Genomic DNA, 43,391 nt, shown 5'->3' with positions numbered 1-43,391 from the left:
ACCAACGAAGAATTTTGGGGTGAGGTCGCTTAAAAAGTTATATTATTTGAGCCAAGAAAATGTCAACTTGACAAGGACGAGTGCATTCCAGCCAATCACAGGACTTGTGCGGAAGACGGCAATTTACACTAACCAAGTTTCAGAATTCCCATTACAGAACTAGAAAATGGTATCAAAATTACTTAACTAAATTCATTTTTTGGTGTCTGTTTGTCAGCCAAGACTTTTGAAGTTTTATCATACTTAAAATGAATTTTATTTAATTGGGGATTAAATTTTTCGACTTGGAAATTGCTCTTTAAAATTCTGACGTTAGGAGATTGACGATAGAATCGTAAATCTTGTCCTTGAAAACTGGAATTACTTTTGACTGCTAAATCATTCTTAGCATTAACTAATGTGGTATCGATCTGTAAGTCGCGAAAGAATAAATTTGTTTTTCGACGTAATTCCAATTTGTTAAAGATGACTGAATTTTTTAAATACACGGTTGAATTTTTAGCGAATAAGTATGCAAAAGTGGTGTTTTGAGCAAATAATTTACTGTGATCTAATGAAAGTCCGATGGCTTTGGTTTTGTTACCAGTCCCAATTTGACTCTCTTTAAAAGAGAAGTAGGAATTTTGACCATAAATGGTATCCCAACTGTCGCTGGTATTACGATCGATAGTTACGTTGTCACCATAAATTTTCGAACCATCGTATGCACTGAGCGTGTTTTCATCGTTAGCGGTGTAACTTAGTAGAAGATTTTTAAAAATTACAATTGTACCTTGTACGACTGTAAAACTGGCGTACAATTTAACGGCTTCGTTGTCATAAGTTTTGCCAACAATTGAAATATTGTTGGTAATGGTACAAATCAAGGGATTATCTTTTGTAAAGTAGGAACCTGGTAATAATTCGATCACGTCGCCATCTTTAGCGTTGACAATGGCATTCGACAATTGATCATCATTATTTTTTTGATTTCCTATGAGTATTTTCATCTAAATCCCTCCTTTAGTGAATAGAATATATTATAAAGTGTAAAATAAAAGAGACCAACAAGTAAATGTTAGTCTCTTTTAAATTCTAAAGTGATAATTATACACGAGTAACTTTTCCTGATTTCAATGCTCTAGCTGAAACCCATACACGTTTTGGCTTACCATCTACCATGATACGAACTTTTTGCAAGTTTGGCTTCCAAGCACGCTTTGTTTGGTTAAGAGCGTGTGAACGTTTGTTACCGAACACTGTCTTACGGCCTGTAATAATATCTTTTGCCATGGGACCGACCTCCTTTGGCTACATGTTTTTTCTTTAAAATATCACCTGACTAATTTACCATAACCTAGAAATGAAATCAATAGAGTAATTGTGTAATAATAGAGTTTAATATAGTTTAAATCTTTAATTCGAAATGTTGCTATGATAAAATTTTAATGTTTATGATAGCTTAGGTCCAAAGAATAGGAGGATCCTGATATGGCAGTTACAATAAAAACAAAGCATGGTGAAATTGAAATTTCAACTAATACTGTTGCAACGATCGTTGGTGGAGCTGCTTCTGATATCTACGGTATTGTAGGTATGGCAAGCAAAAATCAATTGCGTGACGGTATGAATACAATTTTAAACCGTGAAGATTTTTCTAGAGGTATAGTGATTCATCAAGAGGACGGAAAGCTAGCCGTTGATGTTTATATTATTGTCGGATATGGAATTAAAATATCTGAAGTAGCTAAGAATTTAAAAGAAAAAGTGAAATACAACCTAGAAACAATGCTTGGAACACCAGCTGGCACTGTTAATGTATATGTTCAAGGAATTAAAGTTCTAGATGACATTGAATAGGTAAGCTAGTTGGAGGGAAAACTTTTGAGCAAAGAACTAATTACAAAAAAAGAATTTTCAGATATGATTCGTGTGGCATCACATCGACTCGAAAAGAATGCTAAATTTGTTAACTCATTAAATGTCTTTCCGGTTCCTGATGGTGATACCGGTACTAATATGAGTTTGACGATTCAAAGCGGTTTTAAGGCCGTTAATGAGTCAGAGAGTGACAATGTCGGTGTTTTAGGAAAAGCCTTGGCTAAGGGACTGTTAATGGGTGCTCGTGGAAATTCAGGGGTTATTACGTCACAGATTTTCCGTGGTTTTTCAAAGAGTATTGAAAATAAAGATACTTTGAATGCAATGGATTTAGCTAAAGCTTTTGACGATGGAGTTAAAACGGCTTATAAAGCTGTTATGAAACCAGTTGAAGGAACAATTTTGACCGTTGCACGCTTTGGTGCTGAAGCCGCCATGAAAAAGGTTGAAAGCACTAACGATACAGTTGAAATTTTAAAAGCAGTCGTTAAAGGTTCTAAAGTAGGACTTGAAAAGACACCATCACTTTTGCCAGTTTTGAAAGAAGTCGGCGTAGTCGATTCTGGTGGACAAGGATTAGTTTTCATTTATGAAGGCTTTTTAGAAGGTCTCAGCGGTCAAACTAGCGGTGACGAAGAATATGTCCCAGATGAACGTGATATGACTGAAATGGTCAATGCGTCCCATCATCAATCAGTTCAAGGACAATTCAATACTGACGAGATCAAAAATGGTTATTGTACCGAAATGATGGTCGAATTGGGGAAAGATCCTACTAGCGACGAAGAGTTCAACAACGATACTTTGCGTGATTACCTAGATACTATTGGGGACTCACTAATTTGTGTCGCCGATGACGAAGTAGTTAAAGTCCACGTCCACACTAACTATCCATATAAAGTTTGGGCAGCTGGACGCAAGTACGGTGCTTTAAGCAAGATCAAGATTGATAACATGCGTTTGCAACATGAAGATATTGTTGAAGAAGATCAACCAGTCGCTGAACCTGTTCAAAAGCAAATCGACTATGCAGTGATCGCCGTATCCTCTGGGAAAGGTTTAGCCCAGTTGTTTGAAAGTTTAGGTGTCACGCATATTATCAGTGGTGGTCAGACTATGAATCCATCAACTAATGACATCGTGGATGCTATTAACAAATCTAATGCTAAACGAGCTTTAGTATTACCAAACAATGGAAATATCGTTATGGCTGCTAAACAAGCTGTTGACCTAGTTGATATTCCCGTTGCTATCGTTGGTACTAAGACGATTTCTCAAGGAATGACTGCTATGCTTTCATTTAATCCCGAAGCCGATTTGGAAGAAAATGAAGAGAACATGGAAGATTCCCTAGATACAGTTAAGAGTGGACAAATCACTCAAGCAATTCGTGATACCGAAATCGATGGCTTGAAGATTACTAAAGGTCATTACATGGGAATTGTTGATGGTAAGATTTTAGTAGATGATCCTGATATTGTTGCTGGAACTGAAAAAATGCTTGATAAGATGATTGACGAAGATAGCGAAGTAATTACTATCATGGTCGGTCAAGATGGAAATACTGAAGATGCTCAAAAGGTTGCAGATTACTTAGATGACAAGTATTCCGACCTAGAGACTGAGATTCACCAAGGTGATCAACCAGTTTATCCATATTTGATTTCAGTTGAATAATTAATTGATTGAGGCAATGATGAAACTAAGTTTTGTCAGGCCTCTTTTAATTCTATCCAAAGAAAGGGGAAATTATGGATCTTAGAAAAGTGTCATTAGCAACCTTGCCTTCGGTAGGACCAAAACGTTTAGAATCGTTGCAGTCGTTAGGAATAGAGAATGTCTATGATTTGTTGTTTTATTTCCCATTTCGTTATGAGGATATGGAAGCTAAATCTTTAGACGAGGCAGTTGATCAGGAAAAAATTTTACTCAAGGGTGTCGTTGCTAGTGATCCAGTTGTTTTTCGCTATGGATACAAGAAAAATCGTTTGAATGTCCGTCTTTTGGTGGAAAATGAATCGATCATGGTGACATTTTTTAATCAACCTTGGTTAAAAGATAAGTTTGAAACAGGTCTCGATGTAGCTGTTTATGGCAAATGGAATGAAAATCGTCGGGCATTGACGGGGATCAAAGTGATTGACGTTAATAATGACGATTCAATCGATTCGGTTTATTCAGTTAATAAAAATATTCATCAAAAAACTTTGATAAATTTAATTAAAGTCGCTTTTGAAAAGTACCATCAAGAAATTGAGACTGTTGTCCCAGAATATTTGCGAAAAAAATATAAATTGTTGAATGATGAAGAAATTGTTTCAGGGGTTCATTTTCCCAAGACGCCACAGCAAAGTGATGAAGCTCGTCGTAGTGCAAAATTTAGAGAGTTTTTCTTGTTCCAATGTGGTTTGCAGAGTATCAAACGCGAAGACAATCAAAAAAATTTGGGTATCATCGAAAGCTATGATAAGAAATTTATTCAGCAGTTTATTGCTGATTTGCCATTCACTTTAACGGATGCCCAACAAAAGGTCGTCAAAGAAATATTGGGTGATATGGATTCAGATCATCACATGAATCGGCTTTTGCAAGGGGATGTTGGTTCTGGTAAAACCATCGTCTCAGTAATTGCTATGCTTGCTTCTGTGACAGCGGGCTTTCAAGCTAGCATCATGGCGCCAACTGAGATTTTAGCCCAACAGCATTTTGATAAAATTAGTAAATTGTTGGCACCGTTAAAGATTCGCGTGGCCTTGTTGACGGGATCACAGACTAAAAAAGAACATGACTTCATTACTGAAGATATTGCTAGTGGAAAAACTAACATCGTGGTCGGAACGCATGCTTTGATTCAAGAAGGGGTTGATTTTAAAAATCTCGGTTTGATCGTCATTGATGAACAACATCGATTCGGAGTTAATCAACGAAAGGCTATGCGACAAAAAGGTGACAATCCAGATGTGTTAGCGATGACTGCCACGCCGATTCCCAGAACTTTAGCGATTACGACGTATGGTGATATGGATGTTTCAAGAATTGATCAGTTACCGGCTGGTCGTAAAAAAATTGAGACTTATTGGATTCGGAGTCAAAAAATTGAACAGATGTATCAATTTGTGGCTAAAGAGTTGTCCGGAGGGGCACAAGTTTATGTGGTAACACCTTTAATTTCAGAATCTGAAAAAATTGATTTAAAAAATGCTGAATTGATTTATGATAAGTTTAATGAATTATTTGGTCAAAAATATCAAATCGGTTTGTTGCATGGGCAAATGCCTAATGATCAAAAAGAAGCGGTCATGAATGATTTTGCTGACAAAAAAATCGATGTCCTAGTTTCAACGACCGTTATCGAAGTCGGAGTCGATGTTCCCAATGCTTCAGTAATGGTCATTTATGATGCTAATCGCTTTGGTTTGTCGCAGTTACATCAATTGCGTGGCCGTGTTGGTCGTGGAGAAAAGCAGTCATATTGTATTTTGATTGCTGATCCCAAAAATGAGGCAGCTTTAGAAAGAATGAAGATTTTAACATCGACGAATGATGGCTTCGTTTTAGCTGAAGCTGACTTGAAGATGCGTGGAGCCGGTGATTTGTTGGGGAATCGTCAGTCTGGTTTGCCGGAATTCAAAGTTGGTAATCCAATCAACGACATCAATATTTTGGAAATTGCCCAAGAGGAAGCAACAACTTTGTTTGAAAATGAATCCTTAATGAATAGTCCAGAGACGGAAAATCTACGAGTGTTCATTAAAGATGAGTTTGATCAATTAAACAATTTTGATTAGTGAGGAAATAAAATGAAAATAGCTGTCGATGCAATGGGTGGAGACAATGCTCCACAAGTGATAGTTGAAGGAATCGAACAAGCTCGTGATGAGTGGTCAGATTTGGAGTTTGTACTGTATGGGGATCAAGCTCAAATTAAAGAATATCTGAAGGATGACACACGAATTAAAATTGTGCATACCGATGAAGAGATTCTCGGCACAGATGAACCAGTTAAGGCAATTCGCTCAAAGAAAAATGCCTCAATGGTTTTAGCCGCTAAGTCAGTCAAAGATGGGGAAAACGATGCGTTGTTCTCACTTGGAAATACTGGAGCCCTTTTGGCAGCGGGAATTTTTATCGTGGGAAGAATTAAACAGGTGTCACGCCCTGCCTTAATGCCAACTTTGCCAGTGACTAACTCGCCATTGGGAGTTAATATCTTAGACGTTGGTGCTAACGCGGAAGCTAAACCAGCTTATTTGCAACAATGGGCAATCATGGGTTCAATCTACGCCCGTGATGTTAAGAAAATTGATAAGCCAAGAATTGCGCTTTTGAACAATGGGACTGAATATGACAAGGGTGATACGCTTCACAAAGAAACTTATCAATTATTAAAAAACACTGATGACATCAACTTTATCGGTAACGTTGAATCTAATAATATTTTAGCTGGAGTCGCTGATGTTATCGTGACTGATGGTTTCACTGGTAATGCTGCTTTGAAGGCTACTGAAGGTACAGCTACGATTCTTTTGAGTGAGTTGAAAGATGCCTTGCTAAATAATGGTATTTTTACTAAAATGGGTGCAGCTATCGTTTCACCTTCTCTCAAGGGATTAAAGAAGATGTTTGATACTTCTCAAGCTGGTGGAGCAGTCCTTTTGGGTCTGAAGTCACCAGTTATTAAAGCTCATGGGGCAGCTGATGCCAAGACAGTCTTTTATACTGTTAAGCAAATTAATGATATGCTAAAAAACGATACAATTAACAAAGCTAATAAGTATTTTGAACAAATGAATTCAGAAAAATAAGGAGATTTCCATGACAGAACAAGAAGTTTTTGACAAAATTGTTTCACTGATTGCTGACAAATTTGAGGTTGACGCTTCAACAATCACCAAAGAAACATCCTTTACAAAGGATCTCGATGCCGACTCAATCGACCTAGTTGAATTTGTGCTCGAATTAGAAGATGCTTTCGGTTCAGAAATTCCTGACGACGATGCAGAAAAGATTACTACCGTCGGTGAGGCAGTTAGCTACATTTCATCACATCAAAAATAAGGCCGAATGGTCTTATTTTTTTATCCAGATAATTATTTAAGTAGAAAGTTTAGTATAATTAGTAATATTGGAAAGGGGACACGTTATGTTAGATCCGAAATTCTTAGAGTTTTTAGACGAAAAATACGGAATTAAGTTTAACGATAAAAGCATAGTGGAGAGAGCGATGACTCACTCTTCGTTTGACAATGAACACAAGGAATTAGGTATTGGTGATTACGAACGGCTTGAGTTTTTAGGAGATGCCGTTTTGGAAATCAATATCTCACGTTATTTATTCAAGAAGTATCCTGATCTACCTGAAGGAAAATTGACTCGTTTGAGATCAGATATTGTGCGTACAGATAGTTTTGCCCGTTTTGCTAAAGAAATCCAAATTGATAAGTATTTGTTGATTGGTAAAGGTGAGGAAAAACAAGGTGCACGTCAAAGACATACCTTACTTGAAGATATCTTTGAAGCTTTCAACGGAGCTTTGTATCTTGATCAAGGTAACGAAGTGGTCAATGATTTCTTGAAGAAAGTTGTTTATCCACACATTGATTCAGGAGAATTTTCAGAAGATACCGACTTTAAGACACATTTACAAGAAAAATTACAACAATCAGGTGAAGTCGAAATTGATTACAAAGTAATTGATGAAGAAGGTCCTGACCATGACAAGAAGTTCAAAGTTGAATTGATTGCCAATGGTAAAATTTTATCCAAAGGTCTTGGCTACAGTAAGAAACATGCTGAACAAATGGCAGCCAAGCGCGCACTAGAGGAATTATAGGAGTTTATTTATGCCGTTAAAATCATTAACGATCAATGGGTTTAAGTCATTTGCTGACAAGACAAAGATTGATTTTACTAGTGGTATCACTGGTATCGTCGGACCCAACGGGAGTGGAAAATCAAATATTACTGAAGCCATTCGTTGGGTAATGGGTGAACAATCAGCAAAAAGCTTACGTGGAGACAAGATGGTCGATGTGATTTTTGCTGGTAGTGCAACTCGCCCCCAGATGAATCGGGCTGAGGTGATTTTAGAGTTTGACAATCACAATCATGAATTGAAATCTGCCCAAGATAATATTACGATTTGTCGTCGTCTGTTTAGAAATGGCGATACTGAATTTTTGATCAACAAGAAAGCTTGTCGGTTGCGTGATATTACTGAATTATTTATGGATTCTGGGATGGGAAAACAGTCATTTTCGATTATTTCTCAAGGTCGAGTTGAAGCTATTTTTAACAGCAAACCGACTGAAAGACGAAGTATCATTGAAGAATCTGCTGGAGTATCACTGTTCAAACAAAAGAAGCAACAAGCTGAAAATAAATTGTCAGAAACAACCGATAACTTGCATCGAGTGTCGGATATTGTATCTGAATTGTCTAAGCAAGTTGAACCATTAAAAGAGCAAGCTAGTATCGCTCGAGATTATCAGGAACAGAAAAGTAAGTACGACAGTATTTATCAAAAGATCTTGACGATTGAAATTAAAGATCTATCTTCACAGAAGCATCAAGTTGATAAAGAGTTACGTGAAGTAAAATTGAGTGCCCAAAACATTGCCCAACAAGTTAAAATTGCTAATAAACAAGTAGAAGACAATAATCAAAAGATTCAACAGTTGACCCAAGAAATCGATGATCAACAAAATAAGTTAACTGATAATACGAGAACTTTAGAAGTCTATAACGGAAAAGTTGCCGTAGCTGATGAGAGAAGTGGCTTTAATATCACTAGTCAAGCTTCTCTAAAGAAGCAATTGGCTGATTTGTTAGAGCAAAAGCAAACTAATCAAGCAAAGTTAAACGCTTCTAATCAAAAATTGACCGATTGTAAGGCGAAGATTGAACAATTTGAGAAACAATTAAAAGACGTTCAACAATTGAAGCAAAAGACACCAGCCGATATTTCAAAAAATATTGATCAGTTGCGTGACGACTATGTCAACTTCTTACAGGATCAAGTTTCTAATAATAATGACCAAAAGTATTCGCAAAAACAATTGGACCGGATTCTTGCGGCTGTGGCTGAACAAAATAAGCAAGTGACTGAGATCAATGAAAGTTTAAAAGAGTCGCAAACTAAAGCAGATATTTTGCAGAAGAGAATTGCTGATTTGGTAAGCGATAATAAATCTTTGATTGAGCAAGATCAAAATTTGTCTAAAAAAATTGAGCAAATTACTGAGACTGGTAAGAAGGAAAATAGTAATTACTTAGCTATTTTGGAAGGCTTGCAAGAGATCAAAGCGCGCAAAAAAGTGCTGGAAAATATGGAACAAGAGCACGCTGGATTCTTTGAGGGTGCTAAAAATGTCTTGAACAATCAGGATAAGTTGTCAGGTATTGTCGGTGCTATCGCTGAATTGATTTCGGTACCCAAAGACTATCAATTAGCAATCGAGACGGTAGTAAGCAATCAATTACAATCGATTGTCACAGAGGATGAAGTTGCGGCGAAAAAAGCCATTTCATTCTTACGTCAAAGTCGCGGTGGACGAGCAACATTTTTACCAATCAACATTATTCGCCCTCGAGAAATTTATGCTAACGATTTGAACAAAGCCAAAGCAATCGCCGGTTTTGTTGGGGTCGCTAGTGACTTAGTTAAGTACGATTCAAAGGTTGGCAATATCGTCAAAAATATTTTAGGCAATTTGTTAGTCGCCCAAAATATTGATGTTGCTACAAAAATCTCTGCAGCGGTGGCTCGTAAATATCGAGTTGTTACCTTAGATGGGAACGTCGTTAATGCAGGTGGTTCCTTGACTGGTGGACAACAGCGTCGTGTTAATTCAAATATTTTAACTAGAAAAGACGACTTGACCCAATTAACTAAACAACTGTCACAAAAGGAACTATCACTTGATCAAAAACAACGTGAGGTTCAAGATCTACGTGAGCAATTGATCAAATTGAATGCTGAGAAGAAGACTGCTGACGAAAAATTAGCTAGTTTTAATCAAGAAAAGAATCAATTAGAAAATTCCTTGTCGACTTATCAAAATGAGGAAAAACATTTTAATGAACGTTTGACAGTTATTCAATACGGATTGTCGAAAAATCAAACTGAAGCGGACCAATTGAAACAAGATTTGGCTAAGCAAACGCAATTAGCAGAAGATATCAATCAAAAAATTGCCCAAAATCAAGCTGAAATTGAACAAAAACAAAAATTGTTGACTGATTTCGATGCAGAATTAAAATCAATCAATGAAAATGAACGTCAATTGCAAACACAACTGGCTGTCGTTAAGAGTACTTTTGAGAGTGCCTCGGTTCAAAATAATGAGTTAAAAGAAACTGGTCAAAAACTGGCTTTGCAATTGGCTGATGTTAACAAACGTTTGGAAACTTTGGATTCAGAAAAAGACCAGTTGAATTTGAGCAATTCAGAAGTTAAAAAACGAATTGCGACACTTAAAAAAGAGATCGAAAAACTTGAGAAGAGTGTGGGTTCCTTAAAGGATCAACGTTTGCATCAACAAGCTTTGTCGAGTGATTTGAATAATAAAGCTCAGCGAAATTTTGATTTGCAAAAAAATGCTTTTGACCAACAAGAAGGTTTGGCGATTAAAAATACTAAGCTTTCCAATGAGATCAACAGTCGACTGGATACGTTGTCGCAAGATTATCAATTGACCTATGAGGCTTCACTTTTAGAGTTAAACAAAGGTGATTTTGACCCACAACAGTTGCAAAAAGAAGCTCGTTTACTCAAAATGGGAATTGAAGAGTTAGGTGAGGTCAACTTGGCGGCTATCGCTGAATATGATAAGGTCAAGGATCGATACGAATTCTTAACTCAGCAACAAAACGATTTATTGAAGGCTCGAGCTCAATTATTGGATACGATGTCGGAAATGGATAAGGAAGTAACGACTCGTTTTAAGAAGACTTTTGATGAAGTAGCAGCTGCCTTTGAAGTGATTTTCCCAGAAATGTTTGCCGGTGGTCGAGCTAAATTAGTTCTGACTGAGCCAGACAATTTATTGGAAACGGGAATTGAAATCATCGCCCAACCACCAGGGAAGAAATTCCAGCGTTTGAGCTTGTTATCTGGTGGTGAAAAGGCTTTGACAGCTATCACATTGTTGTTTGCTATCATCAAGGTCAAGCCAGTTCCATTCTGTATTTTGGATGAGGTCGAAGCATCACTTGACGATGCCAATGTTTATCGTTTTGCTAACTATTTAAATCAGTACGACGACAACACTGAATTTATCGTAATCACGCACCGTAAGGGAACGATGATGAATGTCAATCGCTTGTATGGTGTCACGATGGAAGAATCTGGTGTGTCACGTATGTTGAGTGTCGAAGTTAAAGGATAAGGAGTAAATTATGGGATTATTTGATCGAATTAAAAAAGCTTTTACGGGAAAAGATGATTCTAAAAAAGATGAAGAATTAGAAAAGCAGTCCCAAGAAGCTCAAGCAACTGACCAAAAAGAAGAATCTGATAAAACTTCATCTGAGTCAACTGAAACTAAAGTTACCGAAACAAATGAAGCCGTCGAAGAAAAATCGGTGGAATCACCGGTGCAAAATCATGAATCAGTAAGTCAAAAGGACTCTGATGAAGCAGAAAAACCTGAAGAAAATGAAGTTGAAACCACTGAAAAAACTGAAGCAGTAGAATCAGAAACAAAGATTGAGCCAGAATCAGAACCTGAGGCAAAACCTGTCGAATCTGCTGATGAACCTGATACTAAAGAAATAAATGAATCAGAATTAAAACCTGAGCCCGTTGAAGAATCTAAGACTCAAGCAGAATCAGTAACAACTGACGAACCTGAAGCAAAATCAGAAGAGGCTAAGGAGGTTTCTGATGAGAGTGCAGAGGAAACTTCTGAAGAATCGGCAGAATCAGCAGAATCAGCAGAATCAGAATCTAAAGACGATGTTAAAGAATACGATGAAGGTTTGAAGAAGAGTCGTAATTCCTTTAGTGCTAGATTTAATCGCTTCTTAGCTAATTTCCGTAGTGTTGATGAGGACTTCTTTGATGACTTGGAAGAATTACTGATCGAATCAGATGTCGGTTATGAAACAGCAATGCGAATCTCAGATGAGTTACGTGAAGAAGTTAAATTGGAAAATGCCAAAAAGCGTTCTGATGTTTCAAACGTCATTGTTAAGAAATTAGTTGATATGTACGGTGAAGAGGGCAAGGATGAAGACAATACCTTGAGTTTTAGCACTGACAAGACACCAACTGTTTTCTTATTTGTCGGCGTTAATGGAGCTGGTAAAACAACAACGATTGGTAAATTAGCTCATCGGTATCAACAAGAAGGTAAAAAAGTTTTACTAGCAGCTGGTGATACTTTTAGAGCTGGTGCCATTGAGCAACTTCAAGAATGGGGTAAACGAGTTGACGTTCCGGTTCAAGCAAGTAAAGCTCATACTGACCCGGCTTCAGTCGTTTACGATGCTGTTCAAAGAGCAATTAATGAAGATTTTGATATTCTGTTGGTCGATACAGCTGGGCGTTTGCAAAATAAAGAAGGCTTGATGCGTGAACTAGAAAAAATCAAGCGTGTGATTACTCGTGAATTGCCTAACGCACCTCAAGAAGTGTTACTTGTTTTGGATGGTTCAACTGGTCAAAACGCTTTGAGTCAAGCTAAACAATTTAATGAAACGACTGACGTTTCTGGAATCGTCTTAACAAAGCTCGATGGTAGTTCTCAAGGTGGGATCGTTTTGGCAATTAGAAACGAACTACACATTCCGGTCAAATTAGTTGGTCTTGGTGAACAGATGGATGATTTACGCGACTTTGATCCAGAGAAGTTCATTTATGGATTATTCAAAGAATTAATTGTTGGGTCTTCAGATAAATAATGAACGTTGACGAAACAACTCGTGTGAATTTGTTGTATAATTTTTATCATTCACTTTTGACCAAAAAACAGAGTCGTTATATTGATTTGTATTACGTAGAAGATTTTTCATTGAGCGAAATTTCTGAGCAATTGGATGTCTCTAGACAGGCTGTTTTAGATAATTTACACCGATCGGTCAATCTCTTAGAATCGTTTGAAAAAGAGTTAGGTTTGATTGAAAAGACGGTTGAAATCGATGATATTGCCGACAAATTGCGAATAATTGTTGAGAATAAGTACGCTGATGATAAAGAATTATTAGCTTTAGTACAGAGAATTACAAAAATTAATGAGAAATAGGAGTTAAATATGGCTTTTGAAGGATTAAGCGAACGTTTGCAAAAAGTTTTCTCTTCCTTAAAGGGAAAAGGAAAACTTTCTGACGAAGATATTCGTAAAGTTATGCGTGAAGTACGTATGGCCTTGCTGGAAGCGGATGTTAACTTTGACGTTGTAAAGAGTTTCGTTAAGACAGTAAGAGAACGTGCTTTAGGTGCAGAGGTAATGGAAAGTTTGACTCCATCACAACAAGTTATCAAAATTGTTGATGAAGAGTTAACTAAATTAATGGGACAAGAAGCAGTTCCATTGAATAAAGCTCCACATATTCCAACGATTATTATGATGGTTGGTCTTCAAGGTGCTGGTAAGACTACCACTGCAGGTAAGTTGGCTAACCGCCTGAAGAAAAATGATAAGGCACGTCCATTGTTTATTGCCGGAGACGTTTACCGTCCAGCTGCGATTGAACAGTTGAAGACAATTGGGCAACAACTTGATATTCCAGTTTACGATGAAGGTACTGATCATGATCCGGTTGACATCGTTAAAAATGGTCTGGCTGTTGCAGCAGAAAATAAGAATGATTATGTGATCATCGATACTGCCGGTCGACTGGAAATCGATGAACAATTGATGGAAGAACTTCAAAAAATCAAAGATTTAGCACATCCAAACGAAATTTTGTTTGTAGCTGATTCAATGACAGGACAAGTTGCTGCCAAAGTTGCTCATGGATTTGATGAACAATTGGATATCACTGGTGTCGTTTTAACTAAGTTAGATGGTGACACTCGTGGTGGTGCAGCCCTATCAATTCGTTCCGTAACTGGTAAACCAATCAAGTTCATCGGACAAGGTGAGAAGTTAGATCAATTAGATGTCTTCCATCCTGATCGTATGGCTAACAGAATCCTCGGTATGGGTGACATGTTGACCTTGATCGAAAAGGCTCAAACTGATTACGATGAAAAACAAGCTAAACAAGTAGCTGAAAAGATTCGTGAGAACAGTTTTGACTTTAATGACTTCATTGACCAAATGGACCAGATTCAAAAAATGGGACCTCTTGATGAGTTGATGAAGATGATTCCTGGAATGGCTAACAATCCACAACTTGCTAATATCAATATCGGTGAAAAGGATATTGCTCATTTGAAGGCCATCGTTTATTCAATGACACCTCAGGAACGTGAGGATCCAGATTTGTTGAATCCATCTAGAAGACGTCGAATCGCTAAAGGTTCAGGACAAAGTGTGCAAAACGTTAATCGGATGATCAAACAATTTAAGCAATCACGCGATATGATGAACAAGATGAGTAAAGGTAACATGGCTGGTATGGATCAGTTAATGGGTAACGGGATGCAAGGTCGTCTTGGTAAGATGGCTATGCACTCAATGGTTCGTAAGAGTAAAAAACGTAAGAAGAAGCGTTTAAAGAAGATCAAACGTTTTAAATCATAAAAAAATTAGCAGTGTAAAGAAAAAAACTTTACACTGCTAATTTTTTTGTGTATACTAACAAAGTTAAGTATTTAGGAGGAAACAAACATATGTCAGTTAAAATCAGAATGAAACGTATGGGTAGTAAGTTAAGACCATTTTATAGATTAGTTGTTGCAGATTCACGTGCACCACGTGATGGCCGCTTCATCGAACAAGTTGGTTACTACAACCCAATTTCACAACCAGAAGAAATCAAACTAGAAGACGACAAGATCGTTGAATGGTTGAACAAAGGTGCTCAACCTTCAGATACAGTTCGTCACTTGTTGAAACAACATGGTATTATGCAAAAGTTCCATGAAAGCAAATATTCAAAATAGTAATTTTGGTGGGGCCAGATAAAACATTGTTTTGTCAGGGTCCTATTTTATTTATCACGGAGGGAAAATGGCCGAAAAATTATATCGAGTTGGTACTATCGTCAATACGCATGGTATTAAAGGTGAATTAAAAGTCGTTCCAATTACAGATTTTCCAGCAGATCGTTTTAAAGCGGGTGCTAAGCTTTATATTAAGCAAGCTAGTTCAAAAACTGAGTTCGTCGTTGAGTCAGCACGACCACATAAAAACTTCTTCTTGTTGAAGTTGAAAGGTTATGACAATATCAACGATGTCGAGAAGTACGTCAAGTCAGAAATATTTGCCGATGAAGAAATTTCGACACCACTCAATGATGGAGAATTTCTTTATAAACAAATTATTGGTTTGACAGTAGTTGACCAAAAGTTAGGTGAGATCGGTAAAGTTACCGAGATCATGGAACTAGGACCTAACGACGTTTGGGTCGTAAAAGGAACCAAGTATAAGGAAGTATTGCTTCCTTACATTGATGATGTAGTTAAGAATGTTGACCTCGAAAAAGAAATTGTCGAGGTTGAAATACCGGATGGATTGATAGATTAATGGATATTACAATTTTAAGCATTTTTCCAAGAATGTTTCAGGCGTTAAATGAATCTTTAATTGGCAAGGCCCAAGAAAAAGGGTTAGTAAATATCGATGTGGTTGATTTTCGAGATTTTACGACTAATAAGCAGCATCATGTTGACGACACTACTTATGGTGGCGGAGCCGGTATGTTGTTAATGGCTCAACCAATTTACGATGCTATGGATTACGTCGAAACCAAAAAGCCAGGTAAGAAGCGAGTAGTTTTACTAGATCCAGCTGGCAAAACTTTCGATACTAAAATGGCCCGAGATTTTGCCAAAGAAGATCAGTTAGTTTTTATTTGTGGTCATTACGAAGGTTTTGATGAGCGAGTAAAAGATTTAGTCACTGATGAAGTTTCAATTGGTGATTACATTTTGACTGGTGGGGAACTACCAACGATGAGCATGATTGATGCAACGTTGCGGTTTGTTCCAGGAGTCTTAGGAAATTCTTTTTCAGCTGAAGAAGAATCCTTTTCCAATGGGTTACTGGAATATCCTCAATATACTAAACCAGCTGATTTTCGTGGTAAAAAGGTCCCTGAAGTATTAACGAATGGGGATCATGAAAAAATACGTCTTTGGCGTTTAACGCAAGCTCTCAAAAAGACTTTAAAACGTCGACCAGATCTGTTAGAACAGGCTGAGTTAACGGATGAAGAAAAGAAGCTAATACGTGAAATTCGTCAAAATATATAGTTTACAATTAAGTTCAAATAAAGTATCATATTAAGAGTGTTTGAGCACATATTAACGATATTCCGCTGTATGTCAGAGATATATAAGAGTGTCGAACAGGGAGAAATTATTTATGAATAAACTTATTCAAGATATTACAAAAGAACAACTACGTTCTGATATTCCTGATTTCCGTAGTGGTGACACAATTCGTGTACATGCTAAGGTTGTCGAAGGTAGTCGTGAACGTATCCAATTATTCGAAGGTGTCGTAATTAAGAGACATGGTGCAGGTATTAGTGCTACATATACTGTACGTAAGATGAGTAATGGTGTTGGTGTTGAAAGAACATTCCCATTGAATACACCACGTGTTGAAAAAATCGAAGTTATCAGATATGGTCGTGTACGTCGTAGCAAGCTTTATTACCTACGTGATCGTAAAGGTAAGGCTGCTCGTATTAAAGAACGTCGTCGTGACATCTAATATACGTCTAGCAAGAGAGCGGGACATAACATGGTCAGCTTTCGAGCATTAAGGCAAATAAGCCAAGGTAATCGTTTTTTGATTACCTTGGCTTATTTGTTTTAAGCGGAAAAAGCTATGTTATGTTCTGCGTTTATGCGGTTGTACGATAAATAGAGTTGATAGGCATTTTGCCATCAACTCTATTTTTGTATACCATTTATTAGTAATACTTTTTAAGAACATCAAAAAAGACACCACTCATGTCCTTTAGATGTTCGACCCTCTACAGCTTCACAATGAAAGGAATTTGAATGATGCCCCTAACAGATAATTCTATACGAAATGCTTTAGAAATTAAAGACAAGAATATTGTATTCACTGATGACTCCACTTTTATGAATGTACATGGAACTATGTCTTTAGTTTATTTTGCGAAACTTACTAAAGACGTTGATCGTTGTGTTAATTGTGGCCTTACAGGCCACGTAATTAAAGATGGATTTAATAAAAATATGATAATAGCACCATCACTATCTTTACGCCCAACTTTTATTCGATTATATCGTCAAAAATACATATGTAAGTCTTGTGGATCAATCTTTGTAGCTAAAACTAACTATGTTTGGGATTGTTGTCAAATTGCGCAGCCGGTCAGACAGATGATTCTGTCTGAGGCTGCTCACAATGCATCTCTTAAAGACATTGGTAGACGTTTTAATGTCTCGGATAAGACCGTTCAACGAATCATTGATGAGGAAGCCAAACTACATAAAAAAAGACATACAGAGTCTCTACCAAAGCACATGGCTTTTGACGAGTTCATGGCGACAGATAAATTGAGCTTTATTTGGTTAGATAGTAATGATCATCGAACTGGAGATATTTTGCCTAGAAGAACTTCTTATCAAATTAAACAATATTTTGAAAGCTTCTCTTTAAAGGCTAGAAAACAAGTACGAACTATCTCTTTAGACTTAAATGCCGGTTATATTAATCTCGTTCCAAAATTATTTCCTAAGGCAAGAATAGTTGTTGATAGGTTTCACATCGTTCAAATGGCTAATCGTTCTCTTAATTCTTCAAGGATTAAGGTAATGAAGACCATGCCTAAACGAAGTAAAGAATATCTATTCATGAAACGAGATTGGAAGAAATTCTTGGAATCATTCGATTCCATCGAAAAGATAACACCCAAGTACCAATACAGCGTAAATTACTATGAAACGGATTTAAATTTGATTACAAAATGTTTGGATTTGGACGAAGGCTTTGCCAAGTCCTATGAAGTTTATCAAGATATCTTAAAGGCTATTGAAACAAGTGACGTTGAATTAATGAATGACGCAATACTTGATTATCATTCACTAAACACGCCAATGGATACAACCATGAAATCACTAAGAAAATATCGAAAACAGGTACTAAACGCTCTACACTTCGATTACTCCAATGGATTTTTAGAGGGAACCATTGGAAGGATAAAGAAAATAAAAAATGGCGCATACGGTTATCGAAACTGGACTAACTTTATTAAACGGATTGATCTTCAAATCTTTTGGCTTAGAGCAAGCTCTTCAGCCCAATAAGAAAAGCAGCTAGACCAATTAAGGCCTAACTGCTTATGCGAACTGCCATCAACTTAATTTGACGAACAGCCGTTTATGCTGCAAGTTTAGGAGTTAAAAACAGTTATGTCCCAAGCTTTTATTATATCTTTAAAATTAATTTAGTAGTTGATTGTAGAATTCTAAGTACCATTCTTCTTTTGACAGGCCAATCACTTTAGTGATACTAGTGTTTCTTGGTTCAGGGATACTCATCATACTTTTTGGTTGAACGACGGCCAAAGCTGCCGCTTTAACGGTAAATCCGTGGGTTACACAAATTAATTTTTCATCAGGGTACTTCTTAATGGATTCTTCTAAAAAGTCGCTGACGCGGTCAATGACGTCTTCAAATGACTCACCATGGGGAGCGTATTGTTTATAAGTTGGTAAAGCATCGTTCCAATATTCGTTATAGGCATTGGGATGCAGTTTTCTTAAATCAGCATTTTTTTGACCGTCCCATTCGCCATATGAAATTTCTCGGAGTCGGTTATCGAGAGTGATAGGTAACTGATATTTTTGATTGAGAATTTCAGCTGTCTGTTGAGCTCTTTTTAAAGGACTACAAATAATTCGATCAGCAAAGCTAATATCAAAGCGTTCAGCTAAGTTTTGAGCTTGTTGTTGACCCTTCTTCGTTAAATAAGTGATTTCTGTATTGATATTGCCTTGTTTCATTTTTAAAACGTTAGCTTTAGTTTGTCCGTGACGGATCAGAAAAAATTCGGTCATGTTTCCTCCAAAAGAAAAAGCCACTCAAATAAGTGGCTAAGGTTTTTAAAAAATTTGTGAACGATAGAGTCCAACAACTTTTCCAACAATTTCTACATTATCAAGGATAATTGGATCCATCGTATCGTTTTCAGGTTGTAGGCGGTAATGTCCATTTTCTTGATAGAATCTCTTGCAAGTTGCTTCAATATCTTCAGTCATGGCAATTACTATCTCACCATTGTTAGCAAAATTTTGTTCATGAACGATTACGTGATCACCGTCGTAAATACCACAGTTGATCATACTTTCACCGTGAATTTCCAACATGAACAATTCGCCTGATTCTCGGTTTAAGTCAGGTGGTAGCGGAAAATAACCGTCAGGGTTTCTTTCCGCTGTAATGGGTTGACCAGCAGCAACCGCACCTAAAATAGGAATCTCTTCCGGTTTGATACCGATTGATGCTAAACCTTCTTGGGTCAACTCGATAGCCCTTGGTTTAGTAGGGTCACGTTTGATATAACCTTTTTTCTCCATACGAGATAAATGGCCGTGGACAGTTGAAGTGGAAGATAAGTCAACTAAATCGCAAATCTCCCTAACTGTGGGCGGATAACCATGATCGTCTAAATAATCATGGATACATCTTAGAATTTGTGACTGTTTAGAACTTTCAGCTTTTGACATTAGAACACCTCATTGTTAATATCTTATTTAGATTGTATCAAAATATGAATGCAAGTTCAAACAAGTGTTCGATATAATGAGAGGGAAATGCAATTATGGACGAACAAAAAGAATTGCTCAAGAAAATCAACGAATTGGCACACAAGGCTAAAGCTGGTACTATTACTAAAGAAGAAGAGGATCAACAGGCCGAATTGCGAAAAGAATATTTGAAGAATTTCCGAGCAAGTTTTAGATCACAAATTGAGATGTTGAGAGTCTTTGACAAAGAAGGAAATGAAGTTACACCAGAAAAAGTTCGTGAGATTCAAAGAAAAAAAGGATTACGTGACGATTAGTACTTTCAATTAGTAACTTTTTTTTGTAATATTAGTAGATGTATGGAAAGGGTGAAACATAAATGGGAACAACAATTATCGTTGGTATTCTAGCCTTATTAATTGGCCTCGTCGGCGGATTCTTTATTGCCAGATGGTATATGAAGAAATATTTCCAAGACAATCCACCAATCAGTGCGGATATGATTAAGCAAATGATGGCTCAAATGGGACAAAAGCCTTCACAAAAGAAACTTAACCAATTAATGAGTACTATGAAAGCATCACAAAAAAAGAAATAGATTAAAAATTTTAGGCAGTATACATATTTTTATATGTATACTGCTTATTTTTTTGTCTTAAAAATTAATAGTTCGTTAATAAAACAATTATATAATAATGAATACTAAAATAATCTAAATGTAAGCGATAAATACGAATAATAATCCAATTATTTTAAATTAAATACGTGTTTTTGTTGAAAGAATTTTCATTCCTTGATAGAATTTGGGTACCAAGGATAGAAAGGTGGAAAACCAATGAGTGATGTAGCAGTCGTTATGGGCTCAATCTCTGACTTGAAAGTTATGCAAAGTACTATTGATCTTTTAAAAGAACTTCAAGTCACTTACACGGCCAAGGTGATTTCAGCACACCGTACGCCGCAAGAAATGTTGGATTTTGCAAAAAATGCTAAATCTGATGGTTTCAAAGTAATTATCGCTGGTGCAGGAGGAGCGGCACATTTGCCGGGAATGATTGCTTCTTCGACTAGTTTGCCAGTGATTGGTGTTCCAGTACCGTCTAAGTATTTAAAAGGGATGGATTCTTTACTATCAATTGTTCAAATGCCAGCCGGTGTTCCAGTTGCAACAGTTTCAATCGGTGAAGCGGGGGCGAAGAATGCAGCAATCTTAGCTACAAAGATTTGTGGATTGAACAATGAAGAATACACTGCTTCGTTGAATAAATATATCCAGTCAATGCATGATAGTTCATTAGAAAGTGGGAAAGATCTTGAGTAAAACAATTTTACCAGGAGCAACGATTGGAATTATCGGTGGTGGTCAACTTGGGCAAATGATGGCTTTTTCAGCTAAAGAAATGGGCTATAAAGTTATTATTTTGGATCCAACACCAAATTGTCCGGCGGCCCAGGTTTCAGATGACCAAATCGTTAGCGACTATGATGATTTAGATAAATTGATTGAATTGGCTAAACGTTGTGATGTTTTAACTTATGAATTTGAAAACGTTGATGCGGAAACAATCGATGAAGTTAAGAAATATACCCAAGTCCCTCAAGGTACTAAGGCCTTAAGTATTACGCAGAATCGAATTTCCGAAAAAAACTTCATTGAGGAATCAGGCTTTGCGGTGGTACCACATATTGAAATTGACAATATTTTTGAATATCATCGCGCCGTTGAAAAGTTAGGTGCACCAGTGATTGTTAAAACGATTCGTGGTGGCTATGACGGTAAAGGACAAATTTTAGTCGATGATCCAGAAAAAGCTTGTTTTGCCGATATCGAACGTTTGTTGATGAGTGGAACTTGTATCGTCGAAAAGAAAATTAATTTACGAAAAGAAGTTTCTGTTGTGGTGTCAGCTAATAGTGACGGTCAAACTTCAATTTTTCCTGTGATCGAAAATGTTCATCGTGACAATATTTTGCATCTCAGCAGTTGTCCAGCCTTGATCAGTCAAAAATCACAAGCACATATTTATCAAGTTGGTGAACAATTAGCACGTAATTTAGAGTTAGTCGGAACGATGTGTATTGAATTCTTTATTTCAACTGATGATCAAGTCTATGTGAATGAAATTGCTCCGCGTCCTCACAATTCAGGTCACTTAACAATTGAAACTTGCAATATCTCACAATTTGATGCACACATTCGTGGCGTTTGTAATTTAGCTATGCCAAAGATTGAATTATTAAAACCAAGTGTGATGGTTAATTTATTAGGACAGCATTTAGAAAATGCTAAAAAGGAATTGAACCAGCATCCAGAATGGCATTTCCATGACTATGGCAAGGATGAAGTTAAACATAATCGCAAGATGGGTCATATTACGATTTTGACTGACGACCTAGAAAAGACAAAACAATCAATTGATCAAAATAAAATTTGGGATGTGTAAAGATGGCTAAATTATTGTATGAAGGAAAAGCTAAAAACGTTTATGAAACTGACAAAGCAGATGAATTATTGATGGTTTATAAAGACCAAGCGACTGCTTTCAATGGTAAGAAAAAAGAAATTCTACCTGGTAAGGGAGTTTTGAACTGCCAGATCTCCGTTTTAGTCTTTGATTACTTAATTAAAAATGGTATCAAAACTCATTTGATCAAAACTTTGTCAGATCACGAACAACTAGTTAAAAAAAGTGATGTTTTCCCATTAGAAGTAGTTGTCAGAAATATTGCTTCAGGTAGTTTGGTTAAGAAGTTCCATGTTGAAAACGGCATGAAGCTTCGAGAACCAATCGTCGAATTTTATTACAAGAGCGATGCTTTAGATGATCCTTTTATCAATGATTCACAAGTTCATGCTCTAAAGATTGCTGATAAAGAAGAAATTAACTATATCAAGGAACAAGCTTTGAAAATCAATCAACTTTTGATTCCTTTCTTTGCTGAAAGTGATTTTGATTTAGTTGATTTCAAGCTAGAGTTTGGAAAAGTTGCTGGTGAAATTGTTTTAGTCGATGAATTCTCACCAGATAACTGCCGCTTATGGGACAAGAGAAGCCATCATTCAATGGATAAAGACGTCTTCCGTAAGCATGAAGGTGATTTAGTTAAAACATATCAAGAAGTCTTAGAACGACTAACAAACCACTAGGAGAGAATAATGAAATTAGTAAAAGTTTACGTGACCCTCAAACCCTCAGTTTTAGATTCCCAAGGAGAAGCAATTAAATCAGCCGTTCATTCGATGGGCTATGACCAAGTTGAAAAGGTCTCGATGGGTAAGTATTTTGAATTGCATTTTCAAGACTATGAAAATCTGGAAAAAGACGTCGACGCAATCTGTGATGAATTATTGACAAATCCTAATATTGAAACTTATCGTTATGAAATTTTGGAGGAAAAATAAATGAAGTTTGCCGTAGTTAATTTTCCTGGTTCGAATTGTGATATGGATCTGTTTTATGCCATTAGAGATGGTATTAAACAAGAAGTTGAATTAGTTGATTATCGTCAAACTAGTTTAGCTGGCTTTGATGGAGTATTGATTCCAGGTGGTTTTTCTTATGGTGATTATTTAAGAAGTGGTGCAATCGCCGTTCACGCACCAATTATTTCAGAAATTATTCGTTTTGCTGATGAAGGCAAAATTGTCTTAGGAATTTGTAACGGATTCCAAATTTTAACTGAATTACACCTCTTGCCAGGAGCTTTGATCCGCAACGAAAAAGGTCGTTTCATTTGTGAAACAGTCACTCTCCAAGTGGAAAATACTGATACACCGTTTACTAATCAATATCAGTTAGGCGAGCAGATGAGAATTCCGGTTGCTCACGGTGAAGGTCGTTATTTCTGTGATGATAAGACTTTACAAGAGTTGAAAGAAAATAAGCAGATTGCTTTCAAATATACTGAAAATATCAATGGTAGTGTTGACAGAATCGCTGGTGTAACTAACAAACAGAAAAATGTTTTAGGGATGATGCCACATCCAGAACGAGCAATTGAAGATATTCTCGGTTCTGATGATGGTTTGAAGTTATTTCAATCAATAATCAATTATCAAGTAAGGGTGAATAATTAATGACTGAACCTACTGCAAAACAAATTAAAGATTCAAAGTTGTATCAACAATGGGGATTGAGCGAATCAGAATACGATCTGATCAGTGAAAAAATTCTGAAAAGATTGCCTAACTACACGGAAACTGGTCTCTACTCAGTAATGTGGAGTGAACATTGTTCATATAAAAACTCCAAAAAAGTTTTAAGAAAAATGCCTAACAAGAGTTCTCGAGTTTTAGCTGGTCCAGGTGAGGATGCAGGAATTCTTGATATCGGTGATGGGCAAGCAGTTGTTTTCAAAGCCGAAAGTCACAATCACCCTTCAGCCGTAGAACCTTATCAAGGTGCAGCTACTGGTGTTGGTGGAATTATTAGAGATATTTTTTCGATGGGTGCTCAACCAATCGCCCTAATGAACAGTTTAAAATTTGGCCCTTTGGATAACGGTAAGACTAAGCATTTAGTTGATGAAGTTGTTGCTGGTATTGGAGGATATGGAAACTGTATTGGATTGCCAACTGTCGGTGGTGAAGTATCGTTTGAAGATTGTTATGAAAACAATCCGTTAGTAAATGCAATGTGTGTCGGTTTATTGAATAAAACTGATTTTAAACATGGAACGGCTAGTGGTAATGGTAATTTAATCGTCTATGTTGGTGCTAAGACTGGTCGTGATGGCATTCACGGTGCAACATTTGCTTCAGATGAATTTACTGATACTAAGAATAAACAACGTTCAGCAGTTCAAGTCGGAAATCCTTTCATTGAAAAGTTGTTGATGGACGCCTGTGTTGAAATAATCGATCAACATCCAGATTGGGTTTTAGGAATTCAAGATATGGGCGCCGCAGGTTTGGTTTCCTCAACTGCTGAAATGGCTTCAAAAGCTGGTAGTGGTTTGGTTTTGAATCTTGACAACGTGCCACAACGAGAAACTGAAATGTCAGCTTATGAAATGATGCTTTCTGAATCACAAGAACGAATGGTTCTTTGCATCAAGCCAGAATTTGAAACAGAAGTCTTAGATTTCTTCAAGCATTTTGAACTAGATGCAGTCGTTATTGGACATGTGACGGAAGATAAGCAATATAAGATTTATCACCAAAATAAGTTGGTAACAGATATTCCAGTTGATAGTTTGACAGAGATGGTTCCTGAGTATGACCGATCAGAAGTTGCCCCAGCAAGAATTAAAGCTGATAAAGACTATCATTTTATGCCCGTGATCAATTCATTAAGCGACACTTGGCTTGATATGTTGCAACAACCTAACATCGCCAGCAAAAAACATTTTTACCAAACTTACGATTCTCAAGTACGTGCTAATACTTTAGTTCGTCCTGGTAGTGATGCTGGAGTGGTTCGTATCCGTGGAACTAAAAAAGCCATCGCAATGACTAACGATAGCAATTCGAAATACGTTTATTTAAATCCTTTTGTTGGTGGTCAAATTGCTGTCATGGAAGCAGCTCGAAATATTGTTGCCAGTGGTGGTTTGCCAATCGGTTTGACCGACTGCTTGAATTATGGAAATCCTGAGAATCCTGAAGTGTTCTTTGAGCTTGATAAGTCAGTTGAAGGAATTGCCTCTGCTTGTGAGAAATTAGATACGCCGGTGATTTCTGGTAATGTGTCACTCTACAATGAATACAACGATGAGGCAATCTATCCAAGTCCAATGGTCGGCATGGTTGGTTTAATTGAAAATTATGACAATGTAACAACAATTGCATTTAAAGAAGCAGGCGATTTGATTTATTTGATTGGTGAAACGGCTGACGATTTTAATGGTTCAGAAATTCAAATGCTCCAAGAAAAACAAATTAAGGGTGATTTACGTACTTTAGATTTAGATCAAGAAAAACGTCATCAAGAACTCGTTTTAAAGGCAATTCAACAAGGCCTGATCACTAGTGCTCACGATATCAGTGAAGGTGGTTTGGCAGTAGCTTTATCAGAGGCTAGTTTTGAAAAGGAATTAGGTTTTGAAATCAAGACTGATTTAACCTCAACTCAGCTATTTTCGGAAACGCAATCTCGTTTTATCGTAACTGTTAAAACTAGTGATAAAGATAAATTTGAATCCTTAGGCTCAGAAATGCACTTGTTAGGTCAAGTAATTGCGGAGCCAGAGTTTAAAGTAACGACTAAAGATGACTCAGTTGTAATTGATGCGAAAAAAGCAGCTAAAAATTGGAAAGAGGCGATAACGTGTTTGATGAAGTAAAGAGTTTAAATGAAGAATGCGGTATTTTTGGTGTTTGGGGTGCTGAGAACGCTAATTATTTAACTTATTTAGGACTTCACAGTTTGCAACATCGTGGTCAAGAAGGTGCCGGAATTGTTGCTAATGATGGTAAAAAATTACGTGCTTATCGTAATTTAGGATTGTTGACACAAGTATTTTCCAAGCCAGAATATTTGAATGATTTAGTTGGTGATTCTGCCATTGGACACGTTCGGTATTCAACCGCAGGTGAAAACAAAATTGAAAATGTTCAACCATTATTGTTTGATTTTACCGATAATCAAATTGCCTTAGCTCACAATGGTAACTTAACTAATGCGATTACTTTGAAAAAAGAATTGGAGAAAAGTGGTCACATTTTCAAATCTAGTTCTGATTCTGAAGTACTTTTGCATTTGATCATGCAATCTCAAAAAGAAACTTTTCATGATCGGATGGTAGAAGCACTCAACAAGATTCAAGGTGGTTTTGCTTACCTGTTGTTAACTAAAGAAGCGATGTATGTAGCTTTGGATTCACATGGTTTCCGTCCTATTTCGATTGGTAAATTAGAAAATGGTGCTTACGTAGTTGCAAGTGAAACTTGTGCGTTAGATGCTGTTGGGGCGACTTTTGTTCGTGACGTTCAACCAGGAGAATTGATTACGATCTCTGATTCAGGGATGAAAATCGATCACTGGACTACCAAGACACAATTGGCAATTTGTTCAATGGAATTCATTTACTTTGCTCGTCCTGATTCAAATATTTTAGGAATCAATGTTCATTCTGCTAGAAAACGCATGGGGGCTAACTTAGCTAATGAATTTCCAGCACCGGGAGATATTGTTGTCGGTGTACCAAATTCATCACTTTCTGCTGCTAGTGGATACGCTGAAGCCAGCGGTTTGCCATATGAAATGGGCTTGATCAAGAATCAATATATGGGTCGTGAATTCATTCAACCAACTAAAGAATTGCGTGAAAAGAGTGTTCGTCAAAAATTGGCCGCAGTTAAAGGTGTAGTGGCCGGAAAACGAGTTATCTTGGTTGATGATTCAATTGTTCGTGGAACAACTTGTGCCTATATTGTTCAATTGCTTAAAGATGCTGGCGCAACTGAAGTGCATCTACGAATTGCTTCACCAAGATTCATGCATCCTTGTTTTTATGGAATCGATATTCAAGAAAAGAGCGAATTGATTGCTGCTCACAAGAGCATTGACGAAATGAATCAAATTTTTGGTTCTGATTCTTTACGTTTCTTGAGTGAAGAAGGTTTGATCGACGCAATTGGCTTGAACGCTGATGCACCATATTCAGGTTTAGATATGTCGTACTTTAATGGCGATTATCCAACTTACTTGTACGATTATGAGTCTAAAAAATAAGGAGGCTGATTATATGTCTAATCCCTATCAAGATGCTGGTGTAAATGTCGAATCTGGTTACAAAATTTCCAAATTTGTTAAGCAAAATACTAACAACCAAAGCATTGGTAATTTTGGCGGTGTTTATGAGATTCCTGAAGGTTTCCGACATCCAGTTTTAGTTTCTAGTGACGATGGTGTCGGCACTAAATTATTATTAACCAATGAAGCCAAAAAGTGGGACACGATTGGCATTGATTGTGTGGCCATGTGTGTTAACGATATTTTGGCACAAGGTGCCATTCCACAATATTTTCTTGATTACATTTCAACTGGTAAAGTTGATGAAAAAATTGAGGAAATTTTGAAGGGTGTTATCAATGGCTGCCAGCAAGCAAATGCTGCTTTAATTGGTGGTGAAACAGCTGAGATGCCTGGTGTTTATAGTCCAAGTGATTATGATATTGCCGGCTTTGCAGTTGGTATTTGTGAAAAAGAAGATTTATTAACGCCAGCCAAAGTTCACGAAAATGACGTTTTGATTGGTATTAAATCTAGTGGAATCCATTCGAATGGTTACTCGCTAGTTAGAAAAATTTTCTTCCAAGAGCATCAATTTACTACTGAAACAGTTTTACCAGAACTACCACAACAGACTCTAGGAGACGTTTTACTAACGCCAACTAAGATTTATGCGTCTGAATTAGTGCCACTTTTGCGAGAAAAGTTAGTTCACGGAATCGCTCATATTACTGGTGGTGGATTCTTTGAAAATGTACCAAGAATTTTATCTGAGAATTTAGCTGCCGAGATCAATGTTGACGTTTGGCCAACCTTACCGATTTTTGATGTCTTACAAAAATATGGAAAGATTCAAACAATTGACATGTATCATATCTTTAATATGGGTCTAGGAATTGTTTTAGCAGTTGATCCAAAGGATGAACTAAAAGTGTTACAGCAATTGAATCAAAGTAATACTATTGCTTACACAATTGGTTCAGTCGTAACTAAAGAGTCAGAAAGTCTGATTTTGAAAGGAGACAAACTGTGAGAGTAGCGGTCTTTGCTTCAGGTAATGGAACAAATTTTGAAACCATTGCCGGATCAGACGAGTTAAAAAGATTGGGTCTTGAGATTGAATTGTTAGTTTGCGACCAACCTCAAGCCAAAGTAATTAAAAGAGCGGAAAAATACCACATTCCGGTCTTTGTCAATCAGCTAGCTGATTATGAAAATCGAGGAGCTTATGAACAGGTGATAGTCGAAAAATTAAAGCCTTTGAAAATCGATTATATTTTTCTAGCTGGTTATATGCGCGTTGTTACACCGGTTTTACTGAGTCAGTATCCAAATAGAATTATCAATATTCATCCGTCACTTCTACCGAAGTTCTCTGGTTTGGAAGCAATTCATCGAGCTTTTGTCGCTAACGAACCTGTGACCGGCGTGACGATTCACTATATTGACGAAGGCGTCGATACTGGTCCGATTATTAAGCAATCAAAAGTCGTTAGATTAAAAAATGATACTGAGGAAAGTTTGGAAAATAGAATTCACCAAACTGAACATCAAATGTATAAAGAAGTCATCGCTAATTTATTAAAAGGGGTAAGTAAAAAATGAGAAGAGCTTTAATTAGTGTATCTGATAAAACTGGTGTCGTAGAATTTGCCAAAGGTTTGATCGCCAATGGATTTGAAATTGTTTCAACTGGTGGTACTTACAAGAAGTTACAAGAAAATGGTGTGAAAGTAACTGAAATTGACGAAATTACTAATTTTCCCGAAATTTTGGACGGTCGTGTGAAAACTTTGCATCCAATGGTTCATGCAGGTCTGTTAGCTAAACGTGACAATCCAGAACATATGAAGACTTTGGAAAAGTTAAATATTCATACTATTGATCTAGTTTGTGTTAATTTATATCCTTTCAAGGAAACTATTTCAAAAGATGGCGTTACACCAGCTCAAGCAATCGAACAAATTGATATCGGTGGTCCATCAATGATTCGTTCAGCTTCTAAAAACTTCAAGAGTGTTTACGTTGTAATTGATGCTAACGACTATCAAACTGTTTTGACAAGTATTGAATCAGGCAATGACGACCTAGCTTTGAGACAAAAGTTGGCTGCTAAAGCTTTCCGTCACACAGCAGAATACGACAGTATTATTGCTCATTACTTATCTGACTTGAATCATGAAGAATTCCCTGATGTTGAAGTTTTAGGTTACGACTTCCATCAAGAATTACGTTATGGTGAAAACTCTCATCAAAAGGCTGCCTTTTACCAAAGTGCGCTTCCTAGTGAATATTCAATTGCTTCCGCAAAACAACTTCATGGGAAAGAATTATCTTTCAACAATATTAAAGACGCCGATGCTGCATTAAGAATTGTGGCCGATTTTGACCAACCTTGTGTTGCTGCTTTGAAGCACATGAACCCTTGTGGAGTCGGTGTTGACGACGAATCAATTTATCAAGCTTGGCGCAAAGCTTATACTGCAGATACTATGTCGATTTTTGGTGGAATTGTAGCAGTTAACCGTGAAGTTACCAAAGAGATTGCTGAAGAGATGCATAAGATCTTCTTGGAAATCGTAATTGCCCCAAGTTTTACTGACGAAGCTTTAGAAATTCTTGAAGCTAAGAAAAATATCCGTCTAATGACATTAGATTTTTCAAAAGCTAAAGCTGCTGACAAATATGAATACGTTTCAGTTATGGGCGGTCTATTAGTTCAAGAACGTGATACAACAGTTGATAAGCTCGATGAATTCAAGGTTGTGACAAAAAAGGCTCCAACACCTGAAGAAATGAAGGCACTTTTGTTTGGTCAACAAGTAGTTAAGCACGTGAAGAGTAATGCGATTGTTATTTCAACAACTGATAAGACTTTAGGAATTGGTGCCGGTCAAATGAATCGCATTGGTTCTGTGAAGATTGCCATTGAACAAGAAGAACAAGCACAAGAACACAAGCCATTGATCATGGCATCCGATGCTTTCTTCCCAATGGACGACTGTGTTCAATATGCGGCTGAACATAACATTACTGCCATCATTCAACCTGGTGGTTCTATCAAGGATCAAGATTCAATCGATATGGCTAATAAGTTTGGTATTGCAATGGTCTTCACTGGTAGAAGACACTTTAAACACTAGAGAGGTCATTAAATGAAAATACTTGTTATTGGTTCCGGAGCACGTGAAGATGCAATTTGTAAGGCGCTATTGAAGAACAAAGACAATGTAGTTTTTTGTGCTCCTGGTAATGACGGCATGAAATTGTCCAAGATTAAAACAATTGCTATCGATGAAAATGATTTTGAACATTTGGCAAAATTTGCTGAAACAAATGATGTTGATTTCTCAATTGTTGGTCCAGAAGAACCATTAGTTAACGGGATTGTTGATTTCTTTAAGAGTAAGAATCTAAGAATTTTTGGGCCAAATCAAGAAGCAGCCCAAGTTGAAGGTTCAAAGACCTTTACGAAGAAGATCATGGCGGATGCCAATATCTCGACCGCTCAGTATCAAGAATTTACTAACCTAGAAGATGCTTTAGCTTTTCTAAAACAAAATCAAACTTATCCAATTGTAATCAAGGCTAACGGTTTAGCCGCAGGTAAGGGAGTCTTTATCGTTCAAGATTATTCAGAAGCTAAGACGGTAATGGATGATTTGCTGGATAATCATAAGTTCAATACTTCAAAAGTGATCATCGAAGATTATTTAGAAGGAGAGGAATTCTCCTTGATGGCGTTTGTTGATCATAAACGCTTTTATCCGATGCCTTTAGCACAAGATTATAAAAAGATCTTTGATGGCGATTTAGGACCTAATACGGGTGGAATGGGTGCAGTTTGTCCAGTGCAAAATATTTCTCAAGAGATTGAGCAATTAGCTGTTGAGACAGTATTACAACCATTTGTATCCGAACTAAGAGCACAGGGTATTAAATACACTGGAATCCTTTACGCTGGGTTAATCTTGACTAAAGAAGGAATTAAGGTTATTGAATTCAACGCTCGTTTTGGTGATCCTGAAACCGAAGTGGTTTTGCCACGATTAAAAACTGATTTGGCCTCGATTATTGACCACATCTTGCGTCACAAAAAAATTAAAAAAATTGAGTGGAAGCAAAAAGGACTCAACTTGGGAGTCTTTGCTGTTAGTCAAGGTTATCCTCAGAGACCGACAGTTGGTACTTTAGGAAAAGTAGAAGATTTTAAGAATTGTCCATTAGAAATAAATTTTGCGAGTGTCAAAAAAGAAGATCATCAATTATTCAGTAATGGCGGTCGACTTTATCTGATGAAAGCTCATGCTAAGAATCTATTAGATGCGCAAACAACAATTTATGAACAATTAGGGAAGATGAATAACAATCATATTTTTTATCGAAAAGATATTGGTTGTAATTCAATTGACTAAAAAAAGCGGCCTTTACAGGTCGCTTTTTTTGTTACCACTATTAATATTTTTTCTTTGGTGGGATATACTTGAATTCTGGATTAATTTTTTGGTCAATCTTTTGCCAAGCAACTTCCATGTCATCGTTAACTTGTTTAGTTTGCTGTTCATCTAATTTGGCTTTGAAGTCAAAATCAATCTCTGGACCAACACCGATGGTGATTTTTTGGTGTTTTAAAAGACCAGAAAACTTCAATGGCCCTTGATAGACGAAAGGAACTAATGGTGCTTTAGAAAGCTTAGCAATCAAAGAAGCTCCACCTTTTAATTGTTCAGAATAACGCGTTCCAGATGGGAACATGATCAAAACCTTGTCTTCTTTTTTTAAAGCTTTAACCGGTGTTTTAATTACTGAAGGGCCGGGATGAGCGCGATCAACTGGAAAGGCGTGTGCGTGAACGAGAATAAATCTCAGAATTGGATTCTTGAATAACTCTTTTTTGGCCATAAAGGTAGCTTCTCTAGGTGAAATTACTAAGGCAAAAAAGATTGGTTCCCACCAAGTTCGGTGTGGGGCCACAATAATGTAGGGTTTGTCAGGTAAGTTTTCTTTACCAACGATGTCAAAATGACCGTTGAGAAGAAAAACAATCCCTCTAGCTATTACTCGGATAAACTTATAAAACATTGAATTATCATTCTCCCTAAAATAATCTTAACTTATTTAAAATACCATAAAGCAGGTGCAACATGTCGATAATTTCCCAAGATATTATTTCAAACAGTGGAATCATTATTAATCAAGATAAAGAACTTTATTCTTTTAACCTTGATACTATTTTACTGTATAATTTCGCAAAACCAGCACAAAAAGGCAAAATAGTTGATTTGTGTTCTGGAAATGGCGCAATTGGTTTAACTTTAGCTAGTAAAACTAAAGCAGAAATTTATTTAGTAGAGATTCAAAAAGAACTCGCCCGATTATCGCAAAAAAGTATTGTTGATAATCATTTGGAAAAACAAGTTCATTTGATCAATGCTGATTTAAAGAGTATTAAATCTTGTTTAGATCACGATACAATTGATACAATTGTTTGCAATCCACCTTATTTTAAAGTGAATCAACGGACTGCTACTAAGGAAAATCCAGTTTTAGCAAAGGCACGCCATGAAGTTTTACTTGATCTAGCGGATGTTTGTTATGCCATCAAAGTATTGTTAAAGGAAAACTCGCATGCTTTTTTAGTTTATCGACCTGAAAGACTAACGGAACTACTAATTGAAATGGCAAAACAAAAGTTACAGGCCAGACGGTTGCGTTTTGTCAGGACGACGAAAGAAAAAACTGCTAATCTGGTGTTAGTTGATGCGGTAAAAACAGTTAAAGAGGCATCATTACAAGTTGAACCGGATTTGGTAATGTATGATGATGATCATCAGTTAAGCGAAGAGGCGAATCAAATAATCAATGGCAAACAATAAATATTACGTCTACATTTTGTTGTGCAGTGACCAAACTTTTTATACCGGCACTACTAACGATGTTTCAAAAAGAGTAGCCACTCACAACGCAGGTAAGGGAGCTAAATATACAAAAGTAAGACGACCAGTTAAATTAATGTATAGTGAAGAACTTGAAAATAAATCACAAGCTTTGAAACGAGAAATCGCTATTAAGAAGCTTAGTCGTCCACAAAAAGAAGAATTATTAAAAAGTCAGGGAATTAATTGGCATGACTACTTGATTTCAAAATAAACTTCCCTTATAATATTAAACCGTATTGAATACACACACTCAACGATTCATTCGATGGTGCGCAGGTCGCGTTTTGAATGAATAAGACTTGAGTGGAGGTAAAAACCAGGAGGAACTTTTTATGTCAGTTATTTCTATGAAACAACTTCTTGAAGCCGGTGTACATTTCGGTCACCAAACAAGAAGATGGAACCCTAAGATGAAGCCATTTATCTTTACACAAAGAAATGGTATTTACATCATTGATTTACAAAAAACAGTACGCATGATCGACGATGCTTACAACTATATGAAGGCTGTTGCCGGTGATGATGGTATTTTCCTATTCGTTGGTACAAAGAAACAAGCACAAGATGCTATCGCTGAAGAAGCAACACGTGCTGGCCAATACTATGTTAACCATCGTTGGTTAGGTGGTACTTTGACTAACTGGAACACAATCCAAAAACGTATCAAGAGATTAAAGGACATCAAAGCTATGTCTGAAGACGGTACTTTTGAACGTCTACCTAAGAAAGAAGTTGCTTTACTTACAAAGCAACAAGCTAAGTTAGAGAAATTCCTTGGTGGTATCGAAGATATGCCAAGAATTCCTGATGTTATGTTTATTGTTGACCCTCATAAGGAAAACATTGCTGTTAACGAAGCTAAGAAACTTAACATTCCTATCGTAGCTATGGTTGATACAAACACAGATCCAGATCCTATCGATGTTATCATTCCATCAAACGACGATGCTATTCGTGCCGTTAGATTGATCACATCTAAGATGGCTGACGCTATCGTTGAAGGTAAACAAGGTGAAGAAGCTGTTTCAGATGCAGACTTTGCTAAGGAAGACAACAACGAAAACGCTGATGCTGCTGACGCAAAATCTATTGAAGATTTAGCAGAAGCTAAAAACTCATCAAATAACGAAGATAACAAATAATAATAAGCGTAAAATAGAGTCATCTGAGTAAGATGGCTTTATTTATACGACTGGAGGATTACTAATGGCTAAAATTACTGCTGCTCAAGTTAAAGAATTACGTGATAAGACAAGCGTTGGTATGATGGATGCTAAAAAAGCATTGGTTGCTGCTGACGGTAACATGCAAGAGGCTATCGACAAACTTCGCGAAAAGGGTATTGCTAAAGCTGCTAAGAAGAGTGGAAACATTGCTGCTGAAGGTTTGACACATATCGAAGTTTCAGGTAACAAAGCTGCTATTATCGAAGTTAATTCAGAAACTGACTTTGTTTCATCAAATGACAAATTTATCAATCTTGTAAACGAAATTGGTAAAGCTATTGTTGAAAATGAACCTAAAGACATGGATGAAGCTTTGGCACTTAAGATTGGTGACCAAACAATTAACGACGCCATCACAGGCTTAACAGCTGTTATCGGTGAAAAGATTTCATTGAGACGTTTCCAAGTTCTTGATAAGACTGATTCACAAGTATTCGGTGCTTACTTACATAACGGTGGCTTAATCGGTGCTATCGTTACTCTTGAAGGTAAAGATGAAGATGCTGCTAAAGACGTTGCTATGCACGTTGCAGCTATCAACCCAGAATATATGGATCGTAATCAAGTTCCTGAAGATCGTTTGGAACATGAAAAGGCTATCTTCACTGAAGAAACAAAGGCTGAAGGTAAACCTGAAAAGATTATTCCTAGAATCGTTGAAGGCCGTTTAAACAAGTTCTTGTCAGAAATTAGTTTGGCTGACCAAGAATTCGTTAAGGATTCAGATATGACTGTTCAACAATTCGTTGAATCAAAGAACAGTAAGTTAGTTTCATTCGTTCGTTACGAAGTTGGCGAAGGAATCGAAAAGAAACAAGAAGACTTTGCTGAAGAAGTAAAGAACCAAATGAAGTAATTATTTACTAATTTGAAAGAGAGGTCGCTTAATTCGTAATGAATTAAACGACCTTTTCTTGTATTTAGGGTTGTATCCTAGCAATTTTTATTTAAAAATAGTCAATAGATAAATTTAGACTAATCTAATATGTTAAAATGTTAAATAGCAAAATTAAAGGAGAGTACTTATGCCTGATATCAAGTATAAAAGAGTTATTTTAAAAGTTTCTGGAGAAGCCCTAGCTGGTGAGGTAGGATTTGGAATCAATCCCCCAGTTATTAAACAAATTGCTGAACAAATTAAAAGTGTTCACGATTTAGGTGTCCAAGTAGCCATTGTTTGTGGTGGTGGAAATATTTGGCGTGGTGAAACTGGTGCCGAAATGGGTATGGATCGTGCTCAAGCCGATTACATGGGTATGATGGCCACAGTTATGAATGGTTTAGCACTGCAAGATGGTTTGGAACATATTGGTGTGCCAACACGAGTTCAAACATCAATTGAAATGCGCCAAGTTGCTGAACCTTACATCAGAAGAAAGGCTATTAGACATCTAGAGAAGGGTCGTGTAGTAATCTTTGCTGGTGGGACTGGTAATCCTTACTTCTCAACTGATACAACATCTGTTCTACGTGCTGCTGAAATCGAAGCCGATGTTATTTTGATGGCTAAGAACAATGTCGATGGTGTTTACTCAGCTGATCCTAAGAAAGATCCAAATGCTAAGAAGTATTCAGAATTGACACAACTTGATATTATTAATAAGAACCTTGGAGTAATGGATACAACAGCTTCCTCATTGTCAATGGATAATGATATTCCATTGATCGTCTTTAACTTGAATAAGCCTGAAAATATTAAAAAGGTTGTTCAAGGCGAAAATATTGGAACAATTATAAAGGGTGGTAATGATGACGAATAAAGCGATAACTAAAGCACAAGAAAATATGTCAATTTCAATTGAAGTATTGAGAAAAGAATTGGCCAACATTCGTGCCGGTAAAGCTAATGCTTCAATTTTGAACAATGTTAAAGTTTCATACTATGGTACCGATGTACCTTTGAATCAAGTGGCATCGATCAATATTCCTGAAGCACGTGTATTATTGATTACACCTTATGATCAATCATCACTTGATGATATTGAACATGCTATCAATTCATCAGATTTAGGTTTGAATCCTGCTAATGATGGAAAAGTGATTCGTTTGGTTATCCCACAGCTTACTGGTGAGCGTAGACAAGAGATTGCTAAGCAAGTAGGTAAAGAGGCTGAAGGAACACGAATCGCCGTTAGAAACGTTCGTCGTGAAGCTATGGACGATTTAAAGAAGCAATTGAAAGCTAATGATGTAACTGAGGATGAATTCCATACTTTGGAAAAAGATGTTCAAAAAGTTACTGATTCAGCCATTGCTGATGTTGATAAACTTGCAGCAGCCAAAGAAAAAGAAATTACTGAAGGATAAAATTCCTTATGACAGATGATAGTAAAAAACAATTAGATCCAGAAATATCAGTTCCAAAGCATATCGCCATCATTATGGACGGTAACGGACGTTGGGCTAAAAGAAAAGGTCAGCCAAGAATTGCCGGACATAAAGAAGGGATGGAAAACGTCAAAACGATTGCTACTGCTGCCAGTCATTTAGGAGTTAAAGTTTTGAGTCTATATGCTTTTTCAACTGAAAATTGGAGTCGTCCTAGTAAAGAGGTCAATTTCTTAATGAAATTGCCAGTCGACTTCTTTGGGACTTTTATGCCTGATTTAATTAAAGAGAACATTCAAGTGTTCGTGACTGGATTTACTGATCACTTGCCAGAAAAGACTAAAAAAGTAGTTTTAAAAGCAGTTGAGGATACGAAGGATAATACTGGGATGATCCTCAATTTTGCTTTTAACTATGGTGGTCGTGCTGAAATTGTCAATGCTGCTAAAAATTTGGCAATTGAGGCTGCAAGTGGTTCAATAGACCCAAGCAAGATAGATGATTCTGTATTCGCTGATCATTTGTTAACTAGTCATTTGAAAGATTTGGCAGATCCTGATCTTTTAATTAGAACTAGTGGAGAAGAAAGAATCTCTAACTTCATGCTTTGGCAATTAGCCTATACAGAAATGATTTTTGATGACAGTTATTGGCCAGATTTTACGGTTGATGATTTAATTAAAGACATTAAAGAGTTCGATCGCAGAGATCGACGTTTCGGATCAGTTTAGTTTGGGGGAAAATTATGAAACAACGTGTCATTACTGCCGTTATTGCATTAGCAATCTTTATTCCCATATTGCTAGCGGGCGGAGTTTGGTTAGAGGTTGCAGCTGCAGCTTTAGCCGCAGTTGGTGTTTTTGAGATATACATTATGCGTAAGCGTATCATTGTCTCAGTAGATTTCTTAGTAACAATTTTAGGAACTCTAGTATTAGTTGTACCTAATGGATTTTATGCTGGATGGTTGCCTAAGAGTTTTACACGATTAGATTTATTTTATGTTTTTGCCGTAATTTTGTTGGTAATTACTGTCTTAACAAAGAATAAATTCAATTTTGAAGATGCTGGCGTGTCAGTGGTTTCGATGCTTTACATTGGTACTGGTTTCCATTATTTAGCTGCCGTAAGAAATTCTCAACCCGGTCTTGGCTTGTTGATGTATGCCTTGATTGTCGTTTGGTCAACTGACATTTTTGCCTATACCTTTGGTAGAAAAATTGGTAAACATAAGCTTTGGCCAGCTATTAGTCCCAATAAAACTTGGGAAGGTACTATTGCTGGAATTATCATGGCACTCATTTTATCGGGAGTTTACATGATATTTGTTCCACAAGAATACTCGATCACTACAATGTTGATGATTGCCTTTGTCTTGTCAATTATGGGACAAATGGGTGATTTGATCGAATCAGCTTACAAGCGTTATTACAAAGTTAAGGATTCAGGAAATATTTTACCGGGTCACGGTGGAATTTTAGATCGTTTCGATAGCATGTTGATCGTGTTACCGTTGTTACACATTTTTGGTTTAGTTTAAGCAACTTCTGGAGGTTAAAATGACCGCAATAATTACGTTTATTATCGTTTTTGGTATTTTGGTTATTGTTCATGAATTTGGACATTATTATGCAGCAAAAAAATCCGGCATCTTGGTGCGGGAATTTTCTGTTGGAATGGGGCCAAAGATTGTCGCTTATCGTAAAAACCATACGACCTATACCTTGAGACTATTACCTTTGGGTGGTTACGTTCGAATGGCCGGAGCACAAGAAGACGATTCCGATATTCAACCAGGAACGATGGCATCTTTAGTTTTAAATGATCAAGATAAAGTAGTCAAAATAATAACTTCCAGTAAAGTTTATGATGCAAATGCGGTCCCAGTACAGATTTCTAAATCAGATTTAGTTGATGATTTAGTGATTGAGGGTTATGAAAATGGCGACGAATCAGTCGTTAAAAAGTATTCAGTAGATCATGATGCAACAATTGTTGAAGAAGACGGAACTGAAGTTCAAATCGCACCACGAGATGTTCAACTTCAGTCCGTTTCTGTTTGGAAAAGAATGATCACTAATTTTGCTGGTCCGTTTAATAACTTTGTTCTGGCTGTAGTAGCTGCAATTTTAGCTGCTTTTATGATGAATGGTGTTGCGACAAATCAACTGGGGCATATTGAGAAAAATTCCGTTGCCCAAGCAGCTGGTTTGCAAGTTAACGACACGATTTTGAGTGTTAACGGGAAGAAAACGGGATCTTGGACAGCTCTATCGACCAACATTCAAAATAATCCTGGTAAGAAAACTACTTTGCAAGTTAAGTCTGGTGAAAAGACTAGAACGGTCACTTTGACACCAAAGACGGTTAAATCACAAGGTCAAAAATACGGTCTAATCGGTATTATGCCTAAGCGTGACTCAAGTGTTATCGCTAAGATCAAGTATGGTTTTTCTTACAGTTGGGGTACGACTGTGATGGTCTTTCAAGCTTTAGGAAAGATGGTTTCTGGTGGATTCAACATCAATCAATTATCAGGACCAGTCGGGATTTACTCGATGACATCGCAAGTAGCCTCGCAAGGATTGATCAATATTATTTTATTTACATCAATGCTTTCAATGAACTTAGGAATTGTTAATTTAATTCCAATTCCTGCCTTAGATGGTGGAAAGATTTTATTAAATATCGTTGAAGCAATCAGAAGAAAGCCAATTCCAGAACAATACGAAACAGCCATCACGCTTGTTGGTGTCGGAATTTTAGTACTTTTAATGATTGCTGTTACTTGGAATGATATTCAGCGTTTCTTTATAAAGTAGGGGGATAAGAACTTGAAACAATCAAAATTATATATTCCAACACTGAAGCAAACACCTTCAGATGCGGAAGCTGTCAGTCATCAATTGATGTTGAGAGCCGGATATGTTCGTCAAGTTTCAGCCGGTGTGTATAGTTATTTACCACTTGCCTGGTCTGTAATTCGTAAACTTGAAGATATTATCCGTAAGGAAATGGATAAAGTTGACGCAGCTGAAATGCAAATGCCTGCTATTTTGCCTGCCGACTTGTGGAAAGAAAGTGGCCGTTATGAAACATACGGTGATAATCTTTTCAAATTAAAGGATCGTCATGAAAGAGAGTTCGTTTTAGGACCAACTCATGAAGAAACTTTTACCAGTGTTGTAAAGGAAAGCTTGAATAGTTACAAGAAATTGCCACTTGTTTTATATCAAATGCAAATGAAGTATCGTGATGAAGATCGTCCTCGTTATGGTTTATTACGTGGTCGTGAATTCTTAATGCAAGATGCATATTCATTTACTGCTAATAAAGATCAATTAGATGTTATTTTCAACCAAATGGAACAAGCTTACCGCAACATTTTTGATGCTGCCGGTCTTAATTATCGTGCTATTATCGGTGATGCTGGTGCCATGGGTGGAACTGATTCTAAGGAATTTTCTGCCATTGCTGATATTGGTGAAGATACTATCGCTTATTCAGATGACAGTGACTATTCAGCTAACTTGGAAATGGCCGCAAGTAAAATGGATGAAAATCTAGTTGAAGACAAAAAGGAAGCTAAGGAAGTTGATACTCCTAATGTTCATACAATTTCCGCTTTAGCAGAACTTCTAAAAGTTGAACCAGCTAGAATCATGAAAGCTGTAGCTTATATGGCTGACGACGAACCAGTCTTAGTAATGATTCGTGGCGACTATGATGTCAATGACGTTAAATTGAAGAATTATTTGGGTGCTGATTTCTTACGTGAAGCTACACCTGAAGAAGTTAGTGATGTCTTCAAGAGTGTACCTGGCTTTATCGGTCCTAAAGGTATGGATGAAAAAGTTAAGGTCTTGTACGATAGTTCATTAGTTGGTTTAATGAATTTTGTCGTTGGTTTGAACAAAGCTGATGTGCATCTCTTTAACGCTAACTTTGATGACATTGTTGAAGAGACTCCTGAATTTAGAGATTTCCGTATTATCAAGGAAGGTGAAACTTCACCTGATGGCCACGGTAAAATCAAATTCACTCGTGGTATTGAAATTGGTCACATTTTCAAATTGGGTACTAAATTCTCTAAAGCATTGGGTGCTAATTTCTTAGATGAAAATGGAAAATCAAATCCATTGATCATGGGTTGTTACGGTATCGGAATTTCTCGTTTGTTGTCAGCTATCATTGAACAACACAATGACGAGAATGGAATTATTTGGCCAGTTGCACTAGCTCCATACCAAATCCATGTTGTTCCAATTAAGTACAATAATGACGTTCAAGGCAAATTGAGTGACGAAATTGTTGAATTGTTGCAAAATGAAGGATACGATGTTTTACTTGATGATCGTAAAGAACGTCCAGGTGTTAAATTTGCCGATTCAGATTTGATTGGTTTACCAATTAGAATCACAGTTGGTAAAAAGGCAGCTGACGGAATTGTTGAACTAAAGATAAGAAGTACTGGTGAAACAATTGAAGTAAGTAAAGATGAATTAGTAAATTCAGTAAAAATATTGCTTAAGAATCAGTAATGAGGCTTAGGCCTTTTTTATTTTCGAAGGATAGAATATGTCAGATACAAAACAACTTTTTCAAATTTTAGTTAAGCAAATTAAACTCGAAAGTCTTTTACCATCGCAAGATTCATTTGTTGATGGCAAATTAAATAAATTGGAAGTCCATAAAAATAGTAAGAGATGGACTTTCTTTTTTGAGTTCAAACAAGTTTTGCCATTTAAAGAGTTTATGACTTTTGTTCAGGCCTTGCGTGCTAGTTTTGAAGGAATCGCACAAGTTAACTTTGAAATCAAAACGACTCAATCTCAATTGAATGAACAAGATATTAAAGATTATTGGAACTATGTCTTAAATGACTGTAATGTTCAATCGCCAATGGTCTTAGATAAGATTAGTCAAACACCGCCACATATGGAAAATGACCAAGTTTTTTTGGATGTTTCAAATGATTTCATGGCTGATGTTGTCAATGGTAAAGTCGTTGAAGGTTTGCAGTCAGAATACAGCAGTCTCGGTTTTCCTGATTTCAAGATTCGAACCAATATTGATGAAGCCAAGTATCAAGAAAAAGCAGCAGCGATGAAAGCTGCTAACGAAGAAAAAACTAAGCAATTTCAAGCTAAAGCTAAAGAAGTTAGTGAGAAAAAAGCCGCTAAACCAGCTGGAAACGTGTCTAAGGTTGGTCGCAAGATTCCTAATGATCAAGAGATCACGCAAATGGTCGATATCATCGAAGAAGACCGTAACAAAGTTGTTGAAGGTTATGTCTTTGATATTGATGTTCGTAAATTGAAGTCTGGACGTTCATTGTTGATTATGAAAGTGACTGATTATACTTCTTCATTCAGTATCAAGAAGTTTTCTAATGGCGAAGATGACGAAAACTTCTTTGCTAGTCTAGACAAGGGAACTTGGATCAGAGTACGTGGAAATGTACAAGAAGATAATTTTTCTCGTGAATTGGTCATTATGGCTAATGATATCAATATCATCAAACATGAAAATCGTCAGGATACTGCTCCAGAAGACAATAAGCGAATCGAATTACATGCACATACGAATATGAGTCAAATGGATGCCATTCCGAGTGCAACCGATTTGATCAAACGTGCAAGTTCTTGGGGTCAAACGGGAATTGCTATCACTGATCATCATGCTTTACAGGCCTTTCCGGAAGCTTACAATGCTGGAAAGAAATTTGGCGTTAAGATTGCCTACGGTGTTGAAGTTGATTTAGTTGATGAAGGCAATCCAATTGCGTATAACTTGCGTGATCAGGATCTAAAAGGTAGCGAGTATGTCATTTTTGATACCGAAACAACTGGTCTGTCGGCAGTTTATGACTCAATCATTGAAATTGGTGCCACAAGAATGAAGGATGGCGAAGTGGTGGCCCGCTTTGATAAATTTATTAATCCCGGTCATCCTTTGTCTGATGTCACGACTAATTTGACCAGTATCACTGATGAAATGGTTAAAGATGCTGGTGATGAGCAGACAGTTGTTGGTGAATTCATGGATGACTTTGTGGGTGACGCTATCTTAGTTGGTCACAATGTTACTTTTGATATGGGATTCATGAATGCGGCCTTAACGAGAATGGGGCGCTCAAGATTATTAATGCCGGTGATCGATACTTTGGAAATGTCACGAACATTACATTCTGAATATCGTAATCACAAATTGGATTCATTGGCTAAACGTTACAATATTGTTTTGGAACATCACCATCGTGCCGATTCTGATGCTGAAACGACTGGCTATTTGATGTATAAGTTATTTGAGGAACTGGAAGACAAGTTTGGTACGACTAATGTCGATCAATTAAATGATCACATTGGTGGGGACGAAGCCTACAAGCAAGCCCGCCCAAGTCATGCAATTTTACTAGCTAAGACTCAAGCCGGTCTGAAGAATATGTTCAAAATTGTTTCGTATTCAATGACCAGATATTTTTATCGAACAGCTCGAGTTCCCCGCCGTTTGTTGAACA

The 43,391-nt window shown here is 36.8% G+C and carries 44 protein-coding genes (1 of these 44 only partly in view); 39 read left to right on the top strand and 5 right to left on the bottom strand.

All coding sequences use genetic code 11. The features are described from left to right. Positions 1-182: 182 nt before the first annotated feature. Both EGT49_RS04265 and rpmB read right to left on the bottom strand, forming a co-directional pair. Positions 183-989, bottom strand: a complete 807-nt coding sequence (locus tag EGT49_RS04265) for a hypothetical protein (RefSeq protein ID WP_135371838.1) — start codon at positions 987-989, stop codon at positions 183-185. Positions 990-1,086: 97 nt separating this feature from the next. After that, the gene (gene rpmB, locus EGT49_RS04260) at positions 1,087-1,272 is read right to left on the bottom strand and encodes a 50S ribosomal protein L28 (protein ID WP_135371836.1); all 186 of its coding nucleotides are present in this window, start codon (positions 1,270-1,272) and stop codon (positions 1,087-1,089) included. Between the two features lie 198 nt (positions 1,273-1,470). On the opposite strand from rpmB, the gene EGT49_RS04255 reads away from it, so the two are divergent. The 15 genes from EGT49_RS04255 to EGT49_RS04185 all read left to right on the top strand — a co-directional run bounded on the left by EGT49_RS04255 (position 1,471) and on the right by EGT49_RS04185 (position 18,259). Beyond that, a complete protein-coding gene (locus EGT49_RS04255) occupies positions 1,471-1,839 on the top strand; it encodes an Asp23/Gls24 family envelope stress response protein (protein WP_135371834.1) in 369 nt (122 codons plus the stop codon). Positions 1,840-1,902: 63 nt separating this feature from the next. Continuing rightward, the gene (locus tag EGT49_RS04250) at positions 1,903-3,537 is read left to right on the top strand and encodes a DAK2 domain-containing protein (RefSeq protein WP_167849750.1); all 1,635 of its coding nucleotides are present in this window, start codon (positions 1,903-1,905) and stop codon (positions 3,535-3,537) included. 74 nt (positions 3,538-3,611) lie between these two features. Beyond that, entirely contained in the window at positions 3,612-5,648 is a 2,037-nt protein-coding gene (gene recG, locus EGT49_RS04245; protein ID WP_135371831.1) for an ATP-dependent DNA helicase RecG, read from the top strand. A 12-nt stretch (positions 5,649-5,660) separates the two neighbouring features. Beyond that, the gene (plsX, locus tag EGT49_RS04240) at positions 5,661-6,665 is read left to right on the top strand and encodes a phosphate acyltransferase PlsX (protein ID WP_135371830.1); all 1,005 of its coding nucleotides are present in this window, start codon (positions 5,661-5,663) and stop codon (positions 6,663-6,665) included. Positions 6,666-6,675: 10 nt separating this feature from the next. After that, a complete protein-coding gene (gene acpP / locus EGT49_RS04235) occupies positions 6,676-6,918 on the top strand; it encodes an acyl carrier protein (RefSeq protein WP_135371828.1) in 243 nt (80 codons plus the stop codon). A gap of 85 nt (positions 6,919-7,003) precedes the next feature. Further along, positions 7,004-7,693 (top strand): ribonuclease III, encoded by a 690-nt coding sequence (rnc, locus tag EGT49_RS04230; protein WP_135371826.1) that lies wholly within the window; start codon positions 7,004-7,006, stop codon positions 7,691-7,693. Positions 7,694-7,703: 10 nt separating this feature from the next. Beyond that, positions 7,704-11,249 (top strand): chromosome segregation protein SMC, encoded by a 3,546-nt coding sequence (gene smc, locus EGT49_RS04225; RefSeq protein ID WP_135371824.1) that lies wholly within the window; start codon positions 7,704-7,706, stop codon positions 11,247-11,249. A 10-nt stretch (positions 11,250-11,259) separates the two neighbouring features. Next, complete coding sequence (gene ftsY / locus EGT49_RS04220; protein WP_135371822.1) at positions 11,260-12,765, top strand: signal recognition particle-docking protein FtsY; 1,506 nt, start codon at positions 11,260-11,262, stop codon at positions 12,763-12,765. Beyond that, on the top strand, positions 12,765-13,106 hold the full coding sequence (gene ylxM / locus EGT49_RS04215; RefSeq protein WP_135371820.1) for a YlxM family DNA-binding protein: 342 nt from the start codon (positions 12,765-12,767) through the stop codon (positions 13,104-13,106). The genes ftsY and ylxM overlap by 1 nt, the downstream gene beginning before the upstream one ends. A gap of 9 nt (positions 13,107-13,115) precedes the next feature. Next, the gene (gene ffh / locus EGT49_RS04210) at positions 13,116-14,552 is read left to right on the top strand and encodes a signal recognition particle protein (RefSeq protein ID WP_135371818.1); all 1,437 of its coding nucleotides are present in this window, start codon (positions 13,116-13,118) and stop codon (positions 14,550-14,552) included. Between the two features lie 89 nt (positions 14,553-14,641). Then, a complete protein-coding gene (gene rpsP / locus EGT49_RS04205; protein WP_135371816.1) occupies positions 14,642-14,914 on the top strand; it encodes a 30S ribosomal protein S16 in 273 nt (90 codons plus the stop codon). Positions 14,915-14,981: 67 nt separating this feature from the next. Then, complete coding sequence (gene rimM / locus EGT49_RS04200; protein WP_135371814.1) at positions 14,982-15,497, top strand: ribosome maturation factor RimM; 516 nt, start codon at positions 14,982-14,984, stop codon at positions 15,495-15,497. After that, complete coding sequence (gene trmD / locus EGT49_RS04195) at positions 15,497-16,225, top strand: tRNA (guanosine(37)-N1)-methyltransferase TrmD (RefSeq protein ID WP_135371812.1); 729 nt, start codon at positions 15,497-15,499, stop codon at positions 16,223-16,225. Before rimM ends, trmD begins: the two co-directional genes overlap by 1 nt. 112 nt (positions 16,226-16,337) lie before the next feature. Continuing rightward, positions 16,338-16,691: a 50S ribosomal protein L19 gene (gene rplS, locus EGT49_RS04190; RefSeq protein WP_135371810.1), complete on the top strand. Its 354-nt coding sequence runs from the start codon at positions 16,338-16,340 to the stop codon at positions 16,689-16,691. 296 nt (positions 16,692-16,987) lie between these two features. Then, a complete protein-coding gene (locus tag EGT49_RS04185) occupies positions 16,988-18,259 on the top strand; it encodes an ISL3 family transposase (protein WP_135371846.1) in 1,272 nt (423 codons plus the stop codon). A gap of 135 nt (positions 18,260-18,394) precedes the next feature. Here the strand turns inward: EGT49_RS04185 and EGT49_RS04180 are convergent, their stop codons facing one another. After that, on the bottom strand, positions 18,395-19,012 hold the full coding sequence (locus tag EGT49_RS04180; RefSeq protein WP_135371808.1) for a histidine phosphatase family protein: 618 nt from the start codon (positions 19,010-19,012) through the stop codon (positions 18,395-18,397). Between the two features lie 45 nt (positions 19,013-19,057). Further along, entirely contained in the window at positions 19,058-19,681 is a 624-nt protein-coding gene (gene lexA / locus EGT49_RS04175) for a transcriptional repressor LexA (RefSeq protein WP_135371806.1), read from the bottom strand. A gap of 95 nt (positions 19,682-19,776) precedes the next feature. Here lexA and EGT49_RS04170 point away from each other — a divergent pair, with 95 nt between their 5' ends. From EGT49_RS04170 to purD, 13 genes are all read left to right on the top strand, one after another. Next, entirely contained in the window at positions 19,777-20,019 is a 243-nt protein-coding gene (locus EGT49_RS04170; RefSeq protein WP_135371804.1) for a DUF896 domain-containing protein, read from the top strand. A gap of 62 nt (positions 20,020-20,081) precedes the next feature. Then, positions 20,082-20,300, top strand: a complete 219-nt coding sequence (locus EGT49_RS04165; protein WP_056951281.1) for a YneF family protein — start codon at positions 20,082-20,084, stop codon at positions 20,298-20,300. Positions 20,301-20,537: 237 nt separating this feature from the next. After that, positions 20,538-21,023 carry a 5-(carboxyamino)imidazole ribonucleotide mutase gene (gene purE / locus EGT49_RS04160; protein ID WP_135371802.1) on the top strand — a complete coding sequence of 162 codons (486 nt, stop codon included), beginning with the start codon at positions 20,538-20,540 and terminating at the stop codon, positions 21,021-21,023. Then, a complete protein-coding gene (gene purK / locus EGT49_RS04155; RefSeq protein WP_135371800.1) occupies positions 21,016-22,146 on the top strand; it encodes a 5-(carboxyamino)imidazole ribonucleotide synthase in 1,131 nt (376 codons plus the stop codon). The genes purE and purK overlap by 8 nt, the downstream gene beginning before the upstream one ends. Before the next feature lie 2 nt (positions 22,147-22,148). After that, on the top strand, positions 22,149-22,850 hold the full coding sequence (gene purC, locus EGT49_RS04150) for a phosphoribosylaminoimidazolesuccinocarboxamide synthase (RefSeq protein ID WP_135371798.1): 702 nt from the start codon (positions 22,149-22,151) through the stop codon (positions 22,848-22,850). 9 nt (positions 22,851-22,859) lie between these two features. Next, the gene (gene purS / locus EGT49_RS04145) at positions 22,860-23,105 is read left to right on the top strand and encodes a phosphoribosylformylglycinamidine synthase subunit PurS (RefSeq protein WP_135371796.1); all 246 of its coding nucleotides are present in this window, start codon (positions 22,860-22,862) and stop codon (positions 23,103-23,105) included. Beyond that, positions 23,106-23,780 (top strand): phosphoribosylformylglycinamidine synthase subunit PurQ, encoded by a 675-nt coding sequence (gene purQ / locus EGT49_RS04140; protein ID WP_135371794.1) that lies wholly within the window; start codon positions 23,106-23,108, stop codon positions 23,778-23,780. Further along, entirely contained in the window at positions 23,780-25,987 is a 2,208-nt protein-coding gene (purL, locus tag EGT49_RS04135; protein ID WP_135371792.1) for a phosphoribosylformylglycinamidine synthase subunit PurL, read from the top strand. The genes purQ and purL overlap by 1 nt, the downstream gene beginning before the upstream one ends. Further along, positions 25,972-27,378, top strand: a complete 1,407-nt coding sequence (gene purF, locus EGT49_RS04130) for an amidophosphoribosyltransferase (protein ID WP_135371790.1) — start codon at positions 25,972-25,974, stop codon at positions 27,376-27,378. Before purL ends, purF begins: the two co-directional genes overlap by 16 nt. 13 nt (positions 27,379-27,391) lie before the next feature. Continuing rightward, positions 27,392-28,411, top strand: a complete 1,020-nt coding sequence (gene purM / locus EGT49_RS04125; protein ID WP_135371788.1) for a phosphoribosylformylglycinamidine cyclo-ligase — start codon at positions 27,392-27,394, stop codon at positions 28,409-28,411. Next, complete coding sequence (gene purN / locus EGT49_RS04120; RefSeq protein ID WP_135371786.1) at positions 28,408-28,983, top strand: phosphoribosylglycinamide formyltransferase; 576 nt, start codon at positions 28,408-28,410, stop codon at positions 28,981-28,983. Before purM ends, purN begins: the two co-directional genes overlap by 4 nt. Beyond that, positions 28,980-30,521 (top strand): bifunctional phosphoribosylaminoimidazolecarboxamide formyltransferase/IMP cyclohydrolase, encoded by a 1,542-nt coding sequence (gene purH / locus EGT49_RS04115; RefSeq protein ID WP_135371784.1) that lies wholly within the window; start codon positions 28,980-28,982, stop codon positions 30,519-30,521. Before purN ends, purH begins: the two co-directional genes overlap by 4 nt. A 12-nt stretch (positions 30,522-30,533) precedes the next feature. After that, positions 30,534-31,793, top strand: coding sequence for a phosphoribosylamine--glycine ligase (purD, locus tag EGT49_RS04110; RefSeq protein WP_135371782.1), 1,260 nt, complete (start codon positions 30,534-30,536; stop codon positions 31,791-31,793). A gap of 40 nt (positions 31,794-31,833) precedes the next feature. Here the strand turns inward: purD and EGT49_RS04105 are convergent, their stop codons facing one another. Beyond that, entirely contained in the window at positions 31,834-32,460 is a 627-nt protein-coding gene (locus EGT49_RS04105; protein ID WP_135371780.1) for a lysophospholipid acyltransferase family protein, read from the bottom strand. A gap of 62 nt (positions 32,461-32,522) precedes the next feature. On the opposite strand from EGT49_RS04105, the gene EGT49_RS04100 reads away from it, so the two are divergent. The 11 genes from EGT49_RS04100 to EGT49_RS04050 form a co-directional block, all read left to right on the top strand. Then, the gene (locus EGT49_RS04100; RefSeq protein ID WP_135371778.1) at positions 32,523-33,254 is read left to right on the top strand and encodes a tRNA1(Val) (adenine(37)-N6)-methyltransferase; all 732 of its coding nucleotides are present in this window, start codon (positions 32,523-32,525) and stop codon (positions 33,252-33,254) included. Continuing rightward, positions 33,241-33,528 (top strand): GIY-YIG nuclease family protein, encoded by a 288-nt coding sequence (locus EGT49_RS04095; RefSeq protein ID WP_135371776.1) that lies wholly within the window; start codon positions 33,241-33,243, stop codon positions 33,526-33,528. Before EGT49_RS04100 ends, EGT49_RS04095 begins: the two co-directional genes overlap by 14 nt. Positions 33,529-33,649: 121 nt before the next feature. After that, positions 33,650-34,459, top strand: coding sequence for a 30S ribosomal protein S2 (gene rpsB, locus EGT49_RS04090; protein WP_135371774.1), 810 nt, complete (start codon positions 33,650-33,652; stop codon positions 34,457-34,459). A 64-nt stretch (positions 34,460-34,523) separates the two neighbouring features. Next, positions 34,524-35,399, top strand: a complete 876-nt coding sequence (tsf, locus tag EGT49_RS04085) for a translation elongation factor Ts (protein WP_135371772.1) — start codon at positions 34,524-34,526, stop codon at positions 35,397-35,399. A gap of 169 nt (positions 35,400-35,568) precedes the next feature. After that, the gene (gene pyrH, locus EGT49_RS04080) at positions 35,569-36,303 is read left to right on the top strand and encodes a UMP kinase (protein WP_135371770.1); all 735 of its coding nucleotides are present in this window, start codon (positions 35,569-35,571) and stop codon (positions 36,301-36,303) included. Beyond that, the gene (gene frr, locus EGT49_RS04075) at positions 36,293-36,850 is read left to right on the top strand and encodes a ribosome recycling factor (protein WP_135371844.1); all 558 of its coding nucleotides are present in this window, start codon (positions 36,293-36,295) and stop codon (positions 36,848-36,850) included. Before pyrH ends, frr begins: the two co-directional genes overlap by 11 nt. An 8-nt stretch (positions 36,851-36,858) precedes the next feature. Then, on the top strand, positions 36,859-37,602 hold the full coding sequence (locus EGT49_RS04070; protein WP_135371768.1) for an undecaprenyl pyrophosphate synthase: 744 nt from the start codon (positions 36,859-36,861) through the stop codon (positions 37,600-37,602). Positions 37,603-37,616: 14 nt separating this feature from the next. Continuing rightward, positions 37,617-38,411, top strand: a complete 795-nt coding sequence (locus EGT49_RS04065) for a phosphatidate cytidylyltransferase (RefSeq protein WP_135371766.1) — start codon at positions 37,617-37,619, stop codon at positions 38,409-38,411. Between the two features lie 19 nt (positions 38,412-38,430). Then, complete coding sequence (rseP, locus tag EGT49_RS04060) at positions 38,431-39,693, top strand: RIP metalloprotease RseP (protein ID WP_135371764.1); 1,263 nt, start codon at positions 38,431-38,433, stop codon at positions 39,691-39,693. A 12-nt stretch (positions 39,694-39,705) separates the two neighbouring features. Further along, positions 39,706-41,412 (top strand): proline--tRNA ligase, encoded by a 1,707-nt coding sequence (locus tag EGT49_RS04055; RefSeq protein WP_135371762.1) that lies wholly within the window; start codon positions 39,706-39,708, stop codon positions 41,410-41,412. A gap of 37 nt (positions 41,413-41,449) precedes the next feature. Then, positions 41,450-43,391: the start of a PolC-type DNA polymerase III gene (locus EGT49_RS04050; RefSeq protein WP_135371760.1), read on the top strand. 2,363 nt of this gene lie beyond the right edge of the window; the window shows 1,942 of its 4,305 coding nt (coding positions 1-1,942); the start codon lies at positions 41,450-41,452; its stop codon lies off the right edge, out of view.

Source organism: Companilactobacillus suantsaicola, assembly GCF_004745525.1.
GTDB classification, from domain to species: Bacteria; Bacillota; Bacilli; order Lactobacillales; family Lactobacillaceae; genus Companilactobacillus; species Companilactobacillus suantsaicola.
Note: the sequence above shows the minus strand (reverse complement) of the source record. Positions and strands in the feature narration are given on the sequence as shown.

Bases quoted from the DNA above. Each gene is read 5' to 3' on its own strand.
- EGT49_RS04265 (WP_135371838.1), bottom strand. From the start codon at position 989: ATGAAAATACTCATAGGAAATCAAAAAAATAATGATGATCAATTGTCG.
- rpmB (WP_135371836.1), bottom strand. From the start codon at position 1,272: ATGGCAAAAGATATTATTACAGGCCGTAAGACAGTGTTCGGTAACAAA.
- EGT49_RS04255 (WP_135371834.1), top strand. From the start codon at position 1,471: ATGGCAGTTACAATAAAAACAAAGCATGGTGAAATTGAAATTTCAACT.
- EGT49_RS04250 (WP_167849750.1), top strand. From the start codon at position 1,903: ATGATTCGTGTGGCATCACATCGACTCGAAAAGAATGCTAAATTTGTT.
- recG (WP_135371831.1), top strand. From the start codon at position 3,612: ATGGATCTTAGAAAAGTGTCATTAGCAACCTTGCCTTCGGTAGGACCA.
- plsX (WP_135371830.1), top strand. From the start codon at position 5,661: ATGAAAATAGCTGTCGATGCAATGGGTGGAGACAATGCTCCACAAGTG.
- acpP (WP_135371828.1), top strand. From the start codon at position 6,676: ATGACAGAACAAGAAGTTTTTGACAAAATTGTTTCACTGATTGCTGAC.
- rnc (WP_135371826.1), top strand. From the start codon at position 7,004: ATGTTAGATCCGAAATTCTTAGAGTTTTTAGACGAAAAATACGGAATT.
- smc (WP_135371824.1), top strand. From the start codon at position 7,704: ATGCCGTTAAAATCATTAACGATCAATGGGTTTAAGTCATTTGCTGAC.
- ftsY (WP_135371822.1), top strand. From the start codon at position 11,260: ATGGGATTATTTGATCGAATTAAAAAAGCTTTTACGGGAAAAGATGAT.
- ylxM (WP_135371820.1), top strand. From the start codon at position 12,765: ATGAACGTTGACGAAACAACTCGTGTGAATTTGTTGTATAATTTTTAT.
- ffh (WP_135371818.1), top strand. From the start codon at position 13,116: ATGGCTTTTGAAGGATTAAGCGAACGTTTGCAAAAAGTTTTCTCTTCC.
- rpsP (WP_135371816.1), top strand. From the start codon at position 14,642: ATGTCAGTTAAAATCAGAATGAAACGTATGGGTAGTAAGTTAAGACCA.
- rimM (WP_135371814.1), top strand. From the start codon at position 14,982: ATGGCCGAAAAATTATATCGAGTTGGTACTATCGTCAATACGCATGGT.
- trmD (WP_135371812.1), top strand. From the start codon at position 15,497: ATGGATATTACAATTTTAAGCATTTTTCCAAGAATGTTTCAGGCGTTA.
- rplS (WP_135371810.1), top strand. From the start codon at position 16,338: ATGAATAAACTTATTCAAGATATTACAAAAGAACAACTACGTTCTGAT.
- EGT49_RS04185 (WP_135371846.1), top strand. From the start codon at position 16,988: ATGCCCCTAACAGATAATTCTATACGAAATGCTTTAGAAATTAAAGAC.
- EGT49_RS04180 (WP_135371808.1), bottom strand. From the start codon at position 19,012: ATGACCGAATTTTTTCTGATCCGTCACGGACAAACTAAAGCTAACGTT.
- lexA (WP_135371806.1), bottom strand. From the start codon at position 19,681: ATGTCAAAAGCTGAAAGTTCTAAACAGTCACAAATTCTAAGATGTATC.
- EGT49_RS04170 (WP_135371804.1), top strand. From the start codon at position 19,777: ATGGACGAACAAAAAGAATTGCTCAAGAAAATCAACGAATTGGCACAC.
- EGT49_RS04165 (WP_056951281.1), top strand. From the start codon at position 20,082: ATGGGAACAACAATTATCGTTGGTATTCTAGCCTTATTAATTGGCCTC.
- purE (WP_135371802.1), top strand. From the start codon at position 20,538: ATGAGTGATGTAGCAGTCGTTATGGGCTCAATCTCTGACTTGAAAGTT.
- purC (WP_135371798.1), top strand. From the start codon at position 22,149: ATGGCTAAATTATTGTATGAAGGAAAAGCTAAAAACGTTTATGAAACT.
- purS (WP_135371796.1), top strand. From the start codon at position 22,860: ATGAAATTAGTAAAAGTTTACGTGACCCTCAAACCCTCAGTTTTAGAT.
- purQ (WP_135371794.1), top strand. From the start codon at position 23,106: ATGAAGTTTGCCGTAGTTAATTTTCCTGGTTCGAATTGTGATATGGAT.
- purL (WP_135371792.1), top strand. From the start codon at position 23,780: ATGACTGAACCTACTGCAAAACAAATTAAAGATTCAAAGTTGTATCAA.
- purM (WP_135371788.1), top strand. From the start codon at position 27,392: ATGTCTAATCCCTATCAAGATGCTGGTGTAAATGTCGAATCTGGTTAC.
- purH (WP_135371784.1), top strand. From the start codon at position 28,980: ATGAGAAGAGCTTTAATTAGTGTATCTGATAAAACTGGTGTCGTAGAA.
- purD (WP_135371782.1), top strand. From the start codon at position 30,534: ATGAAAATACTTGTTATTGGTTCCGGAGCACGTGAAGATGCAATTTGT.
- EGT49_RS04105 (WP_135371780.1), bottom strand. From the start codon at position 32,460: ATGTTTTATAAGTTTATCCGAGTAATAGCTAGAGGGATTGTTTTTCTT.
- EGT49_RS04100 (WP_135371778.1), top strand. From the start codon at position 32,523: ATGTCGATAATTTCCCAAGATATTATTTCAAACAGTGGAATCATTATT.
- EGT49_RS04095 (WP_135371776.1), top strand. From the start codon at position 33,241: ATGGCAAACAATAAATATTACGTCTACATTTTGTTGTGCAGTGACCAA.
- rpsB (WP_135371774.1), top strand. From the start codon at position 33,650: ATGTCAGTTATTTCTATGAAACAACTTCTTGAAGCCGGTGTACATTTC.
- tsf (WP_135371772.1), top strand. From the start codon at position 34,524: ATGGCTAAAATTACTGCTGCTCAAGTTAAAGAATTACGTGATAAGACA.
- pyrH (WP_135371770.1), top strand. From the start codon at position 35,569: ATGCCTGATATCAAGTATAAAAGAGTTATTTTAAAAGTTTCTGGAGAA.
- frr (WP_135371844.1), top strand. From the start codon at position 36,293: ATGACGAATAAAGCGATAACTAAAGCACAAGAAAATATGTCAATTTCA.
- EGT49_RS04070 (WP_135371768.1), top strand. From the start codon at position 36,859: ATGACAGATGATAGTAAAAAACAATTAGATCCAGAAATATCAGTTCCA.
- EGT49_RS04065 (WP_135371766.1), top strand. From the start codon at position 37,617: ATGAAACAACGTGTCATTACTGCCGTTATTGCATTAGCAATCTTTATT.
- rseP (WP_135371764.1), top strand. From the start codon at position 38,431: ATGACCGCAATAATTACGTTTATTATCGTTTTTGGTATTTTGGTTATT.